This is a genomic window from Caballeronia arvi (assembly GCF_001544695.2).
In the GTDB taxonomy this organism is placed as follows: Bacteria; Pseudomonadota; Gammaproteobacteria; order Burkholderiales; family Burkholderiaceae; genus Caballeronia; species Caballeronia arvi.
Genome location: NZ_FCOM02000040.1, coordinates 1 through 56860, shown reverse-complemented (window position 1 = coordinate 56860; position 56860 = coordinate 1). Strand labels below are relative to the sequence as shown.

Annotated in this window: 53 protein-coding genes; 24 read left to right on the top strand and 29 right to left on the bottom strand. The window is 63.7% G+C overall.

Features of this window, described 5'->3' with window-relative positions:
- The first annotated feature begins 310 nt into the window (after positions 1-310).
- Complete coding sequence (locus tag AWB74_RS30850) at positions 311-1120, top strand: crotonase/enoyl-CoA hydratase family protein (protein ID WP_061150411.1); 810 nt, start codon at positions 311-313, stop codon at positions 1118-1120.
- A complete protein-coding gene (locus tag AWB74_RS30845; protein WP_061150410.1) occupies positions 1117-1767 on the top strand; it encodes a phosphoribosyltransferase in 651 nt (216 codons plus the stop codon). Before AWB74_RS30850 ends, AWB74_RS30845 begins: the two co-directional genes overlap by 4 nt.
- Here the strand turns inward: AWB74_RS30845 and mdeB are convergent.
- The gene (mdeB, locus tag AWB74_RS30840; RefSeq protein WP_061150409.1) at positions 1764-4481 is read right to left on the bottom strand and encodes an alpha-ketoglutarate dehydrogenase; all 2718 of its coding nucleotides are present in this window, start codon (positions 4479-4481) and stop codon (positions 1764-1766) included. The two genes, AWB74_RS30845 and mdeB, sit on opposite strands and share 4 nt — an antisense overlap.
- Positions 4482-4620: 139 nt before the next feature.
- Here mdeB and AWB74_RS30835 point away from each other — a divergent pair, with 139 nt between their 5' ends.
- The 3 genes from AWB74_RS30835 to AWB74_RS30825 all read left to right on the top strand — a co-directional run bounded on the left by AWB74_RS30835 (position 4621) and on the right by AWB74_RS30825 (position 6367).
- Positions 4621-5151 carry an Lrp/AsnC family transcriptional regulator gene (locus AWB74_RS30835; RefSeq protein ID WP_061150408.1) on the top strand — a complete coding sequence of 177 codons (531 nt, stop codon included), beginning with the start codon at positions 4621-4623 and terminating at the stop codon, positions 5149-5151.
- Positions 5152-5308: 157 nt separating this feature from the next.
- Positions 5309-6121, top strand: coding sequence for a mechanosensitive ion channel family protein (locus AWB74_RS30830; RefSeq protein WP_061150407.1), 813 nt, complete (start codon positions 5309-5311; stop codon positions 6119-6121).
- A gap of 81 nt (positions 6122-6202) precedes the next feature.
- The gene (locus AWB74_RS30825; protein WP_061150406.1) at positions 6203-6367 is read left to right on the top strand and encodes an FmdB family zinc ribbon protein; all 165 of its coding nucleotides are present in this window, start codon (positions 6203-6205) and stop codon (positions 6365-6367) included.
- Positions 6368-6387: 20 nt separating this feature from the next.
- On the opposite strand, the gene AWB74_RS30820 is transcribed toward AWB74_RS30825, so the two are convergent.
- Together AWB74_RS30820 and AWB74_RS30815 are read right to left on the bottom strand one after the other, a co-directional pair.
- Positions 6388-7290 carry a LysR family transcriptional regulator gene (locus AWB74_RS30820; RefSeq protein ID WP_061150405.1) on the bottom strand — a complete coding sequence of 301 codons (903 nt, stop codon included), beginning with the start codon at positions 7288-7290 and terminating at the stop codon, positions 6388-6390.
- A gap of 166 nt (positions 7291-7456) precedes the next feature.
- Positions 7457-8221, bottom strand: a complete 765-nt coding sequence (locus AWB74_RS30815) for a ParA family protein (RefSeq protein WP_061150439.1) — start codon at positions 8219-8221, stop codon at positions 7457-7459.
- A gap of 32 nt (positions 8222-8253) precedes the next feature.
- Between AWB74_RS30815 and AWB74_RS30810 the strand changes: the two genes are divergently transcribed.
- On the top strand, positions 8254-8493 hold the full coding sequence (locus AWB74_RS30810) for a hypothetical protein (protein WP_087039302.1): 240 nt from the start codon (positions 8254-8256) through the stop codon (positions 8491-8493).
- Between the two features lie 488 nt (positions 8494-8981).
- Here AWB74_RS30810 and AWB74_RS30805 read toward each other — a convergent pair whose 3' ends face one another.
- The 6 genes from AWB74_RS30805 to AWB74_RS30780 all read right to left on the bottom strand — a co-directional run bounded on the left by AWB74_RS30805 (position 8982) and on the right by AWB74_RS30780 (position 15170).
- Positions 8982-9491 (bottom strand): hypothetical protein, encoded by a 510-nt coding sequence (locus AWB74_RS30805; protein ID WP_061150438.1) that lies wholly within the window; start codon positions 9489-9491, stop codon positions 8982-8984.
- Positions 9492-9553: 62 nt separating this feature from the next.
- Positions 9554-10672, bottom strand: a complete 1119-nt coding sequence (locus tag AWB74_RS30800; RefSeq protein ID WP_327362683.1) for an ABC transporter ATP-binding protein — start codon at positions 10670-10672, stop codon at positions 9554-9556.
- A 5-nt stretch (positions 10673-10677) separates the two neighbouring features.
- A complete protein-coding gene (locus tag AWB74_RS30795; protein ID WP_061150404.1) occupies positions 10678-11715 on the bottom strand; it encodes a carbohydrate ABC transporter permease in 1038 nt (345 codons plus the stop codon).
- The gene (locus AWB74_RS30790; RefSeq protein ID WP_061150436.1) at positions 11715-12863 is read right to left on the bottom strand and encodes a carbohydrate ABC transporter permease; all 1149 of its coding nucleotides are present in this window, start codon (positions 12861-12863) and stop codon (positions 11715-11717) included. The genes AWB74_RS30795 and AWB74_RS30790 overlap by 1 nt, the downstream gene beginning before the upstream one ends.
- Positions 12864-12913: 50 nt before the next feature.
- Positions 12914-14392: an extracellular solute-binding protein gene (locus AWB74_RS30785; protein WP_061150403.1), complete on the bottom strand. Its 1479-nt coding sequence runs from the start codon at positions 14390-14392 to the stop codon at positions 12914-12916.
- Positions 14393-14441: 49 nt separating this feature from the next.
- Positions 14442-15170 carry a GntR family transcriptional regulator gene (locus AWB74_RS30780; RefSeq protein WP_235024743.1) on the bottom strand — a complete coding sequence of 243 codons (729 nt, stop codon included), beginning with the start codon at positions 15168-15170 and terminating at the stop codon, positions 14442-14444.
- 123 nt (positions 15171-15293) lie between these two features.
- Between AWB74_RS30780 and AWB74_RS30775 the strand changes: the two genes are divergently transcribed.
- The 3 genes from AWB74_RS30775 to AWB74_RS30765 are packed head-to-tail and all read left to right on the top strand — an operon-like array spanning position 15294 to position 18547.
- A complete protein-coding gene (locus AWB74_RS30775) occupies positions 15294-16592 on the top strand; it encodes an L-fuconate dehydratase (RefSeq protein WP_061150435.1) in 1299 nt (432 codons plus the stop codon).
- Positions 16580-17464 carry an ATP adenylyltransferase family protein gene (locus tag AWB74_RS30770; RefSeq protein ID WP_061150401.1) on the top strand — a complete coding sequence of 295 codons (885 nt, stop codon included), beginning with the start codon at positions 16580-16582 and terminating at the stop codon, positions 17462-17464. The genes AWB74_RS30775 and AWB74_RS30770 overlap by 13 nt, the downstream gene beginning before the upstream one ends.
- 54 nt (positions 17465-17518) lie before the next feature.
- Positions 17519-18547: a S1C family serine protease gene (locus AWB74_RS30765; protein ID WP_061150400.1), complete on the top strand. Its 1029-nt coding sequence runs from the start codon at positions 17519-17521 to the stop codon at positions 18545-18547.
- Positions 18548-18601: 54 nt separating this feature from the next.
- Here the strand turns inward: AWB74_RS30765 and AWB74_RS30760 are convergent, their stop codons facing one another.
- The gene (locus AWB74_RS30760; protein WP_061150399.1) at positions 18602-18901 is read right to left on the bottom strand and encodes a hypothetical protein; all 300 of its coding nucleotides are present in this window, start codon (positions 18899-18901) and stop codon (positions 18602-18604) included.
- Positions 18902-19198: 297 nt separating this feature from the next.
- Here AWB74_RS30760 and AWB74_RS46525 point away from each other — a divergent pair, with 297 nt between their 5' ends.
- Complete coding sequence (locus tag AWB74_RS46525; RefSeq protein WP_160110330.1) at positions 19199-19372, top strand: hypothetical protein; 174 nt, start codon at positions 19199-19201, stop codon at positions 19370-19372.
- A 63-nt stretch (positions 19373-19435) separates the two neighbouring features.
- Here AWB74_RS46525 and AWB74_RS30755 read toward each other — a convergent pair whose 3' ends face one another.
- Positions 19436-19810, bottom strand: a complete 375-nt coding sequence (locus AWB74_RS30755; RefSeq protein WP_235024742.1) for a hypothetical protein — start codon at positions 19808-19810, stop codon at positions 19436-19438.
- Positions 19811-20054: 244 nt separating this feature from the next.
- Between AWB74_RS30755 and AWB74_RS30750 the strand changes: the two genes are divergently transcribed.
- Positions 20055-20489 (top strand): hypothetical protein, encoded by a 435-nt coding sequence (locus tag AWB74_RS30750; protein ID WP_061150398.1) that lies wholly within the window; start codon positions 20055-20057, stop codon positions 20487-20489.
- Between the two features lie 11 nt (positions 20490-20500).
- On the opposite strand, the gene AWB74_RS30745 is transcribed toward AWB74_RS30750, so the two are convergent.
- Positions 20501-20713 (bottom strand): hypothetical protein, encoded by a 213-nt coding sequence (locus AWB74_RS30745; RefSeq protein ID WP_061150397.1) that lies wholly within the window; start codon positions 20711-20713, stop codon positions 20501-20503.
- Positions 20714-20996: 283 nt separating this feature from the next.
- The gene (locus AWB74_RS46520; protein WP_160110329.1) at positions 20997-21152 is read right to left on the bottom strand and encodes a hypothetical protein; all 156 of its coding nucleotides are present in this window, start codon (positions 21150-21152) and stop codon (positions 20997-20999) included.
- A 335-nt stretch (positions 21153-21487) separates the two neighbouring features.
- Here AWB74_RS46520 and AWB74_RS30740 point away from each other — a divergent pair, with 335 nt between their 5' ends.
- A complete protein-coding gene (locus AWB74_RS30740) occupies positions 21488-22426 on the top strand; it encodes a DMT family transporter (RefSeq protein WP_061150396.1) in 939 nt (312 codons plus the stop codon).
- A 56-nt stretch (positions 22427-22482) separates the two neighbouring features.
- Here AWB74_RS30740 and AWB74_RS30735 read toward each other — a convergent pair whose 3' ends face one another.
- The gene (locus AWB74_RS30735; RefSeq protein WP_235024741.1) at positions 22483-22710 is read right to left on the bottom strand and encodes an XRE family transcriptional regulator; all 228 of its coding nucleotides are present in this window, start codon (positions 22708-22710) and stop codon (positions 22483-22485) included.
- 619 nt (positions 22711-23329) lie between these two features.
- Here AWB74_RS30735 and phaP point away from each other — a divergent pair.
- On the top strand, positions 23330-23896 hold the full coding sequence (gene phaP / locus AWB74_RS30730) for a TIGR01841 family phasin (RefSeq protein WP_235024740.1): 567 nt from the start codon (positions 23330-23332) through the stop codon (positions 23894-23896).
- Positions 23897-23952: 56 nt separating this feature from the next.
- On the opposite strand, the gene AWB74_RS30725 is transcribed toward phaP, so the two are convergent.
- The 4 genes from AWB74_RS30725 to AWB74_RS48255 are packed head-to-tail and all read right to left on the bottom strand — an operon-like array spanning position 23953 to position 26416.
- Positions 23953-24321 carry a DOPA 4,5-dioxygenase family protein gene (locus AWB74_RS30725; RefSeq protein WP_061150433.1) on the bottom strand — a complete coding sequence of 123 codons (369 nt, stop codon included), beginning with the start codon at positions 24319-24321 and terminating at the stop codon, positions 23953-23955.
- A gap of 51 nt (positions 24322-24372) precedes the next feature.
- Positions 24373-24732: a hypothetical protein gene (locus AWB74_RS30720; RefSeq protein WP_061150393.1), complete on the bottom strand. Its 360-nt coding sequence runs from the start codon at positions 24730-24732 to the stop codon at positions 24373-24375.
- Positions 24729-26288 carry an FAD-binding oxidoreductase gene (locus AWB74_RS30715; RefSeq protein ID WP_061150392.1) on the bottom strand — a complete coding sequence of 520 codons (1560 nt, stop codon included), beginning with the start codon at positions 26286-26288 and terminating at the stop codon, positions 24729-24731. The genes AWB74_RS30720 and AWB74_RS30715 overlap by 4 nt, the downstream gene beginning before the upstream one ends.
- A complete protein-coding gene (locus AWB74_RS48255; protein ID WP_268807835.1) occupies positions 26285-26416 on the bottom strand; it encodes a hypothetical protein in 132 nt (43 codons plus the stop codon). The genes AWB74_RS30715 and AWB74_RS48255 overlap by 4 nt, the downstream gene beginning before the upstream one ends.
- Positions 26417-26563: 147 nt before the next feature.
- Between AWB74_RS48255 and AWB74_RS30710 the strand changes: the two genes are divergently transcribed.
- The 4 genes from AWB74_RS30710 (at position 26564) to AWB74_RS30695 (ending at position 31732) form a co-directional block, all read left to right on the top strand.
- On the top strand, positions 26564-27967 hold the full coding sequence (locus AWB74_RS30710; RefSeq protein WP_061150391.1) for an aminotransferase-like domain-containing protein: 1404 nt from the start codon (positions 26564-26566) through the stop codon (positions 27965-27967).
- Between the two features lie 31 nt (positions 27968-27998).
- The gene (locus AWB74_RS30705; RefSeq protein ID WP_061150390.1) at positions 27999-30320 is read left to right on the top strand and encodes an ATP-dependent DNA helicase; all 2322 of its coding nucleotides are present in this window, start codon (positions 27999-28001) and stop codon (positions 30318-30320) included.
- 118 nt (positions 30321-30438) lie between these two features.
- Entirely contained in the window at positions 30439-30915 is a 477-nt protein-coding gene (locus AWB74_RS30700) for a hemerythrin domain-containing protein (RefSeq protein WP_061150389.1), read from the top strand.
- 82 nt (positions 30916-30997) lie between these two features.
- Entirely contained in the window at positions 30998-31732 is a 735-nt protein-coding gene (locus AWB74_RS30695; RefSeq protein ID WP_061150388.1) for a 2OG-Fe(II) oxygenase, read from the top strand.
- Between the two features lie 9 nt (positions 31733-31741).
- Here the strand turns inward: AWB74_RS30695 and ribA are convergent, their stop codons facing one another.
- Entirely contained in the window at positions 31742-32410 is a 669-nt protein-coding gene (gene ribA, locus AWB74_RS30690) for a GTP cyclohydrolase II (RefSeq protein WP_061150387.1), read from the bottom strand.
- A 166-nt stretch (positions 32411-32576) separates the two neighbouring features.
- On the bottom strand, positions 32577-33272 hold the full coding sequence (locus AWB74_RS30685; protein WP_200822054.1) for an NADPH-dependent F420 reductase: 696 nt from the start codon (positions 33270-33272) through the stop codon (positions 32577-32579).
- Between the two features lie 217 nt (positions 33273-33489).
- On the opposite strand from AWB74_RS30685, the gene ahpC reads away from it, so the two are divergent.
- Positions 33490-34053, top strand: a complete 564-nt coding sequence (gene ahpC / locus AWB74_RS30680) for an alkyl hydroperoxide reductase subunit C (protein ID WP_061125034.1) — start codon at positions 33490-33492, stop codon at positions 34051-34053.
- A gap of 160 nt (positions 34054-34213) precedes the next feature.
- The gene (ahpF, locus tag AWB74_RS30675) at positions 34214-35800 is read left to right on the top strand and encodes an alkyl hydroperoxide reductase subunit F (RefSeq protein ID WP_061150386.1); all 1587 of its coding nucleotides are present in this window, start codon (positions 34214-34216) and stop codon (positions 35798-35800) included.
- Between the two features lie 58 nt (positions 35801-35858).
- Here the strand turns inward: ahpF and AWB74_RS30670 are convergent, their stop codons facing one another.
- Both AWB74_RS30670 and AWB74_RS45825 read right to left on the bottom strand, forming a co-directional pair.
- Entirely contained in the window at positions 35859-37085 is a 1227-nt protein-coding gene (locus AWB74_RS30670) for a sensor histidine kinase (protein ID WP_061150385.1), read from the bottom strand.
- Positions 37086-37104: 19 nt separating this feature from the next.
- A complete protein-coding gene (locus tag AWB74_RS45825; protein ID WP_143749337.1) occupies positions 37105-37284 on the bottom strand; it encodes a hypothetical protein in 180 nt (59 codons plus the stop codon).
- 95 nt (positions 37285-37379) lie between these two features.
- Between AWB74_RS45825 and tam the strand changes: the two genes are divergently transcribed.
- Positions 37380-38159, top strand: a complete 780-nt coding sequence (gene tam, locus AWB74_RS30665; RefSeq protein ID WP_061150384.1) for a trans-aconitate 2-methyltransferase — start codon at positions 37380-37382, stop codon at positions 38157-38159.
- 15 nt (positions 38160-38174) lie between these two features.
- Here the strand turns inward: tam and AWB74_RS30660 are convergent, their stop codons facing one another.
- Positions 38175-39110: a LysR family transcriptional regulator gene (locus AWB74_RS30660; protein ID WP_061150383.1), complete on the bottom strand. Its 936-nt coding sequence runs from the start codon at positions 39108-39110 to the stop codon at positions 38175-38177.
- A 141-nt stretch (positions 39111-39251) separates the two neighbouring features.
- On the opposite strand from AWB74_RS30660, the gene AWB74_RS30655 reads away from it, so the two are divergent.
- The 3 genes from AWB74_RS30655 (at position 39252) to AWB74_RS30645 (ending at position 44779) form a co-directional block, all read left to right on the top strand.
- Complete coding sequence (locus AWB74_RS30655; protein WP_061150382.1) at positions 39252-40835, top strand: aldehyde dehydrogenase (NADP(+)); 1584 nt, start codon at positions 39252-39254, stop codon at positions 40833-40835.
- Positions 40836-41480: 645 nt separating this feature from the next.
- Entirely contained in the window at positions 41481-43454 is a 1974-nt protein-coding gene (locus AWB74_RS30650; RefSeq protein WP_061150431.1) for a zinc ribbon domain-containing protein, read from the top strand.
- A gap of 188 nt (positions 43455-43642) precedes the next feature.
- Positions 43643-44779 (top strand): TAXI family TRAP transporter solute-binding subunit, encoded by a 1137-nt coding sequence (locus tag AWB74_RS30645; RefSeq protein WP_087039300.1) that lies wholly within the window; start codon positions 43643-43645, stop codon positions 44777-44779.
- A 9-nt stretch (positions 44780-44788) separates the two neighbouring features.
- Here AWB74_RS30645 and pdxR read toward each other — a convergent pair whose 3' ends face one another.
- The 4 genes from pdxR to AWB74_RS30625 all read right to left on the bottom strand — a co-directional run bounded on the left by pdxR (position 44789) and on the right by AWB74_RS30625 (position 49000).
- The gene (pdxR, locus tag AWB74_RS30640; protein ID WP_061150381.1) at positions 44789-46240 is read right to left on the bottom strand and encodes a MocR-like pyridoxine biosynthesis transcription factor PdxR; all 1452 of its coding nucleotides are present in this window, start codon (positions 46238-46240) and stop codon (positions 44789-44791) included.
- Between the two features lie 79 nt (positions 46241-46319).
- Entirely contained in the window at positions 46320-47192 is an 873-nt protein-coding gene (locus tag AWB74_RS30635; RefSeq protein WP_061150380.1) for a glycosyltransferase family 25 protein, read from the bottom strand.
- A gap of 115 nt (positions 47193-47307) precedes the next feature.
- Positions 47308-47586 (bottom strand): helix-turn-helix domain-containing protein, encoded by a 279-nt coding sequence (locus AWB74_RS30630; protein WP_061150379.1) that lies wholly within the window; start codon positions 47584-47586, stop codon positions 47308-47310.
- Positions 47576-49000, bottom strand: a complete 1425-nt coding sequence (locus AWB74_RS30625; RefSeq protein ID WP_061150378.1) for an aminotransferase-like domain-containing protein — start codon at positions 48998-49000, stop codon at positions 47576-47578. Before AWB74_RS30625 ends, AWB74_RS30630 begins: the two co-directional genes overlap by 11 nt.
- Positions 49001-49149: 149 nt before the next feature.
- Between AWB74_RS30625 and AWB74_RS30620 the strand changes: the two genes are divergently transcribed.
- Positions 49150-51486, top strand: a complete 2337-nt coding sequence (locus AWB74_RS30620) for an FdhF/YdeP family oxidoreductase (RefSeq protein WP_061150377.1) — start codon at positions 49150-49152, stop codon at positions 51484-51486.
- Positions 51487-51949: 463 nt separating this feature from the next.
- Here AWB74_RS30620 and AWB74_RS30610 read toward each other — a convergent pair whose 3' ends face one another.
- Positions 51950-54688, bottom strand: a complete 2739-nt coding sequence (locus tag AWB74_RS30610; RefSeq protein ID WP_061150429.1) for an MGH1-like glycoside hydrolase domain-containing protein — start codon at positions 54686-54688, stop codon at positions 51950-51952.
- Positions 54689-54772: 84 nt separating this feature from the next.
- Positions 54773-56695, bottom strand: a complete 1923-nt coding sequence (locus AWB74_RS30605; protein ID WP_061150375.1) for an amylo-alpha-1,6-glucosidase — start codon at positions 56693-56695, stop codon at positions 54773-54775.
- Positions 56696-56860 lie beyond the last annotated feature (165 nt).

Genomic DNA, 56860 nt, shown 5'->3' with positions numbered 1-56860 from the left:
GAGCGGTCGGTTGAGACAAGGCCGCCTTTTGAGCAAGTTCCGGGCCAAGTTGGCGCATTCGGCATCGGAACGGTGCGTGGGCTTTGTGCACGGCGGTTGAGGTTGGTGCAAGGTCGATGAAAAACGCCTGATGCAGCTCGCTCGATGTTGGTGCATTGCCCCGTTAGGTCGCATCATATGCACCGCTCGCGAGCCAAATATTTCATCGTGCAGGCGTTATGTAGGGTTATCGCAAGGCTTCGATGTGGTGCACGCCCGCGTCGCGCGACGAGTATCCTGAAGTGTGATTCGTGCGAAAACGGAGCCATCGATGTCGCCTCGCATCGCAAATCTTGGCGAGCACGTGCGCATGGAAACGCTCGTGCGCGATCCGCGCGTCGTCACGGTCGTGCTCGAGCGGCCCGCGCGCCGCAACGCGGTCGATCGCAGCATCGCCGATGCATTGCGCGAAGCATTCGAGCGCTTCGATGCGGACGATGCCTCGTCGGTCGCCGTGCTGTGGGGCGCGGGCGGCACCTTCTGCGCGGGCGCGGATCTCAGCGCCTTGAACGACGACGCGCGACGCAACGAAATCCACGCCGACGGCAGCGGCCCCGGCCCGATGGGCCCGACGCGCCTCGCATTGAAGAAGCCCGTGATCGCCGCCATCGCCGGTCATGCGGTCGCGGGCGGCCTGGAACTCGCGGCGTGGTGCGATCTGCGCATCGTCGAGGAGAACGCGGTGCTCGGCGTGTTCTGTAGACGCGTCGGCGTGCCGCTCATCGATGGCGGCACGATACGGCTGCCGCATCTGGTCGGCATGTCGCGTGCGCTGGATCTGATACTCACCGGGCGCGCCATCGATGCACACGAAGCGCTCGCCATCGGCCTCGCCAGTCGCATCGCGCCGCAAGGCGAAGCGCGCAACGTGGCCGAGGCGCTCGCGTGCGAACTGGCCGCGTTGCCGCAAAGCGCATTGCGCGCAGACTTGCGCTCGGTCCACGAGAACGCGTTCGACAGCGATCTCACGCGCGCATTGCAACGCGAAGGCGCGAACGGTTATCGCGCGGTATTCGATGAAGGTCTCGATGGCGCGGCGCGGTTCGTCTCGCGCGCGCCGGGCAAAGGACGGTCGACATGAACTCAGCGTTCGGGAACCGTAGAGAAGCGGGCCGCGAACTCGCCGCACATCTGAACGCGTATGCGAAGCGCGACGACGTCACCGTGCTTGCGTTGCCGCGTGGCGGCGTGCCGGTCGCGTATGAAGTAGCGCGCGCGCTCGGTGCGCGGCTGGATGTGCTCGTCGTGCGCAAGCTCGGCGTGCCGGTGCAGCCGGAACTCGCGATGGGCGCGATCGCATCGGGCGATGCGTTCTTTCTCGACGAGCGCATCGTCGACTATGCGGGTGTCGACAAGCACGAACTCGAACGCGTGATTGCACGCGAGCGCGCCGAGCTCGAACGGCGCGAGAAGCTCTATCGCGGCAACCTGCCGCCGCTCGATGTGAACGGCCGTATCGCGATCGTCGTCGATGACGGCATGGCCACCGGCGCGACCATGAAAGCCGCGGCGATGTCCTTGCGTCACGCGCATCCGTCGAAGATCGTCGCGGCGCTGCCGGTCGCGCCGCTGGATTCGGAAGCGCGCATCGAAGATATCGTCGATGAATTCGTCTGCGTGATGCGGCCGCATCGATACTTCGGCGTCGGGCAGTTCTATATCGACTTCGATCAGACCAGCGACGACGAAGTGCGCGAGTTGCTCGATGCGGCGCGCAACGATACTTAACGCAGCCAGGGCGCGTCGTGCGCTTCCTGCGTCTTGCCGTATTTTTCGCGCGCGGCCTTCAGCACCGTCTTCTCGATGACGCCTTCGTCCACGAGCGACTTCAGCGCGGCAATGACGATCGACATGCGATCCACTTCGAAGAACTCGCGCAACGACTGACGCGTATCGCTGCGGCCGAAGCCATCGGTGCCGAGCGTGACGTAGCGGCGCGGCACGTAGGCGCGAATCAGTTCCGGCACGGCGCGCACGTAGTCCGTCGCGGCGATCACCGGGCCGCGCGATGTTGCCAGCGCACGCGTGACGAAGGGCGTCGATGCATCGTCGTCGTTCAGGCGCGCGAGACGCTCGCATGACGCGCCATCGCGATGAAGCTCCGTATAGCTCGTCACGCTCCACACGGCGGCGTCGATGTTCCAGTCGCGCTTCAATATCTCGCGAGCGGCGATGGCTTCGTTGAGGATCGCGCCCGAGCCGAGCAGTTGCACTTGCGCTTGCGCTTCCCCCGCATCGTCGCCGATGCGATAGATGCCGCGCAGAATGCCTTCGCGCGTGGCTTCATCCAATGAACCGCCCGGCGCCGATGGCTGCGCGTAATTCTCGTTGGTCACGGTGACGTAATAGAACACGTCGTTCTGACGTTCCATCATCTCCTGCATGCCTTCATCGACGATCGCCGCGACTTCATAAGCGAACGCGGGATCGTAGGCGCGGCAGTTCGGAATCGTCGATGCGGACAGATGGCTCGTGCCATCCTGATGCTGCAAGCCTTCGCCGCCGAGCGTCGTGCGGCCCGCCGTCGCGCCGATGAGAAAGCCGCGCGAGCGCTGGTCCGCCGCCGCGAAAATCAGGTCGCCGATGCGCTGGAAACCGAACATCGAGTAGTAGATATAGAACGGCAGCATCGGCAAATCGTGCACGCTGTACGACGTCGCCGCCGCGATCCACGACGACACCGCGCCCGCCTCCGAAATGCCTTCCTCCAGAATCTGCCCGCGCGTGTCCTCGCGGTAATAGAGCATCGAGCCCATGTCTTCCGGTTCATACAACTGACCGAGCGGCGAATAGATGCCCACCTGCCTGAAGAGATTCGCCATGCCGAACGTGCGTGCCTCGTCCGCGACCACCGGCACGACGCGCGGGCCGAGCGTCTTGTCCTTCAACAAGCTGCCGAGCATGCGGACGAAGGCCATCGTCGTCGACATTTCCTTGCCGGATGCGTCGAGCGCGAACTGGCCCCACGTATCGAGCGCGGGCGGCGTAATGCCAAGCGACGCCTTCGCGCGACGACGCGGCAAGTAACCGCCCAATACCGCACGTCGTTCGTGCAGATAGCGCATTTCGGGCGCATTGTCGGCGGGCTTGTAGAACTTCACTTGCTCGACATCTTCATCCGACAGCGGCAGACGGAAGCGATCGCGGAACGCCTTGAGATCGTCGAGATCGAGCTTCTTCTGCTGATGCGTCGTCATGCGGCCCTGTCCCACCGTGCCCATGCCGAAGCCTTTCATCGTCTTCGCGAGAATCACGGTCGGCTGGCCCTTGTGTGCGAGCGCCTTCGCATAGGCCGCATGCAGCTTGCGCACATCGTGGCCGCCGCGCCGCAACCGGTCGATATCTTCATCCGACATATGCGCGACGAGTTCCGCCAGTTCCGGATTCTGTCCGAAGAAACGCTCGCGGTTATAGCGGCCGTCATTCGCCGAGAAGGTTTGAAATTGTCCGTCGACGGTATGCGCGAATGCGCGCAGCAACGCATTCGTGCGGTCGCGCGCGAACAGCGCATCCCAGTCCGAACCCCACAGCACCTTGATCACGTTCCAGCCCGCGCCGGTGAATTGCGCTTCGAGTTCGTCGACGATGCGGCCGTTGCTGCGCACGGGACCGTCAAGCCGCTGCAGATTGCAGTTGATGACGAACACGAGGTTATCGAGCTGTTCGCGCGCCGCGAGCGACAGCGCACCGATCGCTTCGGGCTCGTCCATTTCGCCATCGCCGAAAAAGCCCCACACCTTGCGGCCTTCCGTGCGCAGCAGATTGCGGTTCTGCACATAGCGCATGAAGCGCGCTTGATAAATCGAGTTGATCGGGCCGATGCCCATCGAACCGGTCGGGAATTGCCAGAAATCGGGCATCAGCCACGGATGCGGATACGAGCACAGACCCGGCCCCGCGATCTCGCGCCGATAGTGCCGCAAATGCTCTTCGCCGAGAAAGCCTTCGAGGAACGCACGCGCATACACGCCCGGCGATGAATGCGGCTGAAAGTAGACGATATCGCCGCCACCGTCCGCATCGGCGGCCTTGAAGAAATGATTGAAGCCGACTTCGAACAGATCCGCTGCCGACGCATAACTCGCGATATGTCCGCCGAGTTCGCCATAAGCGCGATTCGCGCGCACGACCATGGCCAGCGCGTTCCAGCGCAGCACGCCGGCGAGCTTTTCCTCGATGTCGAGATTGCCCGGATAAGGCGTCTGCTGCGATACGGGAATCGTGTTCGCATAAGGCGTCGCGCGCGCCCGCGCCGACTCCACGCCCACCGACAGCGCATGCTCCGCGAGCCGGTCGAAGAGATACTGCGCCCGCTCCTTGCCGACATGCGCGACGACCGCATCGAGCGCCTCCAGCCATTCGGCGGTTTCGTCGGGATCGATGTCCTCGCGTCCCTTGGCGATGGAAAGAAGCTGACGGGTTCCGCTCGATAAGTCGGTCATGGCGCGACTCCACTAAGGCTTGAGAATGTGTTCAAGCATATCCATAGATGCGCAGAATGTGCGTCTCATTTGGCTGCTGCCCCGCTTTGCGGTAGTGTGTTTATTCTTCGAAAACGCTCGAAACCGGAATCTTTCGACTATGACCGGCAATGCCAAGCAGCGCCTCGACCGCACCGACATCGGCATATTGAATCAGCTTCAGCAAAATGCGCGCATCACCAACTCGGAGCTGGCGCGCGCGGTGAATCTCTCGCCGACGCCTTGCTTCAATCGCGTGCGCGCCCTCGAAAAAGCAGGGCTCTTCAAACAGCACGTTACCTTGCTCAATCCTGAAGCGCTCGGGCTGTCGATCAATGTCTTCATTCAAGTCAGTCTGGAAAAGCAGATCAAGGATGCGCTCGCGCGCTTCGAGCAGGCGATCAGCGAGCGCCCTGAAGTGATGGAGTGTTATTTGATGACGGGCGATGCGGACTATCTGTTGCGCGTCGTTTTGCCCGATGTCGCCGCGCTGGAGCGCTTCATTCTCGAGCGGCTCACGAAAATGCCGGGCGTGTCGAATATCCGATCGAGCTTTGCGCTCAAGCAGGTGCGTTACAAGACCGCGCTGCCCTTGCCCGCATCCGGACTTACCCTGCCCGATCAGAACGCCGACGAAGCCGAATGGACGTGAACGTTTCGCTGAAAGCAGTCGAACCTTCCGATCAAATTTAAACATTCCTGTAATTCTTGCGATGACGCAGCGCGTCGCCTATAACTCGTCAGGCCTGTCGGCATGTTTTCCCGGTTGAAAAAGCTATCTGGCGCGGCACTGCACGAGCGAGAAGAACATGAACATCGAAACCGTACGTGTATTCATCATGACGCGCGGCGTCGACCTAGCGATCATGGTCATCGGCGCCATTGCGCTATGGATCATCGGGCGCTGGCTCATCAATCTCGTCATCAGCGCAATGCGCAAGCTCCTTGCGCGCAACGGCCGCGTCGATCCGACGCTCGCGCATTATCTCGGCTCGATTCTCGGCGTCATTCTTAATCTGCTGCTCGTTCTCGCGATTCTGCAGATTTTTGGCGTTCAGACGACGTCGTTCGCGGCGCTGCTCGCGGGTCTCGGTCTCGCCATCGGCACCGCGTGGGGCGGGCTGCTCGCGCATTTCGCGGCGGGCGTGTTCATGCAGGTGTTGCGGCCTTTCAAGGTGGGCGATTTCGTGACGGCGGGCGGCGTCACCGGCACCGTCACCGAGCTGGGCCTCTTCGGCACGACGATCACAACGCCCGACAATGTCGCGGCCATCGTCGGCAACAACAAAATCTTTTCCGACACGATCTGGAATTTCAGCATGCTGCCGCATCGGCGCGTGGAACTGACGGCGAAGATCGCGAACGGCGTCGATCCGCTCGATGCGATCGCGCGCATCAAGGAAGCGGTCGCAAAAATTCCAAACGTCGCGACGACGCCACCGCCGGATGTCGAAGTGCTGTCCTTCACGCCCGAAGGCCCGCTTTTGTGCGTGCGGCCCTACACCAATACCAGCGACTACTGGCAGGTCTATTTCGACACCAATCGCGCGATCATCGAAACATTCAGGCAGGCGGGCTATCCCACGCCGGAGACGCCGCTCGTGCGCCGCGTCGTGAACTGATTTTCATGCGCCAATGCTGAACTAGAATGGGTTGAACCGGCGCTCATTGCGCCGGATCACCGGTCGCGCGCGGAGGATGACATGCCGACTTATCAATACCGTTGCCAGGATTGCGGCGAAACCTTCGAGCACGCGGAGCACGTCGCCGAGCACGCGACGGTGCAACTCAAATGCCCGAAGTGCGGCAGCGAGAAGGTCGCGCATGCGCCTGCGCCGTTCGTCGCGAAGACCACGAAGAAAAGCTGACGCATCGACGCACCGACGCATCAGGCCGCGCGGAATCGCACTTCGTGTGACGGCAGTCCGCCCAGGCGTGATGCGACGTGATCGATGAACGCGCGCAGGCGCGGCGCTTCGTGACGGCTTGGCGGCCACAGGATCTGGAACACGCCTTCCGTGCCCATGTGCGTGCCGAGCACGGCGCGCAGCATGCCGCCTTCGAGCGCGCTCTTCGCGATGAAGTCCGGCACGCACGCTAGCCCTAAGCCCGAGATGCAGGCGGCGAGCACGGCTTCCATGTCGTTGAAGGTGAGCGTCGCGTGCGGATCGATGGCGAACGTGTGATCGTCGCGCGTGAAGCGCCACGACTCGGGCCGCCCGCTTGCGGGAGAACGGAAGCGGATGCACGAATGACCTTCGAGATCGGCGGGCGTCGCGGGCTCGCCGTGACCGGCGAAATACGCGGGTGAGCCGACCACGACCGGGCCATATTGCGCGAGCGGCCGCGCGAGCAATTGCGAATCGGCGAGACGTCCGGTGCGGATCACGGCGTCATAGCCTTCCTGCGTGATATCGACCATGCGATCGCTGAAATCGATATCCAGTTCGATGTCGGGATAGCGCCGCCTGAATTCCGGCACGAGCGGCAGCAATAGACGGCTGCCGAGCGACGGCGCGGCAATTCGCAGCCGCCCGCGCGGCGACGATGTCGAATGGAACAGCTCGTTTTCCGCTTCTTCGAGATCGGCGAGCATGCGCTTGCAACGCGCGAAGAAGCGCGCGCCTTCGTGCGTGAGGCCGATTCTGCGTGTCGTGCGATTGAGCAATTGCACGCCGAGCTTCGCTTCGAGGCGCATCACGCTCTTGCCCACCGCCGACGCGGATAGACCGAGCGCGCGCCCCGCCGCCACGAAACTGCCCGATTCCGCCGCGCGCACGAACGCGACCATGCCGGAGAGGCTTTCTGTCGATGGAGGCCCGCTCGGTGCGGGATGGGCCTGCGAGGGAACGGTCGTCATATGCGTCATCATCGGGAAATACGGCGCGACGGAATGCGCCTGTCTCCTGCATGAACGTCCGCGACGACGATTTATTCCCGACTATCTGCGCCTCGTTTCAGCCGTTGAGCTCTTCGTGCAGCGCGACATACTCTTGCGCGAGCTTGTGACGCGGTTCGAGATAGATCATCGGACGCGCGTGCTGATGGCTCTCGCGGATCTTCACGGAGAGCGACAGATGCGAATTGAGCACGGGGAGATCTTCGCTGCGCAGTTCGTCGACGAGTTGCTGCGGCAGGCTTGCGCGCGGCTGAAACTGATTGATGACGATGCCTTCGACGCTCAGGTCCGGATTGTGATCGTGGCGGATTTCCTGCACGTTATCCAGCACGGAATAGAGCGCGCGGCGCGAGAAGTCGTCGCAATCGAAGGGAATCAGGCAGCGCTCGACGGCGATCAGCGCGGAGCGCGTGAAAAAGTTGAGCGCGGGCGGCGTGTCGATATAGACCGCGTCGTAGTCTTGCAGCCCTTTCAGCGCGTCGCGCAGCTTATAGATCTTGTAGCGTGATTCGAGCTTGCTTTGCAGCGATTCCAGATTCGGATGCGACGGCACGATGTCGAGATTTTCGAACGGCGTCGAGTGAATGAAGGAATCGAACGTGGGTTCGCGGAAGCTGTAGCTCAATGCCGATTCGAAGAAACTCGCGAGATTCGGCTGCGCGTCGCGGGCGTTGGCGCCGAGCAGGTACTGGCTGGCGTTGCCTTGCGGATCGAGGTCGATGACCAGTGTGCGCACACCGCGGGAGGCGCTGATCGCGGCGAGATTGCAGACGATGGTGGACTTGCCTACGCCACCTTTTTGATTGAAGACCACACGGCGCATCGGGTTTTTCATCCTCGGGTTGGTGAACGGTCGTGTTTTTGGTTTTTTTGGGTTTTGATTGGGTGGGTTTCCCCAAGGGGGTGATATTAGCGCATCGGTTTGTTGTTTTTGCTTCGGTTTTCGTGGAATGCTGTTTTCGTGTCGGTCTATTAGCGTTGCCCCTCCCCGGGGCGGGGGTAACTTTCTTTGCTGCTGCAAAGAAAGTCACCAAAGAAAGCAGCTATCCCCAGCCTAAGCACTTCACACCGGCCGCGGCACAGGCGATTGGCTGAATGGAACCCGGAGTAGCGAGTGCCCCCACAAAACTCGGGCGGCTTGGATCGCGCACGGTCTGCCGCCCGATAACGTCAAGCATGCTGGTTCAGCACAAAATAGCTTCGGCACAGCGCTACGCGCTGCCGCCGGGCATGCAAGGGAAACCAACTGATCACAAGTGCAGTGAGTAAAGCGCACGCAAACCGAATCGACCGGTCGGCCGCGAAGCGGGCCGGAGCTTGCAAGGGCTGAACCAGTTCGTTAAGCGGCGCGATGAAACAGACCGTGCGCGATCCACACCCGGTTAGACCTACGAGAACACTCGCTACTCTGGGTTCCATTCAGCCAATCGCCTGTGCCGCGGCCGGCGTGAGGCACTTTGGATGGGAAAAGCTGCTTTCTTTGGTGACTTTCTTTGCAGCAGCAAAGAAAGTTACCCCCGCCCCGGGGAGGGGCAGTGCTAATAGACCGACACGAAAACAGGCTTCCACGAAGAAAAAAAAATTCAAGGAAAAGCAGGAATCGTAGGATCCGCCCCTTCGAGGTCGGCCTCCGGATGATGCCCCTTCACCAACGCCTCGATCTCCTCGAGGCGCCCCGTCGGTACATCGACCATCATCAGCAATTCGCCTCCCTCGATCGCATTTTCGAAGCGCCGCAAGCGCGTATTCGGAATCCCCACGCCGATCATCGTCGCGGCCCATGCGCCGAAACCCATGCTCGCGAGCGTCATGCAAACGACAGCGCCCCCGGCAATCGTCAATCCCGCCGGCGGAAACGCCATTGCAACCAGCCCGGCGAGCACGCCCGTCACACCGCCCGCCGCCGTTCCGCGCGCCAGCGCCGGCAGAAGATCCGAGCGCTGAACCAGCGTGGCCTGAGGCAAATCCTCGAGCTGCGTATGAGGCCGCGCGAGCACATGGATATGCCGCCATTCGATCCGCTTCAGAAGCAGTTCGTCGATGATGCTCTTCGCGCTCGCCACGCTCGGCAAAAGAAAATAGATGCGCCGCATTTCGCGCCCCCATATATCGAATTCCATGTATTCAATATAGACGACGCGAGAAAGCTCGTTTTTCAAACAGCTTGCTGAATGCGTGCACCGCTTTCATCGAAGAAATAAATGCGCTCGCGATTCACGCGCACGCCCGCCGCGCCGCCGATCTCGCCCGCAAAGGTATTCGGCACCTTCACGACGATCTGCTGCTCACCCACGTTCATCGTCACGAGGGAATGATCGCCGATCAGCTCGACCGAATAGATGCGTCCTTGCAATTCGCCTTCGCCCTGCCGCATCAACGAACATTCCTCCGGACGCACGCCGAGCGTCGCGCGGCCTTCGTGACGCAACGGCGCATCGAGCGACAGACCGGGCGCTTCGAAACGTCCCTGCGCGAGCGTGCCGCGCAGAAAATTCATCGGCGGCGATCCGATGAAACCCGCGACGAACAGATTCGCCGGGTCCGAATAGATGCGCGCGGGCGTATCGAGTTGCTGCAACGCGCCCTTGTCGAGGACAGCGACACGATGCGCAAGCGTCATCGCTTCGATCTGATCGTGCGTCACGTAGATCGTCGTGATGCCGAGCTCGTGTTGCATGTGCTTCAATTCCGCGCGCATGTGGCCGCGCAGCTTGGCATCGAGATTGGAGAGCGGCTCGTCCATCAGGAACGCAGCCGGCCGCCGCACGATTGCGCGCGCCAGCGCCACCCGCTGACGCTGCCCGCCCGACAACTGACGCGGCAGGCGCGCAAGCAAAGGTTCGAGCTGGACGCTCGCGGCCACTTCGCGCACCGCCGCTTCGATCTCGGCCTTCGGGCGCTTTCTCACGATGAGCGGATACGCGATGTTCTCGAACACCGTCTTGTGCGGATACAGCGCATACGACTGAAACACCATCGCCACATCGCGGTCGCGCGGAAGCTGATGCGTGACATCGGTATCGCCGACGAACACCGCGCCTTCCGTCGCCGATTCGAGTCCCGCGACGATGCGCAGCGCCGTCGTCTTGCCGCAGCCCGATTCGCCGAGCAGCACGAGGAATTCGCCCGCCTGCACGTCGAGCGATAAATCGCGCAGCACGCGCGTGTCGCCGAACAGCTTGCCGACGTTTCTCAACGACACGCTCTTCGACTGACGCGCCGCCGCGATCTTCGTCAGGCGGGTGTCGTCGACCTTCACCGCCTCGCTATCCATGACCGTCATCCTTTCACCGCTCCCACGAGAATGCCCCGCACGATGAAGCGCTGCAGCGTGAGCGTGAGCAGCATCACCGGCAGGATCATGATGAGTATCAGCACCGACATGTTCCACCATTGCGGACCGCGCGTCGCGTTCTGCGCAGCGACGAGCAGCGGCATCGTCTGTGCATTCGCGGTCGTCAAAAAGAGCGCGAACAGATATTCGTTCCACGACAGGATCAGCACGAGCAGGCCCGTCGCGACAAGGCCAGGCGACACGAGCGGCAGCACGATGCCGAAGAGAATCGAGAAGCGCGTCGCGCCGTCGATCTGCGCGCTCTCTTCGATTTCGCGCGGCACGCCTTCGAAGAAATCGAACATCAGCCACACGACGATCGGCAGATTCGCCGTCGCATACGTGATGATGAGCGCGAGGTGCGTGTCGAGCAGGCCGGCGTCCCTGAAGATGAGATAGATCGGGATCACCGTGACGACGGGCGGCAGAATGCGCTGCGAAACGACCCAGAACAGAATGTCGTCATTGTTCAGCCGTCGATGCGCGCGGCGCATGATCGGGCGCAGCAGCAAAAAGAAGAGCGCGAACGCGACCACGAACGCGATGCGCAGATCGACGTGGCCCCACGCGACCGCCGCGATCAGCAACGCGATCAACACAATGCCGAGCCCCACGGCCGCGACCGGCGGCCGGTATTCGATGCGCGCGAGCGCATACGCGGCCATCGAGCCGAGAAACACCGCTGCGGCCGTGCTGCACGACGCGACGATCAGCGAGTTCATATAAGGCCGATACGTGTCCGGCCCGAGATCGACGAAGATGTAATGCCACGCGTCGAGATGCGGCGTGAAGTCGACGAAGGGAATGTAGAGCGGGCCCGTCGATACATCCACCGGCAGCTTGAACGATGTAATCGCCATCCAGTACAGCGGAAACAGCACGACGAGCGACCACAACCCGAGCAGCAGATAAGCGACCGCCTTACCGCCGGCCGGCATCTCATCCACGCGCGCGGGTACGAACCAGCGTTTGAACGCGTTCATCACTGCTCTCCTCGCGCGCGCCGCACGACGAACTGGAAGAACGAGACGCATGCGATCGTCGAGACGAAGAACAGCATGTACGCCACCGCCGACGCGCCTCCAAGATTCAGCGCGCGCCATTCGATGAACGCATGCAGCGTCATCGATTCGGTCGCGATGCCAGGGCCGCCGTTAGTCAGCACGTTCGGCAGATCGACGATCTTGAATGCTTCGATCAGTCGAATCAGCACTGCGCTGGCCGCAACGGGTGCGATGGACGGCCACGTCACGTCGCGGAACACGCGCCACGCCGATGCGCCATCGAGCTGCGCGGCCTCGATCTGTTCGCGCGACGTGCCTTCGAGCGCCGCGAGCATCACGAGGAACATGAAGGGCACCCATTGCCATGTATCGCCGATCACGACGACGAGCCGCGCGAGCCACGGGTCCGCCGCCCACGCGATCTGGCCGAGACCGAGCCAGGACCATAGCGGCGCGAGCGGGCCGATCGAGGTATCGGCCATCATGCGAAACATGTACGCGATGCCGACGGGCGTCACCATCAGCGGCAGAAAGAACAATAGTCGAAAGAAGCGCCCGCCCTTGAGCGGGAGCGTGCATAGATAAGCGAGCCCGAGCCCGATGAGAAACTGCAGCGCCACGCCCGACACGACGTAGAAGATCGTGACCATCAGACTGCCGAGCGCGCCGCCGCCGCCGAGCGTATTCGCCCCGAGCCAGACGAGCGCGAGAAACATGCACGCAGCAATCAGCCGTCCGATTGCGCCGATGATCGAGCGTCGCTCGCCTGTGAAGTAACGATAGAACCACACGATCACTGCAAGCACGGCGATCACCATCACCGCAATGCTGATGATGCCCGGCACGCGGAACACGCCGGTGAAGTGATACTGCTGACTGCCGGAAAAGAGCCGCACGTAATTTCGCAGGCCCGTGAATGTCAACTGATAGCCGCCCTCGCCCAGTTCGAAACGCGTCAGCGAAAGATACGCCGATGTGACGAGCGGAAAGATCGAGAATCCGAGAATCAACAGCACGGTCGGCAGCACGAAGACATAAGGCGCCTGCCTGTCGAGCCAGTTGGCGACGCGCGCGCGCGAGCCTCGCTCGTTCGCGGCCACGGTCGATGCGTGCGAAGGCGTATTCATCGAGTCTCCATAGCGGCGCGGATCACGGTCCGCGCCGCGCGTGACGCAGCTCACTTCGCGCCGATCGACGCCTTGTATGCGCGCAACTGGGCGTCCTTGCCGAGATCGTCGGTGATCTCGCTCCAGCCGCTGTCGATGGCTTTCATCGTCGCGTCGGCATCGATTTCGCCCGCGACGAAACGCGCCACCGCCGTATCGAGCACGACCTGCTCATAGCGCTGATTCTGCGGAATGCGCAGATCGATGATCATGTTCGGACTCTGCAGGCTCTGCTGAATCGCGCCAAGATACGACTTCGCCGCGGCGTCGCTCATGCCCGCCTTCTTCCATGCCGACATGTCCGTGAACTGCGAACGCCGATACGGATTGAAGCCCGATGCGCCGATGGTCACATCCACGTTCGATTGCGCCGGCTGGCTCATGAACGAGAGGAACGCATAAGCCGCGTCCTTCACCTTCGGTTTTGCCTTCGCGTTGATGCCGCCCGACCAGCCGCCGAATGCAGCGAACGGCGCATGGTTCACGCCGTCGATCGCATACGGACACGTGGCCTTGTCGCATGGCACGAGCTTGCCCGTGTCGCGATCGAGCACCTTGCGCGAGCCGGGCAGAATCACGGCGCCGACCTTGTCGATCACCTTCGACTGCTTCGGATCGATAGCGAGCACGCCGATATCGCCCCAGTCGAGCGTCAATGCGCAATGACCGGAGATGAACGCGCTGCGCGTATCGCCGACATCGAGATTGATTTCGTTGGGCGGGCCGTAGGTCGTCGATTCCTTATAGACGCGCAAGGCTTCCTTGAAGCCGTCGTTGTTTACGAGCGACTTGAAGTTGCGGGGATCGAAGAACGCGCCTTGCGACGTGCCTTTCGATTGCAGATAGCCGCCCGCGATCGAGATGATCGCCCAATACGCCTGCGCGTTGCGCTTCTTCGAAATGCACGAGCCCGCGACCGGCTTGCCATCGCCGCCGAAGGCCTTGCCGTTGGCCGCTTTCGCGATGTCGAGATAATCGTCCCACGTCTTCGGCGGCTCCTTGCCGAGCTGCTTCAGGATATCGGTGCGGTAATAGACCATCTGAAAGTCGCCGTCGAGCGCGATCAGATAGGTCTTGCCGTTGTACTTCTGCGAGAAGTCGACGAAGAACGGCATCACATCGCTTTCCTTCAACGCCGAGTCTTTCGAGACGCGCTGCGTCAGGTCTTCGAGGAACGCGCCTTTGGTGTAATCGACCATCCATTGCGGCGCGAACACCGCGGCATCGACGGAATTCGTGCTCGACGCCCAGTCGGTCAACAGCTTCTGATAGAGGTCAGAGAACGGCACCGTCAGCACGTTGATCTTCGCGCCCGTCAGCTTCTCGAACTCGGGCGCGCGGCGTTGCAGCGGCTCGGCGATCTGCGGGCCGACGAAGGTCATCACGTTGACGGTCACGCCCTTGAAGTCTTCTGCGGCCATCGCGGGCGATGCGGTGAAACATGAGGCTGCGAGCGCGGCTGCGGCGCCCGCTTGCTTGAACAGGTTCATTATGTGTCTCCTCCATTGCGGTTGATCACGCTTGGGTCTTTCTTGTCTTCTACTCCCTGAACAGGTCCGGTCTTTCTGCGGAAAAGCGCCGCAACTCCGCGACGACTTCATCGAGGTGATCGTGCATCGCGCGCGCGGCGGCATCGCCATCGCGTTTGCGAATGGCAGCGGCGATACGCCCGTGTTCCGCGAGCGTATGCGCGTGCCTTTCGGGACTCGCCATCAGGCGGCGCGCGCGATCGAGCGCATTGCGCGATGCCGCGACGATCTCCTTCACGCGCGGCAGATCGATCGCATCGAGCAGCAGCGCATGAAACGCGAGATCGAGCACATGAAACTCGCGGCGCAAGCCTTGCTGCACTGCATCGCGTTCGCGCTCGAGATTGGCGTCGAGCGCATCGAGCGTGGCTTCGTCGCAGCCAGCGGCCAGCGCGCGCACGGTCTCCACTTCGAGCGCGCTGCGGATGAAAAGATGCTGGCGTATATCGTGCATGACGATCGGCATGACGCGCGTGCCGCGCTGCGGCAATACTTCGACGAGACCCGCGGCCGCGAGCTTCGCAAGCGCGGACGAAACCGGAAAGCGCGAGACGCCCATGCGCTCGCATACCGCGAGCTTGTCGATCATCATGCCGGGCTCCATCGCGAGATTGACGATGGCCGCGCGCAGCGCTTCTTCGACCGCGTCGGTGAGGCTGCCGCGCTCCGAACCGTGCAACTGTGGCAAGGCGCGATAAGGGTCGGCGGCAAGGCTGTTTTCATTCGTCGATGTGCTCACGCCGCCCTTGATTTCGCACTAACATGCTAGCAGGCTAGGAGGCGAAACACGGGTTGTCAATGTCGATAAACCCCTTGCTTTGCAGCATCCGGAGCCGTCACGCCACCTTTCGAGGAGATGAAGATGACCCGCATCACGAAGCTCTCCGTGCGCGATATCCGCTTTCCCACTTCACGTTCGCTCGACGGCTCGGACGCGATGAACGCCGCGCCCGATTATTCCGCCGCCTACGTGATACTCGAAACGGATGCGCCCGGACTCGCCGGTCATGGCCTCACGTTCACGATCGGGCGCGGCACCGAAGTCGTCGTCGCGGCGGTCGAAGCGCTCGCGCCGCTCGTCGTCGGCAGAAAACTCGAAGAGATCGCCGCGGACATGGGCGGCTTCTGGCGCGCGTTCACATCGGATAGTCAGTTGCGCTGGATCGGCCCCGAGAAAGGCGTCATTCATCTCGCGACCGCGGCCGTGGTCAACGCCGTGTGGGATCTCTGGGCGAAGAGCGAAAAGAAGCCCTTGTGGAAACTGCTCGTCGACATGAGTCCGGAAGAGCTCGTGCGCTGTCTGGACTTCCGTTACGTGACCGATGCGATCACGCCATCGGAAGCGCTCGCGCTGTTGAAGCGTCTGCAAGGCACGCGCGGCGAACGCGAACAGGAGATGCTCGCGCAAGGCTTTCCGGCTTACACGACATCGGCGGGCTGGCTCGGTTACGACGACGACAAGATCCGCCGTCTCGCACGCGAAGGCGTCGCTGCGGGCTGGACGCATTTCAAGCAGAAAGTCGGCGGCAATCTCGAAGAAGATATCCGGCGCGCGCGCATCCTGCGCGAGGAAATCGGCCCCGAGCGCAAGCTCATGATGGACGCGAACCAGGTCTGGGAAGTCGATGAAGCGATCGCGAACATGCGCCGTCTCGCCGAGTTCGATCCGTGGTGGATCGAAGAGCCGACGAGCCCCGACGACGTGCTCGGCCATGCCGCCATCCGCCAGCGCCTGGCACCGATGATCGGCGTCGCGACCGGCGAGCATTGCCAGAACCGCGTCATCTTCAAGCAACTGCTGCAGGCCGAAGCAATCGACTTTTGTCAGATCGATAGCTGCCGTTTAGGCGGGCTGAACGAAGTGCTCGTCGTTCTCCTGATGGCCGCGAAGTTCGGCGTGCCCGTGTGTCCGCATGCGGGCGGCGTCGGCTTGTGCGAGTATGTGCAGCACATTTCGCTGTTCGACTACATCTGCGTGTCGGGGTCGCTCGAGAATCGCGTGCTCGAATACGTCGATCATCTGCACGAGCATTTTCTCGATCCCGTCGTCATCAGAAACGGACGCTATATGCCGCCGCAAACGCCGGGTTACAGCATCGAGATGCATGCAGCATCGCTCGAACGTCACGAATTCGGCAAAGGAGAAGCATGGCGCACGTGAAGGCCCCGACATGGCTCGACATCATCGCGCAAACCGAGCGAGCGCTCGCATGCGGCGCGCTGCGCTCCTTCGATACCGTGCAAAGCGCGATCGAGGACGGCGGCGTGCGCTTTCTCGTGAGGCAAGCGGCGAATCTCGCGCGCAAGGAAGAGGCGTCGAAGCTCGCGGCGAAATCCGCCGCGGATGCCGCGAGCGAATGGCGCGATCCGTTTTCGCCGTGCGAAGAGGCGTTGCGTGTCGGCGATATCGGCGAGGAGCATTTCCTGTTGCTCAACAAGTTCAACGTGCTCGCGCATCATCTGCTGATCGTGACGACGGACTTCGAGCCGCAGGAATGCCTCATCGGTGAAAACGATTTCGCCGCGCTCTTCGCCTGTCTGGATCGCTTCGACGGGCTCGGCTTCTATAACGGCGGCGCGATCGCCGGGTCGAGCCAGCCGCACAAGCATCTGCAGATGGTGCCCTTGCCGCTCGATGCCGATACGCAAGAGGCCTTGCCGATCGAACCGCACCTCGAAGCCGCGCGCACGAATGGCATCTTCCGCGCGCCCGGGCTCGCATTCGCGCATGCGGCGGCGTGGCTCGATAACCACGACGCGGCATACGCTCACGCAACGTATCGGCGCTTGCTGGATGCGATCGGCGTAGAGGCGCTCGATGTCGCGGGCGCCGCGCATCAGAGCGCGCCTTACAACCTGCTCGTCACACGCCGCTGGATGCTCGCGGTGCCGCGCAGCGTGTCGCATGTCGAAGGCGTCGCGGTGAATGCGCTCGGTTTCGCGGGCTCGCTCTTCGTGCGCGACGACGCGCAGCGCGGCATCGTCGAATCGCGCGGTCCGATGAAGCTGCTCGCGGATGCGGCCATCTCTTGAAATCGGCGGCGGCGGCCTGCATGTCGGCTTCCAGACATCGGGAGTTCAAGCAACATGGGAAGCCGGCCTCAATTCATCGACGATCTCGCGCGCGGCGCGCAGGACGCCGCGCCCTCCGCTCCGCTCGACGATACCGCGCTGCTCGACGCCTATTCGCGCACGGTCATCGGCGCGCTCGAACGCGTGCGGCAGGCAGTCGTGTTCATCTCCGTCGAGCGCCAGCTCGCCGATCAGCGCGGCGCGCGGCGCCATGTCGGCGGCACGGGCTCGGGTTTCATCTTCACGCCAGACGGCTATCTGCTGACCAATAGCCACGTCGTGCATGGCGCGACGCATATCGTCGTCACGCTCGCGGACGGCGCGCGCTTCGATGCCGATCTGATCGGCGACGATCCCGCTAGCGATCTCGCGGTGCTCCGCATCGGCTCGGCCGAACCGTTGCCGCATGTCGAACTGGGCAGCTCGGGTGCGTTGCGCGTCGGGCAGATCGCGATCGCCGTGGGCAATCCGCTCGGACTCGCGCAGACCGTCACGACGGGCGTCGTGTCCGCGCTTGGCAGAACGCTGCGCTCGACCTCCGGCCGCATGATCTACGACGTCATCCAGACCGACGCCGCGCTCAATCCCGGCAATTCGGGCGGGCCGCTCATCGATTCGGCGGGACAGGTGATCGGCGTGAACACGGCGATCATCTCCGGCGCGCAGGCCATTTCCTTCGCCACCGCGATCGATACGGCCAAGTGGGTCATCATGCAGATCTTCACGCACGGGCGCGTGCGGCGGGCGTATATCGGCGTGGCGGGCACGACCACGCCGATCTCGCGCCGCGTGCAGCGCTTCTTCGGGCTGAGCGCGGCGAGCGGCGTGCATGTGATGGAGATCGTGAAAGGCAGCCCCGCCGCGCTCGGCGGATTGCGCACGGGCGATCGTATCGTCGCGGTGGATGACATCGCCGTCGATAGCGTCGATGGTTTGCAGCGCACGCTGGATGCGTCGCGCATCGATCGGCCGGTGACGATCGCGGTGCTGCGCGGCACGCAGAAACTCGACATCGACGTGACGCCCGTCGAGCAAACCGGATGACGCTGCGGCGACGCATGCCTTCATCGCATGCGCCGCCGCTCACGCCGCTTCGCTTCATTCACTTCTTCTTCTGCCGCCGGTCTCCCGCGCTGGCTCTTCCACGTGCCCCGTGTCTCGTTCGTGCGTATCGGCGAAGACGTCCGCCAGGCGCTCGCGCAGCGCGGCCGCATCGCGCCGCAGCGGCTCGTTCGTCGACGCGACGATCAACGCATCGATGCGCCGCTGCCAGTATTCCTGCCGCATGACGGCAGGGCGCATCGGCGCAGTGCGCCCGCTCGTCGCGACGCGCTCCAGCTCCGCGATCATCCGTCCGATGTGCGCAAGTTCCTCTTGCGCATGTTGATCGGCGCTCACAGGCTTTCTCCTCGGCTTGCCCCGCGTCTCGATTTCAGCGCGGGTTCATGCAGTCCTAAACGGCCGGGCCGAAGCTTTTATTCCGGGGTTGTAAGCAAAGCGCGCCCGCGAGCGCCGGGTCCGGGCTTTGCGCTATTGCGTGTGTATTGACGATGCATTGACGACTATGTGCGCTAACAGCCAGTGCCGCCTGCGCGGCTCCGGCTTAATGTGGCAGCAGCAGGCAATGTTCGCGCGCACGGGCCGCCCCGTCGAACGACTTTGCCCTGCCGGGGAAGGTCCTAGAAAAGGATTGCCATGACCACGCACAAGAAAAACCAGACGGCGCCGCGCCATGCAGGCATCCGCTGCACCGGCCAGCAACTGGACGCCATCTTGCGATTCGCCGAGGAACGCAAGCTCGATCAGCAACCGCTGCATATCGTGGTCGCCGAATTCTGGCGCTATCACGCGCACGCAAAAGCGGCCTGATCGTTCGTATTTCCAGCGGGTTTCAGCGCATTGCCCGTGCAGGCATCGCGGGCGCTATTGCTTCTATTGTCCCGAAATCACACGCTGCTTGAGCACCCAGATCGCGGTCGGCACCGCGTAATAACTGCTGACGTTGCCGGTGACCAGCTTGCCCGTCAACTGGATGCGCGCGTTTTCCGGCGGCGTCGCGTCGATGATCTGCACCGCCGATACATTCGACTGCTGCCGCCCGCTTTGTCCCGCGCCTGCGCTCAACACGCAGATGGGGCTCGACAGCGAGAGCACCCATGCCGCTTTCGCCGACGCATCGGCTTCGCGCGAAGCCTGGCGCGCGGCCGTCCCTTCGAGCATGACGACATCGCCGTCGTTGTAGCACGGCGCCCCGACTGCGGAGCCTGCCATCAGTACGAGCACCCACGCACAGGCTTTCGCAATCATTCGAACCTCGCGGCGAGCGCGTCGCGTGACGCGCGGTTCCGGGAAAGAAGCTCAGTTACTTTAGGTGATAGCCGTGGGGGTCGCAACCCGGTGAAGATCGGTCATCGGCTTTTCGTCTTTCAAACTGTCATGCGGGAACAGGTGTTGCTCTACTTCATATGACAAATAAAGAGCGCGCTTCATGCGCATGAAGACATCTGTTGCTTGGTCCGCGGGATAACGCGGACTGACAGAGGGGGCGACGATGAATCAGGTCATAGTTGGGGTGTTCGCCTCGTACCGGGACGGACATGACGCGCTTCGCGCATTGCAGCTTGCAGGTCTGCGACGCGACGATGCACATCTTTACCGGGCGGGACGCGGCGATAAGAACATCGACGCACTTTTGCCGCCGACGCATGACGAGGACGATGCGGAATACGTCGCGCACGGCGAGCATCAGGGGGTGATCGGGGCGCGAAACCGCTTTGTGCCGCACGAACCGCTGCCGCGTCATCCGCCCGCGCCTCACACGCCCGACGACACCGCACCGCAACGCACCTTGCTGGTCATTCGCATGACGGACGACATCAAGCCGGGTGCGATCGGCGAGGTGCTGCACGAGCACGGCGCGATCGCGGTGAAGGACGCGAGCGGACGCTGGCGTTTCTCGCCATTCAGGAATGCGGGGCGCGTGTGATCGTTCGCCGATCAGTGCATTCCCCGATGCGGCTTGCGTGACGCGAGCCACTCATCGACCGACGAACTTTCCGTACGTTCGTCCTCCTGCACTTCGTCCTGAGTTTCTTCGTCGGCCAGCGCGCGCGACTCCTGCGCCGCCGCGGCCGCGCGCAAGCGCCGGCAATGCGCCGAATGGCGGAACGTCGCGAGCATGCGCACGACTTCGCGGGTTCTCGTTCTCATCGTCGCCTCCCTGTCGAAGCAGTTGAGAAACTACTTTAAGTCTAGGTGGCAAAACCGCAGGCGCAAGGCGTTTCAACGAAATAATGTGCGCGGGCGTTCGTTGATTTATAACTTCCACGGCGATGAAAAAACCGGGCGTTGCTTGCGCAAACGCCCGGTCCGGTTACTGCTCTGTTGTTACTGCTACTGCTTACTTTCACGCTACGGATTTCCTTCTACTGCTTTTGCTTCTACTGCTTACCTGCTACTGCTTACCTGCTACTGCTTTTTTCTTCTACCTGCTTCACTGCCACTGCTCCAACTGCGCCGTCACGTCGACGGGCGATCCCTTCATCGCAAACATGTCGATTGCTGCGCGGCCACTGTTCATCGACATGAACACAATCAGACTCATCGACATGATTGCGGCGGCGAGGATGATGCGCTGCTTCTTCTTCATGATGTCCTGCGTTGTTCGGCGTTGAAAGCATATTAGGGAGTTGGAGTTAGGAAAGCTCTAATCCGCGTCTTAAAAATCAGCGACGGGAAATTCGGACTGAAAAGCACGACCGGTCTCGACACGCGTCGATTGTTCGAACCGTCTAGTACATTTCTCGCATCGTCACCTGCGCACAACACGCGCGCGACGAAACTTTACTGTCGCCTTGCCAGCGGCCTTCGATGCCGGGAGAATTGAAGCAACGGCGTAAAAACCGTTCCTTCATTCAAGCCGTCGCTGGAACGGGCATCGCGCTCACTCCGGGTCGTACGCGGCGGCGCACCCACGAGAGTTCGATGGCAACCTTAGAGGGCAAGACGCAATACCGCATTGATACCGATAACACCGGAACCGGTATCGCCATCATGATCCTGACGACGGCGGCCTTCGCGGCCAGCGATTCCACCGTCAAGCTGATCGGCACCGCGGTCCCTCTGCTCGCGCTTCTCTGGGTGCGCTATCTCTTTCAGATGATCGTGCTGGGCGTCTGGCAAGTGCGGCGCGGCGCGTTCGGGCTCTTTCGCACGGGCGCCGTGAAGCTGCAGGTCGTGCGCGCGGTGTTGCTGCTCACCAATTCCGCATGCACGTTCGCGGGCCTGCGCCATCTGCCGTTGCCGGTCACGACATCGCTCGCCATGCTCGCGCCGCTCATCTCCACGCTGCTCGCCGCGCTCGTCCTGAAAGACGACGTGCCGCGTAGCAAATGGGCGATGGTCGTGCTCGGCTTCATCGGCATGCTGCTCGTCGTGCGGCCGGGCGGCAGCCAGTTCAGCTGGACCGTGGCGTATCCGATCGGATCGGCGCTGACCTTCGCGTGCTTTCAGGTCGTGTCGAGCCATCTGTCGCGCGTCGACGATGCGATCACGACCAACTTCCTCACGGCGCTCGTCGCGACGATCGTGCTGTGCGTGCTCGTGTGGATGGATCAGGCGGAAATGCTGCCGGCGCTCGCCGAGGTGCGTGTGGGAAGCTGGCTGCTCGTCGTCTTCATGGCGACGATGGCGACGCTCGGCCAGGCACTGATGCTCCAGGCGCTCAAGCGCGCGTCGCTTTCCATCCTCACGCCCTTCTCCTACGGTCAGCTCGCCTTCGCCGCGCTCTTCAGCTGGCTGCTGTTCGGTCAGGTGCCGGACAAGTGGATGGCCATCGGCATGTGCGTGATCGCCGCGAGCGGCATCGGTACCGTGCTGCTGCACGGACGCAAGCCGGCGCCGGCGGTATCGACGGAAGTCTGACGCTCAAGGGACATGACTGGCGGCGCACGGAAAGCGCGCCGCCGCAGCAGATGCGATCAGTTCGCGGGATGCGCGCTCTGCGCCTGGCCCGTGCAGAGCCAGTGCGGATCGATATCGAGCGCTTTTGCGATGCGATTGAATGCGTAAAACGGCGGAACTGTAATGCCGCGCCGCCAGAATTGCACGTCGTGCTCGCTCACTTCAAGCCAGCCGGCGGCTTTTGCGGAACTGACGTTCGCCTTTTGCAGGGCCCGGTCGAGCCGCGCGGCGATGGCGCGCCGCAAGGCGTTGTCTTCGTGACTACGTTCAAGGTGGCCAATGGTGTGGGAATGTCGCCCCATTTTCTTCAAGTCTCTCGATTTATATCTTTATGCCGTTCAGCGCCGGCTCATTCGCGCGAAGAAGAATCGTACGCATTTCCGGTGACGCGGCAGTGACAACAAAAACAGGAAATGCTTGCCGATAAACCGTCGATTGACTTCGCGCGTGCTGCAGTGCGGGATTGTTTCAACTCACGCATGAATGCGTCAAGTGGGGAAACAACGCATTCGGTAACTTCGGGCCTAGGTGTTTACGAGGGCAATGCTTTACGGCGCGCCGTGAGAGCCGTATCGAACGCGCGTTCGCCATCCGGCCAGCCGGCGAATTATTCTGTCTGGCGCAATAACTGCCGAATAAGATGGTCGTTCGGATTATGTGATGTCTGATCACTCCGATCACCGCTAATTAGTCCGCTTATTCATCTGCTTCAGGCAGCGTTTTTTTGAATTAATCGCCGGATGGTTTAAAGTCAAGCGGGGAAAACGTAATTGACACTTCATCCACTTGCCTTAAAATAGATGATTCGCTGCACTGCACAAATTCATCGCGTTATCAATGGGGAACATCCATATGGAGTCGAGCATGAGCAGTCTTGCGCCGGAAAACGTCGTCGCGTCACAAAAGGCGGGAGTCGATACGACTTTCGGTCTCGCCGCCCAAGCCGTCGAAGGTTTCGAAAAGCTGGTCGACCTGAACGTTCGCACGGTCAGGACGGTGCTCGACGAGCATCAGGCGCTCGTCGCCCGGTCGTTTTCCGTGCGCGATCCGCAGGAATTCTTCGCGCTTCAGAACCAGCATCTTCAGGACAGCGCCAAGCGCGTGCAGGCCTACTGGCTGAACGTCTATGAAATCGCCACGGGCGTGCGCGGCGGCTATCTGGAGGCGGCGCAAGATCAGATCGAGAAGTCGCAGCGCAACGTGCAGGCGTTCGTGCAAAGCCTGGCGAGCAATGCACCGGTCGGCAGCGAAGCGGTGGTGTCCGCGTGGAAATCCGCGATCGATGCCGCCACGGAATCGGCGAATTCGGCTTACGAAGCGGCTCGCAAAGCCGCGCGTCAAGTGGTCGAAGCCGCGCAGAACGACGCCAGCGTCGCGAGCCAGACGGCCGTGCGCGTCGTGACGCCGAAGACGGCGAACGCCAAGAAATAATCGCGCGGGACGTTTCGGAGAAAGGCGGACACGGTCCGCCTTTTTCTTTTCGTGCGTCAGGCGATCAGTCTGTCGAGCACGAGCGCGTGCGAGCGGCCGATCCACACCGCCGAATCGCGATGATCGACGAGCGCGTCGCCGGTGTTCGGGTGCATGAAAACATCGAGCGCGCCGTGATTCAGTGCGAGCCAGGCGAGCATCGGCGTCAGCAGATCGGCGCCGAATCCCAGCTGAAACGACCACATCGGATGCGGTCCGACCGGACGCTCGTGAAAGCGTCCGAGGCGCAATGCGCCGCTTTGCAGTTCTGTTGCGAAGCGCGCCTCGATGACCTGGCGTAGCTGCCACGCGGCGTCGCGCGTGACGGTATCGAAGTACACGTGCGCGTGCCAGTCGGTGATCGTGCGGGTGTCCGTGGCGTTCATCGTTTCATCCGTGCGCGGCAATATCGAGATACGTGTCATTTTATCGGCGACTCACCGGTCGTGCTGGAGCGTCCAGAGCAACGCGCCCGCTTTCCATTCACGATGATGCAACGCGCGCATGCCGATGCCCGCGCCCAGTTGCGCGAGCACGAACGCATCGGAAAAGCGCGTCAGGCCGCCGATTACATGTGAAGACAGCGCTTCGCTCGACAAGCGCTCGATCCACAGCCAGCCCGCATCGCCTGAAAGCGACGCAATGCGCGCGCCCGTCACGCTCAATCGACTCACGATGACGCGGCTTTGCGGCAAGTCTTCGTCGATGACCCAGGTTCGCGCCGAAGCGCGCACGCCGCCTGGCGGAATCCATGTCAGCCCCGATGCAATCAGAAACGTGCGACGCGTCATGTTCATCGCGCTGGCCAGATGCCCTGCTTGCCCGGCGAAAGAATGCCGTTCGGATCGAGCGCCGTCTTGATGGTGTTCGATAGCCGCATCAGCGCGTGATCGTTGAAATCGTATTGCGCGGCGGCGAGATCCATGTACGACAGATGCGCGCGATATTGCCCGTAACCGGCCGCGCCCGCATCGTGGATCAGCGTTTCGATCAACGCACCGGCGTTGCGCGATTGCTGTGGATCGTCGGAATCGAATATGGCCGCGAAAATATGATGCATAGCGCGTTCGCCCGCCGTGAAGCCGCCGTAATAGTCGAAGCCGAATTGCGCGGCGCGCTCGCGAACCATGCGCGCCTGCTTCGCGGCATCGCGTCCGAGCGGCGGGCAGATCGGCGAGAAATCGATATGCGCGCCCCTGCCGCCGCGCCAGTTGAGCAGGCTGAACGCTTCGAGTCCCGGAATGCCGACTTGCGCGCGATCGCCGCCGCCTTCGGGCTCGACCGATGCATCGCGATACGGCATCTCAAAGAGCGTCGCGCCCGCGATCGGCTTGAAACGCGCGTGGACGATATCGCGCCGCGCCTTCACGAGCGCGGGCGGTCCATACAGGCAAAAGCGCAGATTCCAGCGCCCGATGCCGATCTTGCGCGCCATCGTCTCGATGACGTCGTCGGGCATGGCGCCGTCGCCGTCGTACCACTGGTTTCGCGTCGATACACCCGCCGCCCAGCGCACCGCGCTTTCGATCACCGCATTGCTTTGCATCGTGCCGTCCATGCGCAGCGGACGCAGCGTATCGACGACGCGTTCCAGATCATCTTCGCGCGCGAACGCATAGCGGCAGATCATGTAACCCTCGGGCGCGGGCATGAGCCAGATGCCGAGCTTCGTGACGACGCCGAAATTCGACTGCATGAACATGCCGTCATACGACGGCCCGAAGCCGCCCTTGAACACTTGCCACGCGCGGCTCGCGGGCATCGCGCCCATGCCCGTGCGCACGACGTCGCCGTTCGCGAGCACGACTTCCATGCCGCACTGATTCGCCGCATGGTCGCCGTAAGGCGTCGTGCCATAACCGCGTTCGAGCGTGTTGCCGATCACGCTGCCCCATCCCGCCGCGGGCGGATCGAGCCAGAAGCGCCTGGGCGTTCCCAGCGCGCGATGCAGGTCGTAGTACGTCACGCCCGGCTCGACGAGCGCGTAGCCCAAGGTCTCATCGATCTCGATGATGCGATTCATGCGCCGCAAGTCCATCACGACGCTGCCGCGCATGCGTGGCGCCGCGCCGCCGTACGCAAAGTTGCGTCCCGTCGATACGGTCCAGAGCGGCACGCGATATCGATTCGCCACGTCGAGCGCCGCGCGCACGCCGTCGACATCGCGCGGCAGCACGACGGCGGATGGCGCATGCGCGAGTGCATCGCCGGGCGCGAACGGATCGAGATACGAAACGACGTCGTTCGACAGCACGGCGTCGTCACCGAGCGCCGCCTTAAAAGCCGCAAGCGCCGCGCGAAACTGCGCGGCCGTCACGCCCGGCGGAAGCGGCGCGGCGTCGGAAGCGCTCAATATCCCCCGCTGCTGCCGCTGCCGGACGTCGTGCCGGACGAGCTGGCGCCGCCGTCGGCGGTCTGACATCCCGCGAGCAGACCGGCGAGCAGCGCGAGCACGACGGTTGCGATTCTGGCGAGCTTCATGACATCACCTCCAAATAAGAGCCCTACGCGGCGATGAAGCCGCTTGTTCATTAAACGCGCGGCGGCGCGTCGATATTCCTTCGCAAAACCGTGTGAGACAATTTCGCGCCGCGTCGAGCCGAGCGCGGTCTTTCCAACCCGCACGCGATGAAGCGCTACCAAGCCCTTGCCGACACGATGGCCGCCGAGATTCGCGCGGGCCGGCTGCCCGTGGGCACGCGCCTGCCTTCGGTGCGGCATCTGACGACGCAATACGGCGTCGGCCAGTCGACGGTCTTTCGCGCGTATTACCTGCTCGAAGAGTGGGGCTTGATCCGCGCGCGAGAGCGTTCCGGCTATTACGTCGCGCCGGGCGCCGCGCTCGCGCCAAAAGAGAGCGCGACGCTGAAAGAACCCGCGCCCATCGACGTCAGCAGTCTCGTCTTCTCCGTGCTCGATGCGGTGAAGCGTCCGGATGTCGTGCCGCTCGGCTCCGCGTTTCCATCGCCGACACTGTTTCCGCTGGCGCGTCTCGCGAAGTCGCTCGCGCATGCGTCGCGCATGCTCGATCCGTGGAGCACCGTCGTCGACATGCCGCCAGGCAACGAGGCATTGCGACGGCAGATCGCGCTGCGCTACATCGGCATGGGCATCGCGCAGCCGGTGGAGGAACTCATCGTCACGAACGGCGCGATGGAAGCGCTCACGCTCTGCCTCATGGCCGTGACGAAGCCGGGCGATGTGGTCGCGATCGAATCGCCGTGCTTCTATGCCGCGCTGCAGGCGGTCGAGCATCTCGGCTTGCGCGCGGTCGAGATTCCCGTCGATCCGCGCGAGGGTCTCGATCTCGACGTGCTCGCCGAAGCGCTGCAAAAGCATCCGGTCCGCGCGTGCTGGTTCATGACGAACTTGCAGAATCCGACGGGCGTCACGCTGTCCATCGAGAAGAAGCGCGCGCTCGTCGAACTGCTCGCGAAACACGACGTTCCGCTCATCGAAGACGATGTCTATGGCGAGCTGCATTTTGCGCAGGATCGTCCGCCGCCCGCGAAAGCCTTCGATACACAAGGTCTCGTGATGCATTGCGCGTCGCTTTCGAAGACGCTCGCGCCGGGTTATCGGCTCGGCTGGGTCGCGGCCGGCCGCTTCGCCGATGCGATCCGCCGTCTCAAGCTGATGACGAGCATTTCGACCAGCATCCCGATTCAGGCGGGCATCGCCGATTATTTGCAGCACGGCGGTTTCGACAAGCATTTGCGCAAGCTGCGCGGCGCGCTTCTCGTGCAACGCGACGCGATGGAGCACGCCATCGCGCGCTGGCTGCCTTCTCAAGTCGTTTATCAACAGCCCGACGGCGGCTATTTCCTGTGGCTGCAACTCGCCGAACACGTCGATGCGATGCAGTTGCATCGGCGCGCGCTCGAAGACGGCATCAACGTCACGCCCGGGCCGATCTTTTCCGCGCGTCACGCGTTCGGGAATTACGTGCGCATCAACTTCGGCCATCCGTGGTCGCCGCAGATCGAAAACGCGATGAAAACGCTCGGGGAATTGCTGCGCGCGGCGTCCTGAAAGGCGATTCCTGCATGCTAGACTGCTGTACATGCATACAGTATCCGAGCCCGCCTACACCGTCGCCGTGCGCGCGCTGTGCGAGCTCACGGCCAAACAGGGCGACCTCGATCTGCGTTTCACGCCGACGCCGAGCGCGCAGGAAGGCGTCGCGGGCCATGTGACGGTCACGGGCCGGCGCGCGGCGGGCTATCAAAAGGAAATAGCGCTTGCGGCGGAATACGGGCCGCTTCTCGTGCGCGGCCGCGCCGACGGCTACGATCCCGCGCTCAACCGGCTCGAAGAAATCAAGACGCATCGCGGCAAGCTCGAATCGATGCCGCAGAATCATCGGCATCTGCACTGGGCGCAGGCGCGCGTCTACGGGCATCTGATGTGCCGCAAGCTCGGGCTCGAATCCATCGAGATCGCGCTCGTGTATTTCGATATTGTCGATCAGACGGAAAGCGTGCTCGTCGAGACGCAGACAGCCTTCGCGCTTGCCGCGCATTTCGACGCGCAGTGCGAACGCTTCATCGCGTGGGCGCGGCAGGAGCTGGCACATGGCGCGGCGCGCGATGCCGCGCTCACGGCGCTCGCGTTTCCGCACGCGGAGTTTCGGCCGGGCCAGCGCGCGCTCGCCGAAGCCGTGTATCGCTCGGCGGTGTCGGGGCGCTGTCTCGCCGCGCAAGCGCCGACGGGCATCGGCAAAACGGTCGGCACGCTCTTCCCGCTGCTGAAGGCGTGGCCGGGCCAGCGGCTCGACAAGATCTTCTTTCTGACGGCAAAAAGCGCGGGACGCCAGCTCGCGCTCGATGCGCTGACGACGCTCGCCGCCACGCCCTTGCGCGTCGTCGAGCTCGTCGCGCGCGACAAGGCCTGCGAGTACCCCGACCGGGCATGTCACGGCGAATCGTGTCCGCTCGCGCGCGGTTTCTACGATCGTCTCGCCGATGCGCGCGCCGCCGCGCTCGATTGCGCGCAGCTCGATCGCGCGGCCATCGCCGACGTCGCGCGCCGGCATGAGGTCTGTCCGTACTATCTGAGCCAGGAATTGTCGCGCTGGGGCGATGTGATCGTCGGCGACTACAACTATTACTTCGATACAAGCGCGATGCTTTTCGCGCTCGCGGAGGCGAATCGGTGGCGCGTCGCGGTGCTCGTCGATGAGGCGCACAACCTCGTCGAACGCGCGCGCGGCATGTATTCCGCCACGCTCGATCAGGCCGCCTTCAACGCGATGCGCCGTGCCGCGCCGCCGTTGCTGAAGAAAACGCTGAATCGCGTCGCGCGAAGCTGGAGCGAGACGGCGGCCGAGCAGCACGCATCGAACATCGAATACGCGGCGCATGCGGAACCGCCCGCGCGCTTTCTCACCACGCTCGGGCAGGCCGTCTCGCTGATGACCGAAGCGCTCGGCGAGCAGCCGGACATCTTCACGCCCGACACCTTGCGCTTCTATTTCGATGCCGTGCATTTCGCGCGCATCGCCGAGCGCTTCGGAACGCATTCGATCTTCGATATCACGCTGACCGGCGCAACGTCCAACCCGAAGAAGCGCAACGCCGTGCTGTGCCTGCGCAACGTGATTCCCGCCCCGCATCTCGCGCCGCGTTTCGCGCGCGCCCACAGCGTCGCGCTCTTTTCCGCAACGCTGACGCCCGCGCATTTCTACGCCGATACGCTAGGCTTGCCGGCATCGAGCGTGCGCATCGATGTCGAATCGCCCTTTTCCGCCGATCAGCTCGACGTGCGCGCGATCGCCGATCTTTCGACGCGCTATCGCGATCGCGAGCGCTCCGTCGATCGCATCGCCGATCTGATCGCCGCGCAGTTCTTCCGCGCCGAAGGCAACTATCTGAGCTTTTTCAGCAGCTTCGAGTATCTCGCGCAGGTCGCGGCGGCGCTCGCGGCGCGGCATCCGTCGATTCCATGCTGGCAGCAATCGCGCGCAATGAGCGAGGCGGCGCAACGCGAGTTCCTCGCGCGCTTCGTGCCGGATGGCCGCGGCGTCGGCTTCGCGGTGCTGGGCGGCGCGTTCGGCGAGGCGATCGATCTGCCGGGCTCGCGGCTCATCGGCGCGTTCGTCGCAACATTGGGCCTGCCGCAACTGAACCCCGTCAATCAGCAGATGAAGGCGTGCATGCACGAGGCCTTCGGCGAGGGTTACGCGTACACGTACCTGTTTCCCGGCTTGCAGAAAGTCGTGCAGGCGGCCGGACGCGTGATCCGCGGGCCGCTCGATCGCGGCGTGCTCTATCTGATCGACGACCGCTTCGCGCGCGCCGAGGTGCGACGCCTGCTGCCCGCGTGGTGGCAGGTGAAAGTGCTGCGGCAGCGGGATCTCGGCGCGTCGAGGGATTCGACTATTTAGACGCGGCGGGCGCAGCCGTTAACTGGTCCAATCGCGGGCATTTGTCTTGCTGCTTACCGACGCCTCAGGGACACGAAGATGTCCCCACGGGCCGGCAGAGCCCCTATTGGAGAACCCCATGCCTATCGCTGATACCCCGCGACCCGCCGATGCGCTCGACATGCTCGAAGCCGATCATCGCGCCATCGAACAATTGTTCGATGCCTTCGAACGCGCGGACGCCGGCGACCACGAACGCAAGGATTCGCTCGTGCAGCGCGCGTGCGAGTTGCTGACGATCCACACGATCGTCGAGGAAGAACTGTTGTATCCGGCCGCGCAGGCGCGCATCGACGTCGACGAAGCCTACGTCGGACATTTTCTGGTGACGACGCTGACCGAGCGATTCGCGACGCTCAGAGCCGGCGAAGACGGCTTCGATGCGACCTTCAAGGTGCTGAAGGCGAACGCGACGCACCACATCGACGAAGAGGAAACCACGCTGTTTCCCGAAATGCGAAAAATGCAGATCGATCTCGTCACACTCGGCGCGAAGATGGCCGCGCGCAAGGCAGTGCTGCGCGAGCGCATCGCGGAAGGCGCGATGGCGCATTGAATGGCAGAGCAAGACCCGGAGTGCGGGCGTCCCGCGCGCAGCGCACACTGCAGGCAAATTCACGCACATCCGGAGAAACGATATGAAAGTGCTCGAACGCGCGACGGCGGAAGATATCGGCGAACGCATCGGCGCGCTCGACTGGGCCGAGCTCGAAGCGCAACTGGACAACTACGGTTGCGCCGTCGCGCCGGGACTGCTCTCGCGCGACGAATGCGAGGCGCTTGCCACGCTTTACGATCGCAATGACGTGTTCCGCAGCCGTGTGGTGATGGAGCGCCACGGTTTCGGGCGCGGCGAATACAAGTATTTCGCTTATCCGCTGCCCGATTTGCTGGCAGGCGTGCGGGACGCGGTCTATCCGCATCTCGCGCCGATTGCGAATCGCTGGAACGAGGTGATGCGCATCGAGACGCGTTATCCGCGCGGGCACGCGGAGTTCATCGAGCGCTGTCATCGCGCGGGGCAGACACGGCCGACGCCGCTACTGCTACGTTACGTGCCCGGCGATTACAACTGTCTGCATCAGGATCTTTACGGCGAGCACGTGTTTCCGATTCAGATGGCGATCCTGCTTTCCGCGCCAGCCCGCGATTTCACGGGCGGTGAATTCGTGATGACCGAACAGCGGCCACGGATGCAGTCGCGCGCGGAAGTCGTGCCGCTTTCACAGGGCGATGCGGTGTTCTTCGCGGTGCATCATCGGCCGGTGCAAGGCACGCGCGGGCCGTATCGCGTGAACATGAAGCATGGTGTGAGCCGCCTGCGTTCGGGGCGGCGGCATATGCTCGGGGTGATTTTTCACGACGCGAAGTGAGGCCGCGCGTTACTCGTTCTCGTCGAAGTAATGGCCGAAGCGCGCCTGCTTCGTCTTGATATAGCGCTCGTTTTCCTCGCGCATCGGAATGGCGAGCGCGACGCGTTCGCAGACGGGAATATCGTGCTTGAGCAGCGTGTCGAACTTCGACGGATTGTTGCTCATCAGCCGCACCGACTTCACGTTCATCGCGCGCAGGATGGCGGCGGCCGAATCGTATTCGCGGGCGTCGTCGGGCAGGCCGAGATGCAGGTTCGCGTCGACGGTATCGAGACCCTGCTCCTGAAGCGCATACGCGCGGATCTTGTTAGCGAGACCGATCCCGCGCCCTTCATGCCCTCGCAGATACAGCAGAATGCCGCGGCTTTCGGCGGCGATGTAGCGCAGCGCCAGATCGAGCTGCTCGCCGCAGTCGCAGCGGTAGGAACCGAACACATCGCCCGTCACGCATTCGGAATGCAGGCGCGTCAATACCGGATCGCCGCCGCTCACGTCGCCCATTACGAAGGCGATGTGCTCGACGTCCGTATGCTTCACGCGATACACATACGAACCGAAAGTGCCGTACCGCGTCGGGATGGTGGCGGTTGCGACGAGTTCGACATCCGCGCACTCGTCGCACTCGCCGAAGCGATGTTGCGGGGCCTGCACGTCCTGCGGGGGAGAAGCGGTTTTCATAAGTCAATCTGCGAGTCCACGACGCCGGGACTTTTGGCTCGACAACTGCGCCAGCCCGGTCCGTCATGGTAAAGCCCATCGGGAAAGTTTGCAGATTGTCGCACGGCGCGGGCCGCTTCCCGCGCTTTCCCGTACGGGCGTTCCGCCCTTTGACGCGGCGCCTCGGCTACGCCGGGCTGTCGAAGCTGCCCGGACTTCTGTCGGTCGCGCGCCATTCGGGCTTGCGTGCCGGATCGGCGTTCTTCAGCGCGGCGCGCACGCCGGCCGCGTCGAAATCGCCGGTATAGACGGGCGTCGCGGGCTGCTGACGCCACGAATCGTCGATTTCGCCCGCATCGACGGCATCGAAGCCGATTTCGTCGACGAGCTTCATCACGACGGCTTTCGCTTTCGAATCGTCGCCCGCGACCGGCAACGCGATGCGCCCCGGCGTGCCCGCGGGCTTGCCGCGCGTCTTCAGGTGCTCCGCATAAATATTGTTGAACGCCTTCACGACCGGACGGCCGATCTGCTGCTCGACCCAGCGGCTCTCCGGCGTGCCCTTCTCGATCCCTTCGATGCGACCGTCGCGCTGCTGCGGATAGTAATTGCCCGTATCGATGACGACGACGTTCGCCGGCACGCCCGCGAACAGATTTTTCGGCAGGTTCGGCACCTTCGCCTGCGGAATCGTGACGACGACGACGTCCGCGTCCTTCACCGCCTCGGCCGCCTCGACGGCGGTCGCGCCGGTCTGCCGCGCCACGTCCGCGAGCGACGCCGGCCCGCGCGAATTGGCGATGCGCACGTCATGACCGTTTTCGCCGAACCGCAAAGCCAAAACCGAACCGATATTCCCGGCCCCGATTACTCCGATTTTCATACCGCCTCCTGTTGAAATGGAGGCGCCGACCGCTACCTCCTTCGAATGCACATCCTAGTGCGAACGCGGATGCGCTGCCGGATACGGAGAAACGAGACATATCGTCGCGATAGATTCGCCCTATCCCGCCAATAAAATCAATCCACTTCGCGATTACGATAGTTTTCCTGTATAGTTCACTTACTTCTTCACCACCACTCCAAAAGGAAACCGGTAAATGCCCATCATCAACAGCCAAGTCAAGCCGTTCAAAGCAACCGCCTACCACAACGGTGAATTCGTGACCGTCACCGACGAAAGCCTGAAGGGCAAGTGGTCGGTGTTCGTTTTCTACCCGGCCGACTTCACGTTCGTGTGCCCGACAGAACTGGGCGACCTGGCTGACCGCTACGCAGAATTCAAGAAGCTCGGCGTGGAAATCTACTCGGTCTCGACCGACACGCACTTCACGCACAAGGCCTGGCACGACACGTCGGACACGATCCAGAAGATCGAATACCCGATGATCGCCGACCCGACGCTCGCGATCTCGCGCAACTTCGACGTTCTGATCGAAGAAGAAGGCCTGGCGCTGCGCGGCACGTTCGTGATCAACCCGGAAGGCGAGATCAAGCTGTGCGAAGTGCACGACAACGGTATCGGCCGTGACGCCGGCGAACTGCTCCGCAAGGTGCAGGCTGCGCAATACATCGCGAAGAACCCGGGCCAAGTGTGCCCCGCCAAGTGGACGCCGGGCGCTGAAACGCTGACCCCGTCGCTCGACCTGATCGGCAAGATCTAAGCTCGTACCCCGCTCGTACCTTCTACGAGTCGTCGTATCGAATCTGCCGCGTTTCTGCGGCAGGCTCACCCAGAAGAAAACGTTCGTCCGGCGCTGCGAATATCGCAGCGTCGCGGCGCAACGCGTCTGCAACACCCCAAGTCAAGGAACGGACATCGCCATGCTCGACGCCAATCTCAAGAATCAATTAAAAGCGTATCTGGAAAAAGTCACCCGGCCGATCGAACTCGTCGCCTTCCTCGACGACGGCGACAAGTCGCGCGAGCTGAAAAGCCTGCTCGACGAGATCGCCTCGCTGTCTGCTCGGATCAGCGTCGTCGAGAAAGAGGACGCCAGCGCGCGTCGTCCGTCCTTCACCATCGGCGAACCGGGCAAGCCCGCGGGCATCCACTTCGCCGGCATCCCGATGGGACATGAATTCACGTCGCTCGTGCTCGCGCTCTTGCAGACCGGCGGCCACCCGGTCAAGCTCGACGACGCCACCATCGAGCAGATCCGCAATCTCGACGGCGACTTCTCCTTCGAAACGTATTTTTCGCTGTCGTGCCAGAACTGCCCGGAAGTCGTGCAGGCGCTGAACGTGATGGCGATCATCAATCCGCGCATCAAACACGTCGCGATCGACGGCGCTCTCTTCCAGCAGGAAGTCGAAGCGCGTCAGGTCATGTCCGTCCCGATGATGTTCATCAACGGCGAGAGCTTCGGCTCGGGCCGCATGGGCGTGAAGGAAATTCTCGCGAAGCTGGACACGGGCGCATCGGCGCGTGCGGCGAAGGAACTCGAAAACAAGCCGGTGTTCGATGTGCTGATCGTCGGCGGCGGCCCGGCGGGCGCGGCGGCGGCGATCTACGCGGCGCGCAAGGGCATTGCGACGGGCGTCGTCTCGGAGCGCTTCGGCGGCCAGGTGCTCGACACGATGGCCATCGAGAACTTCGTCTCCGTGCAGGAAACCGAAGGGCCGAAGTTCGTGACCGCGCTGGAACAGCACGTCAAGAGCTATGAAGTCGACGTGATGGACGTGCAGCGCGCCGACAAGCTCGTGCCGGGCCGCGTCAACGAGATTCATCTCGCGAGCGGCGCGGTGCTGAAGGCGAAGACCGTGATTCTGTCGACGGGCGCGCGCTGGCGTGAAATCAACGTGCCGGGCGAGCGCGAGTATCGCGGCCGCGGCGTGGCGTATTGCCCGCACTGCGACGGCCCGCTCTTCAAGGGCAAGCGCGTCGCGGTGGTCGGCGGCGGCAATTCCGGCGTCGAAGCAGCGATCGATCTCGCGGGGCTCGTCGCGGCGGTGACGCTCATCGAGTTCGGCACGGAACTGCGCGCCGACGCGGTGCTGCAGAAGAAGTTGCGCAGCCTGAAGAACGTGACGATCGTCACGAATGCGCAGACGACGGAAATTTCCGGCGACGGCAAGAAGGTCGACGGCCTCGCGTACACGGACCGCGCGACGGGCGCGAGCCATCGCGTCGAACTGGAAGGCGTGTTCGTGCAGATCGGTCTCGTGCCGAACACCGAATGGCTCAAGGGCGCAGTGGAGTTGTCGAAGTTCGGCGAGATCGTCGTCGACGCGAAGGGCGCGACATCGGCGCCGGGCGTGTTCGCCGCGGGCGATGTGACCACGGTCCCGTACAAGCAGATCGTGATCGCGGTCGGCGAAGGCGCGAAGGCATCGCTGTCGGCGTTCGATCATCTGATCCGCGCGTCGGTGGAAGACGAAGCAGTGGTCGAAGAAGAAGCGGCGGCCTGAGCGTTTAGTCAGGCGTCGAAGTGACCGGAGGCGGACGGGGCAACCCGTCCGCTTTTTTTTATTGCGTTTGCGCTTTCGGTTCCAGCACTCGCGGAAACGTCACTTCGAAGACGCTGCCGTGCCCCTTCGATGACTGAAAGCGCAGTTCTCCTTCGAGCGTGCGCGACAATTCCTTGACGATGGCAAGCCCGAGCCCCGCGCCGGGGATGTCGTCATCGGCGGCACGCTCGAATTCCTCGAACACGCGCTCCTGATCCGCCGCGCCGATGCCCACGCCCGTGTCGGCGACGAGCAGCTTCCACCGGTCTCCGGGCACCGCGGTGATCGACAGCAGAATTTCCCCCGACGACGTGTACTTGATCGCGTTCGACAGCAGATTCAGCGCGACCTGCTTCACCTTCAGCCGGTTCGACGTCGTCGCGCCGAGCGCCGGATCGAACTGTCCGACGAGCTTCAGCCCCTTCGTTTCGGTCGCGACGCGGCACGCCTGCATGAGTTCGTCGAAGAGGCCAACGAGATCGAACGCTTCGACGGTCAGCGCCGAATCGTCGCCGAGCACTTTCGAGTATTCGACCATTTCATCGACGAGCGTCGCCATGTCGGAGACCTGCCGGTTGGCGAGCCCGAGCGCGGTGTCGCGCTTCGCGGGCGAGCGCGCGGCGAGCTGCAGCGCCGTCGAGAATACGTTCAGAAAATTGCGCAGATCGTGCGCGACGCGCCGCGTGATCTGCATGCGCGTTTCGTAGAGATCGCTGATGAGCTTTTGCCTGAGCGTGAGTTCGTAGTTCGCGCGCTCAAGCATGCCGGTGTATTCGTCGATCTTGCGGTCGCGTTCGCCGATCGCCTCGCGAATCGACGCGAGCGTCACGAAGCTCACGACCTCGTCCGTCATGAGGCGAGCGTGCTCTTCGTCGGCGCGGGAGAAATTTTCATGCGTGCCGGCGTACTCGCCGATCGCGAGCAGCAGCACCTGACGGAACAGATCGAGCTCGCGCACGAGTTCGTCCACACGATAACCCTGCTGCCAGCGCCATTGACCATGCTGGCGGGCGTCGCGCTCGATCGCGCCTTCCTGGTCGCGCAGATTGCGCGATTCCAGCACGATGCAGATTTCGTCGAAGATGCTCGGCAGATGATCCGCGAGCTGCCGATACGTGAGTTGATCCGAATGTTCGACCTCCTGATCGCCGAACACGAGCTTCATCCATCGCTCGGTGAGCGCGTGTTGCTGCTCGCGCAGCGCGGCCACGAGGCCGCTCAAGCCGCCGACTGACGTGTCGCTCATCTGCGAATCCCTGATTGCTTTAGGCGCCGGCCACGGCGCGCGTGGTGATCGTGATATGCAGTCGAAAGGCATTCCCGGAGGCCGCCCCGAGCCGCCCGCGGATGCTCCGCCAGTATAGGCCGATGCCCGTGCCGGAAGCGCAAATTCGAGTTTTCTCCTGGACTTTCGCCGCGTCCGCCAGATTCAGCATTCGATTCATAACCTGACGATCCGCAGCACGAATTCATTTTACGATGCGCGCCCGGGCGTTCAGAATCGCCGCTGTCTCCTTCAAGAAATCGACTGGATCCCGACATGACGACATCATCGACAGACTGGCAAGCCCGGCAATACACGCTGTTCGAAGCGCAGCGCACGCGCCCCGTCCGCGATCTCCTGAGCGCGGCTCAGCCCGAAACCGCGCGCACGGCGGTCGATCTCGGCTGCGGCCCCGGCAACTCGACCGAAACGCTACTGGCCCATGCGCCGCACGCGCGCGTCACCGGCGTCGACAATTCCGGCGACATGATCGACGCCGCGAAAAAGCGTCTGCCGGACGTCCGGTTCGAACTCGCCGATATCGCCGCGTGGCAAACCGAAAGCCCCGTCGATCTGATTCTCGCGAACGCGTCGCTGCAGTGGGTACCGGACCACGAAACGCTGTTGCCGAAGCTCGTCGGCATGCTTTCGAATGGCGGGCGGCTTGCCGTGCAGATGCCGGACAATCTCGACGAACCCGCACACCGGCTGATGCGCGAAGTCGCCGCCGACGGTCCGTGGCGCGACAAGCTGAAGGGTGTGGAACGCACAGCGCGCTATCGGGCGGACTGGTATTACGCGCTGCTCAAGCCACTCGCCGCGAACGTCGACGTGTGGCGCACGACGTACCATCATCCGCTCGAAGGCGGCGTCGATGCGATCATCGAATGGTTCAAGGGCAGCGGGCTGCGTCCGTTTCTCGCGAAACTCGACGCAGACGAAACGGCCGCCTATCTCGACCGCTATCGCGCCGGGCTGAAAGCCGAATACACGGTCTTCGACGACGACACCGTCTTGCTGCCCTTCCCGCGCATTTTCATCGTCGCGACGCGCTGAAACGCAGCGCAAGGCTCAGTGCGGCCGGCTCTGTTCGCGCAGCATCTGCACGAACTGCCGCGCCGCCGGCGACAGCGCGCCGCCCTTGCGCGTGACGATGCCGAAAGTCTGCGATTTCGACTTCATGCGCACCGGCAGGATGCGCAGCATGCCGTGGCGCTCGAAGACTTTCGCGACGCTTGCCGGCAGGATCGACACGAGTTCAGCACTCTCCTGCAACAGCGTCACGGTCATCAGCGGCGACGCGGTGGAAATGGGATTGGCGGGCATCGGCAGGCCGGCTAAGTCGAGTTCGCGCTCGAGCAGCGCGCTCATCGGCATATAGCTCGGATACGTCACCCAGCGGTACTGCGCGAGATCGCCGAAACCGACTTCGCCCGCGCCCGTGCGCTCGTGCGCGTGCCCGACGACGATGCACAGCGGCTCGTCCGTGAGCGGCTGATAGTGATACTTCGACGGCTGATCCGACACGCTCGAGCGCCCGATCACGAGATCGACGTGGCCATCGTCGAGCATCGGCAGCATGCGCGCGCTCGTATCCTCGACGATCTCGATGGCGAGATCCGGATGCTTCGCGTGCATCTCGTTGACGATCGGCGCGACGACGTCCGGCACCGCGCCCATGATCGTGCCGACCGTCAGGCGCCCGCCCGTGCCCGCCCGGATCTGCGCGACTTCCTGGCACAGCGAATTCAGATCGGCGGCGAGCACGCGCGCGTAGCGCACCACGCAGCGCCCGAACGGGTTCGGGATCAGACCGGTTTTCGCACGCTCGAACAGCGGCGCTTCCAGCATGGATTCGAGTTCGGCCAGCGCCTTGCTCGCGGCGGACTGCGTCATCGACATCGCGCCCGACGCCTTGTGCAGCGATTTGTGGTCGTCGAGCGCGATCAGCAGTTGCAACTGCTTCATGCGCAGCCGCGACATGAGCACGTCCAGCATATTCTTCATGAGCCGGGTGATTCCAAAAAGCGATCATGCGATGGAAAGGTTTCACTATACAGCGGCGTGCGCGAGACCGTATAGTCGGCATAGGGCGAGTCATCGTACAACCGGTCCGCCACGAATCACTCATCGCAAGGACGAGACAACATGCAACTCACTGGCAACCTGCTCATCGGTCAGCAATCGGTTCCGGGCTCGAACGGCTCGATCAAGGCCGTCAACGCGTCGACCGGCGCGGCCATCGAACCGGCTTTCGGCGGCGCGACGCTCGCCGATCTCGACCGCGCGTGCGCGCTCGCGTGGACCGCGTTCGACGTGTATCGCGAAACCGCGCCCGAAGCGCGCGCCGCGTTCCTCGACACCATCGCGCAGAACATCCTCGATATCGGCGACGACCTGATCGAACGCTGCATGATCGAAAGCGGGCTGCCGCGCGCGCGTCTCGAAGGCGAGCGCGGCCGCACGGTCGGCCAGTTGCGCATGTTCGCCGACGTCGTCCGCAACGGCGATTTCCTCGGCGTGCGCATCGATCCGGCGCAGCCTGAGCGCAAGCCGCTGCCGCGCGTCGATCTGCGTCTGCGTCATATCGGCGTCGGCCCGGTCGCGGTGTTCGGCGCGAGCAACTTCCCGCTCGCGTTCTCCGTCGCCGGCGGCGACACGGCCTCGGCGCTCGCCGCAGGCTGTCCGGTCATCGTCAAGGCGCACTCGGCGCATCCCGGCACGGCGGAACTCGTCGGCCGCGCGGTGCAGAAGGCCGTGAAGGACTGCGGCATGCCGGAGGGCACGTTCTCGCTGCTGTTCGACAGCGGCCGTGACGTCGGTCAGGGGCTCGTCGCCGACAACCGCATCAAGGCAGCAGGCTTCACCGGCTCGCGCGGCGGCGGCACGGCACTCATGAAGATCGCCGCGGCACGCGCCGAACCGATTCCCGTCTACGCGGAAATGAGCAGCATCAACCCGGTTCTGCTGTTCCCGAACGCGCTCAAGAACCGCGCGGAAGGCATCGCGAAGGCGTTCGTGTCGTCGCTGGTCCTCGGTGCGGGCCAGTTCTGCACGAATCCGGGTCTGCTGCTCGCCGTCGACGGTCCGGATCTCGACAAGTTCATCGCAGCGGCATCGGCGGCGCTGAACGAAACCGCCGCGCAGACGATGCTCACGCCGGGCATCTGCAAGACCTACCAGAGCGCCGTGGCGCGCGCCGCCGACCATGCGGGCGTGACGACCGCCGCACGCGGCGTCGAGGCGAAGGGCGACAATCAGGGCCAGTCGGCGCTGTTCGTCACCACCGCCGATGCGTTCCGCAAGAGCCACGAGTTGCAGGAAGAGATTTTCGGCGCGTCGTCGCTCGTCGTGCGCTGCCCCGACCTCGCGACGATGCTCGCGCTGATCGAATCGCTGGAAGGCCAGTTGACGTCGGCGCTGCATATCGACGAAGCCGACTACGCCGACGCGCGCAGCGTCCTGCCCGCGCTCGAGCGCCGCACCGGCCGCCTGCTGGTGAACGGCTTCGGCACGGGCGTGGAGGTCGGCCACGCGATGGTGCACGGCGGCCCGTTCCCGTCGACGGCGGATGGCCGCTCGACCTCGGTCGGCAGCCTCGCGATCAACCGCTTCCTGCGCCCGGTCAGCTATCAGGATCTGCCTGACGCGCTCCTGCCCGACGCGCTCAAGACGGAGAACCCGCTCGGCCTGAACCGCCGCATCGACGGCAAGCTGCAACTGGCGAAGTAAGGCTTTCGGTCGATCGAAACGGCCCGCGGCGTGAAATTCACGCCGCGGGCCGTTCGCTTTCGTTTTCATTTTCGGGTCGTCCGCGGCCGAAAGCCCTCTTTTCGGACGACGCTTCGGAACCCTTAGCGAATTTCGGCCACCTTACGAGTCCGGCGTTGGCGTGCAACAACGCTCGACCGCCGGCGGGAATCGCTTTGTCATCAGTGGGTTATCCGGCGAACGCACACCCTTGTCGTCTAACGGCTAGGGATTGGCGGTTCACAACCGCCGGCGGCATCCCAAAATGTCAGAAATATCGTGAGCGAAGAAGAGCGAGGCGCGGCGCGTGCCGATCCGACGCTTTCACATCGACATCAGGGCCATGCGCCGGACGTACGTTCCGACGCCATACGAAACACGACGAGACGCAATGGTGTAGTCGCTTAAGTTGGCGGCCCGGAATAGGTGCGAAAGGCAATTGACGTCCGATAGCGGTTGAACCATAGTCGGAATGTCGTTTCCCGTCAGCGCACATCGCGAACGAGGAAACAATACGAAGGATTGCTGCCGCGGGACCGCGTCCCTGCGATTACGCGCGCGACTCGGCGCGCATTGCGGCCACGCGAAATCGGCAAGCTCACGCACCTGTCCTTCGAGGGCTCCAGCATGACCACGCGTCTGACGTTTCCCGCATCCATGTTCTCCGTCGTCTGCCAGCGGTGCGGCAGCACGGTGCGCAAGAACGCCGACAGTTGCCCCAATTGCGGCGCCGACCGCAGCGCCGCGTTCGGCCAGAAGCGCGAGGCCCGCGCGGAGAAGCCGCGCGCGCAAATGTTCGAAGAGGCGGCCGCGCCGCTCGCATCGGCTGCGGCTTCCGCAACCCATTCCGCAGGCTCGATGGGCGCGCACGGGAGTTCTTCCGAGCGCGGGTCCGAACGCGTCGAGCCGGGCATGCGCTCGCGCTGGACGGAGCGCGCGAGCGAGCGCATCGCCCAGAAAGCGGCGGAATATCGCACGCGCCGTGCCGAGGAATCCGCGCGCAACGCCTACGCCGAATCCAGCAACGATTGGGACGCCCTGCCCGGCTCCGAGCGCTGGAACCAGAAGAAGACGATCATCGCGGGCGGATGCGGCCTCGTTTTGGTGCTCGGCGCGATGTTCTACTACCAGCTCGGCGATTCCGACAACGTCGGCACGCCTTCCGCCGAACACAGCGTCTCGGGCGCGATCGACTCGAAGGTCGGCGCACTGATGCGCGGCGCGACCGGCACATCCGATATGCCCGCCGCACCCGCAACGACCGAGCAGCGCGCGCCGACCATGACCCGCGCCCCCGCTTCCGGCGATGCGCTGCAGGACGTGCGCTTCGCGCTCGATCAACACGATCTCGCGAGCGCCCGTGCGCTAATGAGGGTCCTGCCGGCGCAGCAACAGGCGCGCGCGGACTACGAATCCCTGAAGGACGAGCTCGTCAAGCGCGAATCGCAGCGCGACGCCGCGTTGCAGCTCGCGCGCGCCTGCGAGCGGACCTCCGCCTGGGCGTGCGTGCAGCAGAATGCGGGCGAGGCGCTCGCGCTCGACGGCAGCAACATCGAATCGCAAGCGATGCTCGAGCGCGTGATCTCGCATGCGGGCTGGCTCGCACCGACGGCGGCAGCCGCGCTTGCGAAGAGGATGCCCGGCACGGCGCCCTCCGCAGGCGACACGACGAACACGGCCGCCGCAGCCGCGCCGCGGGCCGGCGCCGCCGCGCCCGCACCCGTTCCCGCTCAGGCAAACGTTGCAGCGGCCGCGCCCGGTGCGAAACCGAACGTCCTTGCGCAGAAACCTGCAACGGAGCGCCGCGCGGGGCAACGCAGCACTGCCGCACGCCAGGCCGAGGAAGACGCGCGGGCGGAGAAGATCGCGCGAGCCCAGGCGGCGACCAGCGCGCTCACCGCGTCGATCATGCCGCCCCTGCCGCCTACCGTCGCCACGACGATGACGGCGCCCGCGCCTTCCACGCAGGCGCCCAGGCAAGCGCCGGCGCCATCGGCACAGGCTGCGGCGCCATCGTCGCAGCAGCCGGCGGCGAAGAGCAACGCGGCGCCCGTCACGCAGGCAGCGCGCGCGCCTTACTACCTCGGCGACGAAGAAGCGCAGCCTTCCGGCGCGGCCAGCGCCCGGAGTACGAACCCGCGCGCACCCTACTATCTCGGTGACGAGCCGGCGCAGACCACACGTCCGGCCAACTCGCGCGGCGCGTATTACCTCGGCGAAGATCCGCCGCAGCCGTCCGCGCCGGCTCCGCGCGCCTCCGCGCCGCGCGCGGCTCAACCCGCGAACCAGAGCAGCGCGCTGCCGCCTGCCACCTCGACGATGCAAGCCGCCGTGCCGCGCACGCCCGCAGCCAGCGCACAGCCGGTCGCCCAGACAGCCACCGCTCAGCCGCAGCGCGTCCCGGTCGTCAGCCAGCCCGCCGCGCAGGCGAGCGCCGCGCCGCGCAGCGCGCAGCCGGCAACCGCCGCAACGGCGTCGCCCCCGTTTGCCGCCATGCCGGCGGGCTCGCATCTGGACTCCGACAAGACCGAGGAGCTCGAGCGCGCCATCAAGCAATACGGCTGGAGCGGCGGCGCACCGTCGCCGAAGCCGTCGCGTTAAAAAATAAAGAACGACGCAAGAACAAGTACATACAGAGACATCGGCACGGAAGGCACACACGCCACGCGGCTTCGCGTGAAGACGCATGTGAATGACCGTGCATGAGCAGATTGCGCGCGCCGCGAATGACTACCCGCATCGCGCGAGTTTAAAAAGCACCCGTTCCAACTCCGATCAAAGGGTCAATCATGTTCACCACGAAATGCATGCGCAACGCCGCACGGGGCGCGCTGGCGCTTCTCGCCATCGCCGGGCTGGCCGGCGCGGGATCGAGCTTCGCCGCCGATCCGATTCCCTACAAGATCACCACGGGCCAGGAACGCGGCACGTATATCCAGATCGGTCAGGACCTGTCGAAGTACGTGGCGGAGCCGGCGGGCATCGAACTGGAAGTGCTGCCGTCGAAAGGATCGGCGGAAAACGTGCAGCGCATGCGCTACGAACCCGGCGTGAAGTTCGCGCTGGTGCAATCGGACGTGTATCAGGCGTACATGGACATGGCGACCTCGGGCAACGCCGACGCCGGCAAGATCATCAAGCCGCTGCGGCTCATCATGCCGCTCTACGACGAAGAGATTTATTTCGTCACGCGCGCCGATTCGCCGATGAAGTACATCCACGAGATCAAGGGCAAGAACATCAGCGTCGGGCCGATCGGCAGCGGCACGGCGCAATCGGCGGAGACGCTGTATCGGCTGATGTTCGGCGAGCCGATCGCCGATGCGAACGAGCAGCATCTCAACAACGAGGATTCGCTCGCGCGGCTGATCGTCGGCAAGATCGATGTCGCGGTGATCGTCGCGGGGCAGCCCGCGAAGCTCTTTCAGGACATGAATCCCGAGTTGCTGAAGCAGATCAAGCTGCTGCGCCTCGATTCCGGCGCGCAGGAAACCGCGCGCGCGAAGCAGACGTACTTCCCCGCGACGATCCGCACGTCGAGCTATCCGAACTGGATTCAGGAAGACACGCCGACGCTCACCGTGAAAGCATTCCTCGTGACCTACGATTACGGCTTGCGCGGCACGGTCGGCGCGCTGTCGAAGTTCGCCGATTCGCTGTGCGCGAACTTCGACACGCTGCAGGCGCAGGGCCATCCGAAGTGGAAGCAGGTGCATCTCGAACTGCCGCCGCTCACGAAGGGCTGGAAATACTATCCGCCGATGGAAAAGCACTTGCGCGCGTGCATCGCGCAGCGCACGGCGGCGGCCGAGCAGTCGCAGAATCCGGCGCGCAAGGTCGCAACGCGTCAGGACGCGGCCGCGCAGAAGCCCAAAAAGGAGAGCTGCAGCGCACAGGAAAAGCTGCTGCTGTTGTGCGATCAGTGACGCGCGAAGCTAGCGCCTGAGCGTCGGCATGAGCGCGGCGAGGCGCGTCATGCCACGCTCGATCGCGTCGACGGTCGTGGCTCCATAGCCGAACAGCATGCCTTGCTGCGCAGGCTCGCCCGCGTAATACGCACCAATGCCGTACAGCCCGACCGACGCCTCGCGCGCCGCCGCGACCACGTCATCTTCACGCAATGAGCCGTTCAGCCGCGCGACGAGATGGATGCCCGCCGTTGCGGGCAGCGGCTCGAACCACGGCGCGAGCTCGCCGCGCAAGCGCTCGATCAGCACCGCGCGCCGCGCCGCGTACGCCTTGTGCATGCGGCGCAGATGCTTCGCGTATTCGCCATCGAGCATGAATGCGCCGAGCGCCGTTTGCGTCAGCATGCAACTGTGCCAGTCGCAGATCTGCTTCGCGGTCCAGAGCGGCTCCGACAGTGTCGCGGGCGGCACCACGTAGCCGAGCCGCAGATCGGGAAACAGCGTCTTCGAGAACGTGCCCAGATACGCGACGAGCCCCGCGCGATCCAGACTCTTCAGCGATTCCACCGGCCGGCCTTCGAAGCGGAATTCGCCGTCGTAGTCATCCTCGACGATCACCGCGCCGCGCTTCGCGGCCCACTCGAGCAGCTCGATGCGCCGCTCCAGGCTCATCGGCATGCCGAGCGGAAACTGGTGCGACGGCGTCACGTAGACGAGGCGCGTATTGCGCGGCAGTTTCTCCACGACGATGCCCTCGCCGTCCACCGGCACATGCGCGAGGCGCGCGCCCAGCGCCGCGAAGAGCGCGCGCGCGGGCGGATAGCCCGGCTCTTCGACCGCGACGACATCGCCCGGCTGGATCACGACGCGCGCGAGCAGGTCGAGCGCCTGCTGCGCGCCCTGCGTCACGAGCACGTCCTGCCAGTTGCACACGACCGCGCGGCTGAATGCGAGATAGCGCGCGATGCCGAGACGAAGCTCCTGCTCGCCGCCCGGATCGCGATAACCCGCGACGCCGCCGTTCGTGCGAGCCTGCGTGCGCAGCGCCTGATTCAGGCAGCGCCGCCAGGCATCGTAGGGAAAGAGCGATTTTTCGGTCACGCCGCCCTTGAAGTCGCAGTCGAGCGTTTCGCGGGCGGGCGGCATCGGCATCGCCATGCGCTCGGGCATCTTGCGCCAGATGCCGCTCGCGCGGGCGCGGGACGAGACCGGTTCGGTCAGCGCGGAAGGCAGCCGCGTGAGCCCTTCCGCGACAAAGGTGCCGTCGCCCGCGCGGGTGCGCAGAAAACCTTCCGCGATCAGGCGCTCGAAGACTTCGAGCGTGGTCTTGCGCGACACGCCGAGTTGCGCGGCGAGATCGCGCGTGGACGGCAGACGCGCATTCGCCGCGAGCCGCCCTTCGATGATGCCCGCGCGCAACTGGCCGTAGATCTGGCCGGTCAGGTCGCGGCGGCCGTGGAGGGTGATGTGGATGTCCAAGGAGTTCTGCCGGAAGTCCGCGCTTCGAGTGGCTACCTTAGCATGCGTATTTCCGTCTGTATCCTGAGGCCGGATCCGCTTACTGGGCTGCCCACAAGGATTCGTACATTCTCATGGTCAGCCGATACTCCGGCGAAGCGGGTGCGTCGCAAAGGAGGGGTTCGACTTCGTCCTGCACGATGCCGGGATTGCTCGCGAACAGCATGCGCCGAATCGCGCCCGTCAGACGACTCTGCCGCTCGCCCAACAACTGCGCCTGATCGAGTTCGCCATATTCGATCGTCGACTGGCTCATGTATTTTGGCGTGACGAGAAACGGTACGGTGATGTTCGCCTTCAGCGCGCCGGAGGCGATCCAGTCGCGATACAGAATATCGATCGGCATGTGCGCTTCCTGCGTGGCTTCGAAAAGCCGGCGCAAGCTGGCCTTGCCTTTCGGCGTGACCACATACCCCGCGGCGCAGAAAGCATAGATCGTTCGCGCATCGGGAAAGCCGATGCCGTCGAGCTGGTGGCGGTCCGGTTCGGCTGCGTCCGCTATCTTCCGATTGCGCATGTAACGTTCAGTGGTCCTGATCAGCAGCGGAATCTGATCGAAGAACGGACTGCAATCCAGAAAGAAGATGTCGAGTTCCGGCGTACTGTCGATGATATTGCTGATCACGCCTTCGTTTATGATGTCCGGAAAGTGGCGGCTGATGTCTACGTCGTCCTCGAGAATCACGGTCGCGGATGCTTCGTCAGCCTGAAGAATGACCTGCTCGTGCGAACGGCGGCATGCCCACACACCGTTCTGGCCGGTATTGTCGAACGGCCCTTCCAGCGCGCCGTTCACCGCGGGAAAGCGCCGGATGAAGTGGCCGCATCCGAGATCTTCGAGTTGCCGGTTCATCGACGCACGCCGATCCTCACTCCGGTCGAGGTTGATGAAGTAACCGTCAACTTTGATCATCTAGATACCTGCTCGCAGCCATATCCGCTGCTCATATACAAAGAATTTGCGAGCATATCCGTTGAACTCAATCAAAGTCCATAGCCTCCAACGAAACTGACAAAAACGCTCCGTTTCAGTTTCTGGCGTCCGATGCGTTGTCGCCGAATACTGATTGACTAAGCGCCACACCCTCCTCCGTCAACCACGCGTGTCCCGTGCCTTCCTCGCTCATCTGCACCTCGGCCAGCCCGCCATCCGCCAGCCCGGTCAGTTGCCGCCGCAATGCGCTCATCGGCAGGTCGGACTGCTTCGCGAGCTTCGCCAGCGACCATGCGCGCCCCGGCGTCTCGCTGTGCGCCCGCCAAAGCTGCGCCAGCACGGCGACGAGCGCCGGATCGATGTCATCGTTCACTTGAGAACTCCTTCACCAGCGCGCCGAGCCGCTGCAACGCGGCTTCGCTCTGCGATGTCCACGGATAACTGTAGTTGAGCCGGATGAAGTGGCTGAACGCATTGCGCGTCGAAAACATATAGCCCGGCCCGATGGTGATGCCGCAATCGAGCGCCGCGCGATATAGCCGCATCGAATCGACGCGCTCCGGCAGCTCGACCCACAGCACGTAGCCGCCCTGCGGGACGGACATTCGCGTGCCCGCCGGGAAGAACCGTTCGACCATCGCGCTCATGATGCGCGACTGCTGCCGGTACAGCTTGCGCACGCGCCGCAAATGCCGGTCGTAGCCATCCTGACGCAGATAATCCGCGATCGCGACCTGCGGCACGGACGGCGTCGTGAGCGTATTGAGGAATTTGAGCTTCTCGACCTGCGCGCGATACCGCCCGGGCATAGCCCAGCCGATCCGGTACGACGCCGTCAGGCTCTTCGAAAACGATGCGCAATGCAGCACGAGCCCTTTCGTGTCGAAGTTCTTGAGCGTCGACGGGCGTGCATCGCCGTAATAGAGCTCGTGATACACATCGTTTTCGATGACCGGAATCTCGTGCGCCGACAGCAGCTCGACGAGCCGGCGCTTGCGCTCGTCCGGCATCTGGAAGCCGAGCGGATTCTGAAAGTTCGGCATCACCATGCACGCGGCGATCTTTCTGCGCGCGATGATCTGCGCGAGCGCTTCGATATCGATGCCCTCCGCCGGATGCGTCGGCACTTCGATCGCGCGCATGCCGAGGCGCTCGATCGCGTGCAGCATCGCGTAGTAGGTCGGCGATTCGACCGCGACCGTGTCGCCCGGTTTCGCGACCGCCTGCAGGCTCAGATTGATCGCCTCGGTCGCACCGACGGTGATCACGATCTCATCCGGGTCGACCGGCACGCCGTTTTCCGCATAGCGCCGCGCGATCTGGCGAATCAGCTCGGGATTGCCCGGCGGCAGATCGTCGATGAGATTCCAGGTCGCATGCCGCCGCGCGATCGCGTTCGCATACTGGTTGATGCGCCGCCACGGGAACGGCTCGGGATCGGGATACGGCGAGCCGAACGGAACGGCGTCGTGCGCGCGGATGCTGCGCAAGGTCGAGAGCACGAGCCGGCTCACATCGACCTCCGACGCGACGGCCATCGCGCGTGCCGGACGCTTAGGCTCGGCCTTCAGCGTTTCCGGCTTCGCACGCACGAAGTAGCCGGACTGCGGGCGCGTCTCCAGAATGCCGCGGCTTTCCAGGATCGCGTAGGCGTGCAGCACGGTCTTGATGCTCACGTCGTAGCGCTGGCTGGCCTGCCGCACCGACGCGATTTTCTCGCCCGGCGCGAACACGCCGCGGCGCACGGCTTCCTCGATTTCATCGGCGAGCTTCTCGTAGAGCTTCAACGCGCGTTTTCCTTTCTGCTCGATATGAGTCGCAGTCTATGTCAAAACGTCGCAACTGTATCCCTCCGATTTCGCATTTTCTGTGCGCCGCGCTCGATTCGGAACACAGTACGCTTGAGTCATCGCATGCTCCGCCTTGAACCATCGCCATGAAGAAGCCTGAAGCCCGCATCGAACCGCGCATCGAGCCCCGCATCAAGCCCTATACGCATCCCGCCGCCGGCTGGGGCGCGCTGAAGCAGGTCGCCATCAATCTCGTCAAGGAGAGAGTCGCGGGCGGCAATTACCGGACGCTCTTCAGGCAGAACCAGCCCGACGGCTTCGATTGCCCCGGCTGCGCATGGCCGGACCGCGAGCACGCATCGACCTTCGAGTTCTGCGAGAACGGCGTGAAGGCCGTCGCCGCCGAGGCGACGAGCAAGCGCGTCACGCCCGCGTTCTTCGAAGCGAACACAGTGGCGTCGCTGATGACGCAAACGGATTACGAACTGGAGCAGCACGGACGGCTGACCGATCCGCTCGTCTACGATGCGAAGCGCGACCGCTATGTGCCGATCGAATGGGAGCAGGCGTTCGAGCTGATCGCCTGGCATCTGAAGAAGCTGCACGATCCGAATCAGGCGGCGTTCTATACGTCGGGACGCGCGAGCAACGAAGCCGCGTTTCTCTATCAATTGTTCGTGCGCATGTACGGCACCAACAATTTCCCCGATTGCTCGAACATGTGCCACGAAGCGACGAGCCGCGGCTTGCCGCACACGGTCGGCATCGGCAAGGGCACGGTCACGCTCGACGATTTCGAGCACGCCGACACGCTGCTGATCTTCGGCCAGAATCCGGCGACGAACCATCCACGCATGCTCGGCGAATTGCGCGATTGCGCGAAGCGCGGCGCGACCATCGTGTCGATCAATCCGCTGAAGGAGCGCGGCCTCGAACGCTTCGCGAGCCCGCAGCACGCGCTCGACATGCTGTCGCCGAAGGGCGTGAAGATCAGTTCGGTGTTCATCCGCCCCAAGGTGGGCGGCGACTTCGCTTTGATCAAGGGTGTGGCCAAGCGCGTGATCGAACTGGATGACGAAGCGCGCGCCAACGGCGGCGAGCGCGTGCTCGACATCGACTTCATTGCGGAGCATACGGTCGGCTTCGACGCGTTCGCCGACGACCTGCGCGCCGAAAGCTGGGATGCGATCGTCGCGGAATCGGGCGTGGACATGGACGGCATCCTCCAGCTCGCCGATATCTACGCAAAGGGCCGCGCGGTCATCGCAACATGGGGCATGGGCCTCACGCAGCACAAGAATTCGGTGCCGACGATTCAGCTCCTGTCGAACCTGATGATGATGCGCGGCAATATCGGCCGGCGCGGCGCGGGGCTATGCCCGGTGCGCGGCCATTCGAACGTGCAGGGCGACCGCACGGTGGGCATCGAGGAAAAGCCGACGCAGGCGTTTCTCGACCGGCTCGGCGCGGCCTACGACTTCGCGCCGCCGCGCGAGCACGGCTACGATGTGGTCGAAACGATTCACGCGATGCTCGAAGGCAAGGTGAAGGTGTTCATCGGGCTCGGCGGCAATTTTTCGATCGCGACGCCCGACACGCCGCGCACCTGGGAAGCGATGCGCGCGTGCGACCTCACCGTGCACATCACGACCAAGCTCAATCGCAGTCATCTCGTGCACGGCCGCGACGCGCTCATTCTTCCGACGCTCGGCCGCACGGAGATCGACTCGCAAAACGGCGTACCGCAAGGCGTGACGGTCGAGGATTCGATGAGCATGGTGCACATCTCCTACGGCATGAACAAGCCGGCGTCGCCGAACCTGCTGTCCGAAGTGGCGATCGTCGCGCGCATGGCGGATGCGGCGCTCGGCTCCGGCAAGGTCGACTGGCGCGCGCACGCGAACGACTACGCGCTGATTCGCGACGGCATCGAGAAAGTGATCGACGGCTTCGAGCGCTACAACGAGCGTCTGAAGCAGCCGGGCGGCTTCCATCTCGGCGTGGCCTCGCGCGATCGCGTCTGGAAGACGCCGAGCGGCAAGGCGCAGTTCATCGTGCACGAGATCGCCTTCGATACACCGATCCACCGCGCCCGCGCCCTTCACGGCGAGCGCCTGATGACGCTCATGACCACGCGCTCGCACGATCAGTACAACACAACGATCTACGGCCTCGACGATCGCTACCGCGGCGTGTACGGGCAGCGGCACGTTCTGTTCGCGAACCGCGAGGACATCGACATGCTTGGCTTCGAGCCTGGCGAACTCGTGGACATCACGAGCGTCTGGGACGACGGTGTAGTGCGCCGCGTGGACGGCTTTACGCTGGTCGAGTACGACATTCCGCGTGGCTGCCTCGGTGCGTACTATCCGGAGACCAACCCGCTCGTGCCGTTGTCGTCGGTCGCGGATGGCGCCGGCACGCCAACGTCGAAGTCCATTCCCGTGCTGTTGACGTCGTCGCTTCAGGCCGCGGCTGCCTGAAGACCGCATCCGCCGACATGCCGCACAGCGCGTGCAGACGTGCCCTCTGCAGCCGGCGGATGCGGCGTTCGAGCGCCTGCGCGCCGCTGAACCGGCGATCGACGAATGCGCCCAGCGTGGCGAGAATCAAGACCCATGCGATCGACCCGGCAGCGATGCTATTGAATTCACTGCTGAACCACACGCCGCCCAGCATGGCGGCAGCGAACACGAGCATGACCCATGCGAATGGCGGACACTGCTCGTTCTCGAAGTGGGCAATCCCGAAGACGCCCATACGCAACTGGTAACCGCTCACGGAATAGGCATTGATGGAATTATTCATTCCGTTCTCCAAACTGTTCTGGATTTGTGTTTCACAAATTTACCCAGTTGGAGACACAAGCAATACAAGACTATTCCGAACTACAGTTTCGGCGTAACACTGTTGACTTTTAGTGAAACGCCGAAACTTCAAGGCCCGCTATTTCGCGCCCGCAAACTCCTGAATGTCCGCATCGGCTTCGCCGGCGAGCGGCACCACACCCGAGGGCCCCGTCGCATGCGGCTGCAGCAGCAGCGCGACCAGTCCGCTCCAGCCGGTCTGATGCGATGCGCCCACGCCGCGCCCATTGTCGCCGTGAAAGTATTCGTGAAAAAGCACGAGATCGCGCGAGCGCGGATCGGCCTGCAGCAGCGGGTACGCCGCCATCACGGGCCGCTCGCCGTTCTTGTCGAGCAGAAACAGCGTCGTCACGCGGCGCGCGAGTTCGTCGGCGATCTGCGCGAGCGAGAACTTCTGCCCTGAGCCCGTCGGATACTCGACGCGGAAATCATCGCCGTAATAGCGATGAAACTCGTGAATCGATTCGATCAACAGATAGTTGACCGGCATCCACACCGGGCCGCGCCAGTTCGAATTGCCGCCGAACACGCGTGAGTCCGATTCGGCCGGCAGGTAACGGATGCTGAAGCTCTCGCTGTTGTGATAGAAGACGAACGGGTTATCGAGATGCACGCGCGAGAGCGCGCGCACGCCGTGATCGGAGAGGAATTCGGTTTCGTCGAGCATGCGCTTCAGCAGCGCCTTCATGCGGTGTCCGCGCAACAGCGACAACAGGACGCTGTTGCCCTGCCCCGACACGTTCCAGCGCGACACGAGCCGCGCGAGATCGGTGCGATGCTCCAGGAACCAGTGCAGGCGCTCGCGCAGTTCCGGCAGCGAGCGGTACACCTTCGGTTCCAGCACATGCACGGCGAAGAGCGGAATGAGCCCGACGATGGAGCGGATGCGCATCGGCACGTTGGAGCCGTCCGGCAGGCGCAGCTTGTCGTAGAAGAATTCGTCTTCGCTGTCCCAGAGTCCCGTGTCGCAGTTGTCCTCGCAGCTGACCGCTTCCGCGATATACAGAAAGTGCTCGAAGAACTTCACCGCGATATCGACGAACACCTTGTTCGCATACGCGAGCTCCAGCGCGATACGCATCAGGTCGAGCGCATACGCGGCCATCCATGCGGTGCCATCGGCCTGATCGATGTGACCGCCTGTCGGAAGCGGCGACGAGCGATCGAAGATGCCGACGTTGTCCAGCCCGAGAAAGCCGCCCTGAAAGATGTTCTTGCCGTCGGCGTCCTTGCGGTTCACCCACCACGAAAAATTCAGCAGCAGCTTGTGGAACACGAGTTCCAGAAAATCGCGATCGCCATGGCCGGTGATCGCCCGGTCGATCTCGTAGACGCGCCATGTCGCCCATGCGTGCACGGGCGGGTTCGCATCGCTGAACGCCCATTCGTAGGCGGGCAACTGGCCATTCGGATGCTGATAGCGGTCCTTCACGAGCAATAGCAACTGCCGCTTCGCGAACTCGGGATCGATCAGCGCGAACGCGGCCGCATGGAACGCGAGATCCCACGACGCGTACCACGGATACTCCCACTTGTCCGGCATCGATACGATGTCCGCGTTGCACAGATGCCGCCAGTCCGCGTTGCGCCCGGCGCGCCGCTGTTTCGGCGGCTTCGGCTGGAGCGGATCGCCGTCGAGCCAGCGCGTGACGTCGAACTGGTAGTACTGCTTCGACCACAGCATGCCCGCGAGCGCCTGTCGCTGGACGAGCCGCTGATCGGCATCGGCGATGTCGTGTTGCAGCGCGCCGTAGAACTCGTCCGCTTCCGCGAGCCGGCGCGCGAAGAGCGCATCGGCATCGAGCGGTACGGCGTCCGGCGCGGATTCCGGCCGCCAGCGCAGATACACCACGGCCTTGCCGTGCGCCTTGAGTTCGAGATGCGCGTGCGCCGCCGCGCGCGTGCCGGTGTCGCGGCGGATCGCGTCTTCGTCGTGATTCAGGAGGTAATCGTTGAAGCCGTCCTTGAACGGTCCCGCGCCTTCCATGCGAAAGAGTCGCCGAACGTTGGTCTCGTTTTCGCAGAACAGCCATTCGATGTTCGCGCCATCCGGCGACCATGCGGTGACGACCATCGGCTCGTGGCTGCCCTGTTGCGCGAGCACATACGTGCCTTCGCCCGCCACCGTCTCGATCTTCAGCGACGGCTTGACCGGCGCCGCCTTCCACGACCACGTGTTGCGCGCCCAGATCTGCGGCAGCACGTCGATCGGTGCGGCGACGTTGCCGCGATTCTCGATCGTCACGCGCATCAGGATGTCGTCGGCGGTGTGCTTCGCGTATTCGACCTGCACGTCGAAGTAGCGCTCGTCGTCGAACACGCCGGTGTCGAGCACTTCGTACTCGGGCATGTCGGCGCCACGGCGCGCGTTTTCATCGACGAGATCGGCGTACGGAAACGCCGCATGCGGATACTTGTAGAGCATGCGCATGTAGGAATGCGTCGGCGTGCCGTCGATGTAGAAGTAGAGTTCCTTGACGTCCTCGCCGTGATTGCCTTCCTGGTTCGTCAGACCGAAGAGCCGCTCCTTGATGATCGGATCGCAGCCGTTCCAGAGCGCGAGCGAGATGCACCAGTTGAGCTTGTCGTCGCCGAAGCCGGCAATACCGTCCTCGCCCCATCGATACGCGCGGCTGCGCGCATGATCGTGTGGAAGGTATTCCCACGCGGTGCCGAATTCGCTGTAATCCTCGCGCACCGTACCCCATTGACGCTCGCTCAGATACGGTCCCCAGCGCTGCCAGCGCGAGCATTCCTTCGAATGCAGCCGCGAGCCTTCGACGGTATCGATCTGATTGACGGGGCGCGATTTCGGCATGAGGCTCTCCTCGTTGGCGGCGTGCAGGCCGGCGGGCAAGACTCGTAATTTAGCGCGTTTGATGTCGGCACGCGCGCCGCGCGCTCAAGTCCCGCCGAGCAGCTTTTCGATGCGCATCAACTCCGCGAGCGACCACGCCTGGAACGGCGTGCCGCCGGGCGTGTAAGGCGCGTCGGCATCGGCGACTTCGCTGATGTGATCGAGGCCGTAGCGATCCAGATGCGCATACAGCGGCGTCAGAAAACGCTCGCGTGCGCCCGCTGCGCCGTGCACGCGCACCCACGCCTCGACGAACGGGCCGATCAGCCACGGCCACACGGTGCCTTCGTGATACGCGCCGTCGCGGTCGAGCACGCCGCCCGCATAGTGCGCCTTGTAGGCCGGATCGGACGGCGCGAGCGTGCGCAGCCCGAGCGGCGTCAGAAGCTGCGTTTCGACCTGTTCGACGACGGCGCGCGCGATCTCGCCATCGACGAGCGGAAACGGCAATCCGCCGACCGCGAAGATCTGATTCGGCCGGATGGCGTGATCGATCTTGCCGGGCGCGTGATCGGCGTCGATCACGTCGAAGAGCGTGTGCGTATCCGGATCGACGAAGCGCGCCGTGAACGATGCGCGCGCCTGATCGCACAACGCCTGCCAGCGCGGATTCCATGCGCTCGCGATGGACAGCGCGTTGATCCACAGCGCCTGAATCTCGACCGGCTTGCCGATGCGCGGCGTGACGACCCAGTCGCCCGCTTTCGCGTCCATCCACGTCAGTTGCACGCCGGGAACGCCCGCGCGCAGCAGGCCGTCCGTATCGGCGGCGATGTTGAAGCGCGTGCCGCGCGAATAGCCGTCGAGGATCGCGTCGGCGGCGCGTTGCAGCCGGCTCGTGGTCGCGGCGTGCGCGTGCCCCGTCGCCAGATAGTCGTGCACGGCGACGACGAACCACAGCGAGGCATCGACGGAGTTGTATTCCGGCAGGCCGCCGCTGTCGGGGAAGCGGTTCGGCACCATGCCTTCGGAGATCGTGTCGGCCCATTCGAGCAGGATCGATTCCGCTTCCTGATGCCGGCCCGACGCGAGCAGCAGGCCGCGCATCGAGATGAAGGTGTCGCGACCCCAGTCGGTGAACCACGGAAAGCCCGCGATGATCGTTTTGCCGACGTTGCGCGTGACGACGTACGCATCGGCGCTGCGCGCGAGCCGCGAGCCGAGCGCCGCGCGGCGTTCCGTTTCCCGCGACGCGAGACGCGCTGCGTGTTCTTTTGCACTGTCTTCGAACGGCTTCTCGTGACCGGAGTGTGCGTGCAGGATCAACACCGCTTCGTCGTGGGAAAGATCGAAGGTGAAGACGCCGGGCGCCGCGAGGTCTTCGATGAAATCGAGACCGCGCTCGCGTTCGCGCACGTAGCAGAAGTTGCGGTACCAGTCGGGCGCGTGTGCGTAGGCGCCGTTCGATGTCGCGCAGATCGTGGGCAGATCGCCGTAGGGTTGCCATTGCACGCGTTCGCCTTCGAGCGTGGCGTCGAAGGAAAATGCGGGATTTTCGTGATGCAGCGCGTGGTAGTCGCGGCCCGACAGGAGCGGACGCACTTCGAGTTTTGCGAGGGTGTTCGATGCGTTCTCGATGCGCCAGCGCAGCACGGTCTCGCGGGTTTCCTTCGCGACGAACGTTTCCGCGATCACGGTCGTGTTGTCATCGATTTGATAGCGCCAGGTGGGCCACGGATCGGTGTCGAAGGAGAGCAGACTCGCGGAGGTGTCGGGATAGAGCACGTCGGGGGCGTAGCGCTGCATCGTCAGAGGGAAGCGTGTGCCGTTCATGTCGAGCCAGGCTCCGATGCCGTTGACGAGTACGACGCGGCCGGCGGGCGGTTGGGTCGCTGTGAGCAGCAGCGCGTGGTAGCGACGCGTGCGCGTTGTGCCGACCGTGCCGGAAGCGAAGCCGCCGCTGGCGTCGGGTTCTAGCCATTCGGCTTCCTGGTCTTGTCCGTCGATGGGGCGGGTTAGTCGGGTCATTTGGCTTTGCGCTTCTATGAAAACCTGCTTTCGCGTCGGTTTATTTGCTTCGCCCCTATGCGGGGCGGCAGTCACTTTCTTTGCTGCTGTGTATAGACCGGAGACATGGGTAACACCTGTTCCAGGACATGGGTAACACTTCCGGACGAATGGTTCGTCCGGGAG

Coding starts and splice junctions, on each gene's coding strand:
- AWB74_RS30850 (WP_061150411.1), top strand. CDS start 311: ATGTCGCCTCGCATCGCAAATCTTGGCGAGCACGTGCGCATGGAAACG.
- AWB74_RS30845 (WP_061150410.1), top strand. CDS start 1,117: ATGAACTCAGCGTTCGGGAACCGTAGAGAAGCGGGCCGCGAACTCGCC.
- mdeB (WP_061150409.1), bottom strand. CDS start 4,481: ATGACCGACTTATCGAGCGGAACCCGTCAGCTTCTTTCCATCGCCAAG.
- AWB74_RS30835 (WP_061150408.1), top strand. CDS start 4,621: ATGACCGGCAATGCCAAGCAGCGCCTCGACCGCACCGACATCGGCATA.
- AWB74_RS30830 (WP_061150407.1), top strand. CDS start 5,309: ATGAACATCGAAACCGTACGTGTATTCATCATGACGCGCGGCGTCGAC.
- AWB74_RS30825 (WP_061150406.1), top strand. CDS start 6,203: ATGCCGACTTATCAATACCGTTGCCAGGATTGCGGCGAAACCTTCGAG.
- AWB74_RS30820 (WP_061150405.1), bottom strand. CDS start 7,290: ATGGTCGCGTTCGTGCGCGCGGCGGAATCGGGCAGTTTCGTGGCGGCG.
- AWB74_RS30815 (WP_061150439.1), bottom strand. CDS start 8,221: ATGCGCCGTGTGGTCTTCAATCAAAAAGGTGGCGTAGGCAAGTCCACC.
- AWB74_RS30805 (WP_061150438.1), bottom strand. CDS start 9,491: ATGCGGCGCATCTATTTTCTTTTGCCGAGCGTGGCGAGCGCGAAGAGC.
- AWB74_RS30800 (WP_327362683.1), bottom strand. CDS start 10,672: ATGGATAGCGAGGCGGTGAAGGTCGACGACACCCGCCTGACGAAGATC.
- AWB74_RS30795 (WP_061150404.1), bottom strand. CDS start 11,715: ATGAACGCGTTCAAACGCTGGTTCGTACCCGCGCGCGTGGATGAGATG.
- AWB74_RS30790 (WP_061150436.1), bottom strand. CDS start 12,863: ATGAATACGCCTTCGCACGCATCGACCGTGGCCGCGAACGAGCGAGGC.
- AWB74_RS30785 (WP_061150403.1), bottom strand. CDS start 14,392: ATGAACCTGTTCAAGCAAGCGGGCGCCGCAGCCGCGCTCGCAGCCTCA.
- AWB74_RS30775 (WP_061150435.1), top strand. CDS start 15,294: ATGACCCGCATCACGAAGCTCTCCGTGCGCGATATCCGCTTTCCCACT.
- AWB74_RS30770 (WP_061150401.1), top strand. CDS start 16,580: ATGGCGCACGTGAAGGCCCCGACATGGCTCGACATCATCGCGCAAACC.
- AWB74_RS30765 (WP_061150400.1), top strand. CDS start 17,519: ATGGGAAGCCGGCCTCAATTCATCGACGATCTCGCGCGCGGCGCGCAG.
- AWB74_RS46525 (WP_160110330.1), top strand. CDS start 19,199: ATGACCACGCACAAGAAAAACCAGACGGCGCCGCGCCATGCAGGCATC.
- AWB74_RS30755 (WP_235024742.1), bottom strand. CDS start 19,810: ATGATTGCGAAAGCCTGTGCGTGGGTGCTCGTACTGATGGCAGGCTCC.
- AWB74_RS30750 (WP_061150398.1), top strand. CDS start 20,055: ATGAATCAGGTCATAGTTGGGGTGTTCGCCTCGTACCGGGACGGACAT.
- AWB74_RS30745 (WP_061150397.1), bottom strand. CDS start 20,713: ATGAGAACGAGAACCCGCGAAGTCGTGCGCATGCTCGCGACGTTCCGC.
- AWB74_RS46520 (WP_160110329.1), bottom strand. CDS start 21,152: ATGAAGAAGAAGCAGCGCATCATCCTCGCCGCCGCAATCATGTCGATG.
- AWB74_RS30740 (WP_061150396.1), top strand. CDS start 21,488: ATGGCAACCTTAGAGGGCAAGACGCAATACCGCATTGATACCGATAAC.
- phaP (WP_235024740.1), top strand. CDS start 23,330: ATGAGCAGTCTTGCGCCGGAAAACGTCGTCGCGTCACAAAAGGCGGGA.
- AWB74_RS30725 (WP_061150433.1), bottom strand. CDS start 24,321: ATGAACGCCACGGACACCCGCACGATCACCGACTGGCACGCGCACGTG.
- AWB74_RS30720 (WP_061150393.1), bottom strand. CDS start 24,732: ATGAACATGACGCGTCGCACGTTTCTGATTGCATCGGGGCTGACATGG.
- AWB74_RS48255 (WP_268807835.1), bottom strand. CDS start 26,416: ATGAAGCTCGCCAGAATCGCAACCGTCGTGCTCGCGCTGCTCGCCGGT.
- AWB74_RS30710 (WP_061150391.1), top strand. CDS start 26,564: ATGAAGCGCTACCAAGCCCTTGCCGACACGATGGCCGCCGAGATTCGC.
- AWB74_RS30705 (WP_061150390.1), top strand. CDS start 27,999: ATGCATACAGTATCCGAGCCCGCCTACACCGTCGCCGTGCGCGCGCTG.
- AWB74_RS30700 (WP_061150389.1), top strand. CDS start 30,439: ATGCCTATCGCTGATACCCCGCGACCCGCCGATGCGCTCGACATGCTC.
- AWB74_RS30695 (WP_061150388.1), top strand. CDS start 30,998: ATGAAAGTGCTCGAACGCGCGACGGCGGAAGATATCGGCGAACGCATC.
- ribA (WP_061150387.1), bottom strand. CDS start 32,410: ATGAAAACCGCTTCTCCCCCGCAGGACGTGCAGGCCCCGCAACATCGC.
- AWB74_RS30685 (WP_200822054.1), bottom strand. CDS start 33,272: ATGAAAATCGGAGTAATCGGGGCCGGGAATATCGGTTCGGTTTTGGCT.
- ahpC (WP_061125034.1), top strand. CDS start 33,490: ATGCCCATCATCAACAGCCAAGTCAAGCCGTTCAAAGCAACCGCCTAC.
- ahpF (WP_061150386.1), top strand. CDS start 34,214: ATGCTCGACGCCAATCTCAAGAATCAATTAAAAGCGTATCTGGAAAAA.
- AWB74_RS30670 (WP_061150385.1), bottom strand. CDS start 37,085: ATGAGCGACACGTCAGTCGGCGGCTTGAGCGGCCTCGTGGCCGCGCTG.
- AWB74_RS45825 (WP_143749337.1), bottom strand. CDS start 37,284: ATGAATCGAATGCTGAATCTGGCGGACGCGGCGAAAGTCCAGGAGAAA.
- tam (WP_061150384.1), top strand. CDS start 37,380: ATGACGACATCATCGACAGACTGGCAAGCCCGGCAATACACGCTGTTC.
- AWB74_RS30660 (WP_061150383.1), bottom strand. CDS start 39,110: ATGAAGAATATGCTGGACGTGCTCATGTCGCGGCTGCGCATGAAGCAG.
- AWB74_RS30655 (WP_061150382.1), top strand. CDS start 39,252: ATGCAACTCACTGGCAACCTGCTCATCGGTCAGCAATCGGTTCCGGGC.
- AWB74_RS30650 (WP_061150431.1), top strand. CDS start 41,481: ATGACCACGCGTCTGACGTTTCCCGCATCCATGTTCTCCGTCGTCTGC.
- AWB74_RS30645 (WP_087039300.1), top strand. CDS start 43,643: ATGTTCACCACGAAATGCATGCGCAACGCCGCACGGGGCGCGCTGGCG.
- AWB74_RS30635 (WP_061150380.1), bottom strand. CDS start 47,192: ATGATCAAAGTTGACGGTTACTTCATCAACCTCGACCGGAGTGAGGAT.
- AWB74_RS30620 (WP_061150377.1), top strand. CDS start 49,150: ATGAAGAAGCCTGAAGCCCGCATCGAACCGCGCATCGAGCCCCGCATC.
- AWB74_RS30610 (WP_061150429.1), bottom strand. CDS start 54,688: ATGCCGAAATCGCGCCCCGTCAATCAGATCGATACCGTCGAAGGCTCG.
- AWB74_RS30605 (WP_061150375.1), bottom strand. CDS start 56,695: ATGACCCGACTAACCCGCCCCATCGACGGACAAGACCAGGAAGCCGAA.